This is a genomic window from Pseudomonas sp. YA1 (assembly GCF_058680555.1).
Map to the genome: position 1 here is coordinate 111,696 of NZ_JBZWBG010000001.1, position 55,234 is coordinate 166,929.

The following is a 55,234-nucleotide window of genomic DNA, read 5'->3' on the forward strand; positions in this document are numbered from 1 at the left end:
TACCCGGAGGGCGACAGCGCCGAGTCGCGACTGGTGCAGGTGCTGCTGGACCAGCTACGCCTGCTGCCGGAGGTCGCCTTCTCCCTGCCGATGCCGCGCGAGCCGCGCCTGCTGCGGCTGTGCCAGGCACTGATCGACGAACCGACCCAGAGCCTGACCATGGGCGACTGGGCGCAGCGCCTGGGCACCTCGGAAAAGACCCTGTCGCGCCTGTTCCAGCGCGAGACCGGGATGAACTACCGGCTCTGGCGCCAACGCCAGCGCCTGCTCGCCTCGCTCAACGCGCTGGAGGCCGGCGACAGCGTCACCGGCGCCGCCCTGGACAGCGGCTACGACTCGACCTCGGCCTACATCGCCGCCTTCAAGGGACTCTTCGGCTTCACTCCCGGCGAACTGTTCCGCCAGCGCTGAGCCCGGCGAAGGGCCCAGCGCGCGGGGCTCAGAACACGTCGATGGGATAGTCGACGATCACCCGGTATTCGTCGATGTCGTTGTCCACCGCGCTGTAGCCGCCGGTGCCGCGGTGGGTGGCCCAGCGCAGGCGCAGCGAGAGGTCCTTGGCCGGACCGCCCTGGACCACGTACTGCAGGTCGAGGTCGCGTTCCCAGTGCTTGGCGTTCTTGCCGTCGGCGCTGTACCAGCCGCCGTAGCCGGGGCTGTCCGGATCGACCCGGGTCAGGTCCAGCTTGCCACGCGAGTATGAGGCCGAGGCGCTCAGGCCGGGCAGGCCGAGGGCGACGAAGTCGTAGTCGTATTGCAGCTTCCAGGACTTCTCGTTGGGACCGTTGAAGTCGGAATACTGCTGCGAGTTGTCGAGGAAGATGCTGTCGCCCTGGTTGATGTAGTCGAACGGCGTGTTGCCGTTGACCTTCTGCAGCACCGCGGTGACGGTGTGCTGCCTGTAGCCGACCGCGAAATGCAGGCTGTAGGTGTTGTTGTCGATCCGGCCGAGCAGCGAGTCGCCGCTGTCGACGGTCTTGTAGTAGTGCGCGCCGGGGTTCAGCGACCAGTTGTCGTCGATCTCGTAGGTGTAGTCGACGTCGGCGTAGTACTGCTTCCAGACGTTCTGAAGTTCGGCGGCGTACAGGCTGCTGGTGAAGCCCTCGATGCCGCCCCAGGTGCCGCCCAGCCAGCTGAGATGATGGCTGTCGCGGTCGCCCGGCAGTTCGCCGTAGTACGAGCCAAGGCGGCGGTGGCCACTCTGGTTGTAGTACTTGGTGAAACTGACCTGGCCAGCCGTGAGGGTCAGGTCCTCGAAACTGTTGTTGGTCAGGCTCACGCCGCGGAAGGTCTGCGGCAGCATGCGCGACTCGCCGCCGGCGACCACCGGGTTGCTGAGGAACTGGTCGCCCAGCTTCAGCTCGGTGTCGAAGGCGCGGATCTTCAGCGCCGCCCCGCCACTGGAGAACTCATCGGGCGCCTTGCCGGACTCGTAGCCTTCCTTGCTCGGCGCGGTGATCGGCAGGATGCTGGTGCCGCCGGTACCGCCGCCGCCGTCGAGCTTCAGCCCGAGCATGCCGTAGGCGTCGACGCCGAAGCCGACCACGCCGGGCGTGTAGCCGGACTGAAAGGTGGCGATGAAGCCTTGCGCCCATTCCTTGCTGTCGTGCCCGGAAGCGTGCCGGCGGTCGTGGTTGAAGTAGTAGTTGCGGGTCAGCAATTGGAGGCTGGAGCCTTCGATGAAGCCTTCTTTGGCTCCCCCCTCATCGGCCCAGGCGGCGGACGCGGTGCACAGCGCCAGCGCCATCGGCGTCAAGGCGAACAGATTCCTCATTGCGGTTGCTCCTTCTTACAGCGTGGTGAAATCCGGCAAGGCCGGAAAGCGTGTTGTGGTGTCGTTCCCGGCGACGCTTCTGCTGGCGTCGCGCGGGCGATCGCTCCCATGGGGCGCCCAGCCGGGCGCAACCCGAAAAAAAAGGCCGCTGGTATCAGCGGCCTTGAGAAGACGTCGAATAGGAGCAATCAAAGTTCGGCGTCGGGAAGTCTTGCCAGTGTATTTCCGGACACTGGAAACCGGTTGGAACGCAGTCGGACTCTTCTATTGAAAGTCTCTTCGACTCATCAGGCTTTAGGCTTTCCACGTCCCGCTCTTGCATGGCGAGATCGATGAAGACAGAACGAATATCGTCGACAGCCAGCGACAATTATCCATTGAGCTGGCGCGATTATATTTTTTTGCCACTATCGGAAAAACCCGATATCCAACGAAAGTCTTTTACATATTCTGCAAGAATTCTCCGAACGGTCAGGAAGGCAAAAAAAACGCCGCATATCATATGCGGCGCAAGGACAGGGTACCCAGGCTCACGCTTCCCGAGTACCCGGGGGAAGCCATGGCGCGGCTGGCGCCATGCGCTAGATCAGGAGTCGCTGCGGGCCCCGGCCTGCGCGGCGGAGGCGGAAAGTTCCTGCTGGTGCTCGATGGCCTGCTGGTTGGCGTCGACCATGCGGTTGGTCATCAGCGAGGACTCTTCGGCGAAACCGGCCTGGGAAAATGCGAGGGAAAACAGACTGAGTATGGCGGCAGCAAGGATCTGGCGATTCATGGCGGGTCTCCGATGACACCCTGTTCACTTGGGACAGGCGCCATATTAGTTAACCGCCATGCTCGGAAAAATAGCCAAACAGACGAGAGAGTATTACCTCAATAACAACAATCCTTCACTGTGCCCAGTAACTTGAACTTTGCATGGTGGTTTCGTCGCGGGCGAATGCCTGGGGAAGTTCCTGTTGCAACAGATCGACCCAGGTGCGGATCTTCGCGTCCAGGTAACGCCGCGAGGGATACAGCGCATAGATGGTCCGCTCGTGCATGGCATGGCCGGGCAACACCCGCAGCAGCTCGCCGTTGCGCAGCGCCGCGGCCGCCACGTAGCTGGGCAGCAGGGCGATGCCGAGGTCGGCCTTGGCCGCCTGGGCCATGACCTCGGCGACATTGACCATGAAGGTGTTCTGCGGGCTGACGGTGCGCTCGCCCTGCTCGTCGGCGAAGATCCAGCCCTCCGGGTAGGCCGGGTCCTGCAGGCGCAGGCAGACGTGGCGCTCCAGGTCGTCCACCGAGCGCGGCACGCCGTGCTGTTGCAGGTAGCCGGGACTGGCGCAGAGCACGCTGTGGATGCTGCCCAGGCGCTGGGCGACGAACTCCGAGTCGGGCAACTGGCGCTCGCCGGTGATCAGCACGTCCTGGCCTTCCTCGAGCATGTCCGGGTTGCGCTGGGACAGGGTCAGCTCGATCACCACGTCGGGGAACAGTGCGCCGTAGCGGGCGATCATCGGCACCAGGTGATGCTGGCCCATGCCCATCAGCGACTGCACGCGCAAGCGGCCGCAGGGGCGGATGTGCGCGCCGGCGGCTTCGGCCTCGGCGACCTCGATGTCCTCGAGGATCCCACGGCACCGCTCCAGGTAGCGCTCGCCGGCCTCCGTCAGGGCCAGGCGCCGGGTGGTGCGGTGCAGCAGGCGCGTCTGCAGGTGCGCCTCCAGGTCGGAGATCAGCCGCGATACCTGCGCGGTGGACAGGTCCAGGGCCTGGGCGGCGGAAGTGAAGCTGCCGCTGTCCACCACCCTGGCGAACACGCGCATGCCTTGCAATGTGTCCACTATTACCTCGGTTGCAAAACAGATTCGTAAATTGGTCGGATTTTCCCTGGCGCCGGGCTGCCTATACTGGCCGCCGTCGCCGTAGCAACGCCGGGCATACCCTGCCCGGCGTCGGGGCGGATGGCCCACCCGCCGTCCGCTCTCCTTCCCCCCCGCACAGACTCTGCTACGGCGGCGCCCCCTTCCCCTTCCGTCGCGCTCAGCGTCCCGGTTCCGGAATCCGGTACCAGGCGACGTACAGCGCCGGCAGGAAGATCAGCGTGAGCAGCGTGGCGGCGACGATGCCGCCGATCATCGCATAGGCCATCGGCCCCCAGAACACTTCGCGGGCGATGGGGATCATCCCCAGGCTGGCCGCCGCCGCCGTCAGCAGGATCGGCCGGGTGCGGTGGTGGGTGGCTTCCAGCACGGCTTCCCAGGGCGTCTTGCCGTCTTTCTCGAAGGCATCGATCTGGGTCACCAGGATCACCGAGTTGCGGATGATGATGCCGATCAGCGCGAGAATCCCGAGGATCGCCACGAAGCCCATCGGCGTGCCGGTCGGCAGCAACGCCGCGACTACCCCGATCAGCCCCAGCGGCGCGACGCTGGCCACCAGGAACAGCTTCTGCACGCTCTGCAACTGGATCATCAGGAAGGTCGCCATGAGGAACAGCATCAGCGGCACCACCTTGGCGATCGGGCCCTCGGCCTTGCCGCTCTCCTCCACCGTGCCGCCCACTTCGATCCGGTAGTTCGCCGGCAGGCCGTCGGCGAAGCGCTTGACCTCCGGCGCCAGCCGGGCGACCAGGTCGGTGGGCTGGATCTCGCCGCGCAGCGACGCCTTCACCGTGATCGTCGGCTTGCGGTCGCGGCGCCACACCAGCGGCTGCTCCAGCTCGTAGCTGACCTTGGCGAACGCCTTGAGCGGGATCGAGGTGCCGCTGGGCGTGACGATCTGCAGGCTCTCCAGGGTCTCCAGCGAGCCGCGCTCGCTATCCTCGGCGCGGCCGATGACGTTCACCAAGTAGATGTCGTCGCGCACCTGGGTCACCGCGCTGCCGGTCACCACGCTGTTCATGATCTGCGCCACGTCCTCGGAGGACAGCCCGAGCTGGCGCGCCTTGTCCTGGGCGATGTCGATCTTGAGCATCTTCCCGGGCTCGTTCCAGTCGTAGACGATATCGCCGATATTCGGGTTGCCGTCGAGCACGCCGGCCAGGCCCATGGCGTACTCGCGGACCTTGTCGATCTGCGGTCCGCTGACCCGGTACTGGATCGGCCGTCCCACCGGCGGCCCCATCTCCAGCGGCTGCACGTAGGTGCTGATGCCGACGTAGTCCTTGCGCAAGCGATCGCGCAGGCGCGCGGCGACGCGCTCGCGGGCCTCCAGGTCCTTGGTGACGATCACCAGTTGGCCATAGAAGTTGTTCTGCAACTGCTGGTCCAGCGGCAGGTAGAAGCGGATCGCGCCTTCGCCGACGTAGGCGCTCCAGTGGTCGATGTCCTCGTCGTCCTTCAGCGTCGCTTCCAGGCGGTCCATCACCGCCCTGGTCTCGTGGATGCTGCTGTTCTGCGGCAGGTTGAGGTCGACCAGCAGTTCCGGACGGTCGGAAGACGGGAAGAACTGGTGCTGGACGAACTTCATCAAGAACAGTGACACGCCGAACAGCAGCGCGGTGAGGAAGATGGTCGTCCAGCGCCGGCGCATCGCCAGGTGCAGCAGGCTGTCGAAACGCTCGGCGATGCGGCCCTTCTTCTGCTCCGACTTGTGCTTGAGGGTCTTCGGCAGGATGTGCACGGCGATCACCGGGGCGAACAGCACCGCGACGATCCACGACAGCAGCAGGGCCACGGCGATCACCGCGAACAGGGTGAAGGTGTACTCGCCGGCGGAGCTGGCGTTGAGCCCGATGGGTACGAAGCCGGCCACCGTCACCAGGGTCCCGGTGAGCATCGGGAAGGCCGTCGAGGTGTAGGCGTAGGTCGCCGAGTCGTGCAGCGAGTCGCCCAGTTCGAGGCGCGTGATCATCATCTCCACGGTGATCATGGCATCGTCCACCAGCAGGCCGAGGGCGATGATCAGTGCGCCGAGGGAAACCCGCTGCATGGTGATGTCGGTGTATTCCATGAACACGAAGACCATCGCCAGCACCAGCGGGATCGAGCAGGCCACCACCAGCCCGGCGCGCAGGCCGAGGCTGACGAAACTGACGATGAGGACGATCACCACCGCCTCGAACAGCGCCTGGGTGAAACCGCCGACCGCCTTCTTCACCACCTGGGCCTGGTTCGACACCTGGTGCACGCCGACCCCGACCGGCAGTTCGCCGGTGATCTCCTGCATGCGCGCATTGAGCGCCTCGCCGAACTCGAGGATATTGCCGCCCTCCTTCATCGCCACCGCCAGGCCGATGGCCGGCTCGCCCTTGTAGCGGAACAGCGAGGTCGGCGGGTCGACGAAATCGCGGCTGATGCTGGCCAGGTCGGACAGCCGGTAGAAACGATCGTTGACCCGCAGGTTGACCGCCTGCAGGTCCCTTTCCGAACGGAAGTTGCCGGAGGTGCGCACCGAGATGCGCTCGGGGCCGGCCTCGACCACGCCGGACGGGGTCACCGCGTTCTGCGCTTGCAGGCTCTGCACGACCTGGCGCTGGTCGAGACCGAGGGCGGCCAGCTTGCGGGTAGAGAAGTTGAGGTAAATGACCTCGTTCTGCGCACCGATCATCTGCACCTTGCCCAGGTCTTTCACCGAGCGGATGTCCAGGCGCACCTTCTCCACGTAGTCGCGCAGCTGGCGGAAGTCCAGGCCGTCGGCGGTGAAGGCGTAGACGCTGCCGAACACGTCGCCGAACTCGTCGTTGAAACCCGGTCCCTGGATGCCTTGGGGGAATTCGCCCTGGATGTCGGATATCTTCTTGCGCACCTGGTACCAGATATCCGGGATGTCGCCGGCCTTGGTGGTGTCCTTGAGGTAGACGAAGACCGTCGATTCGCCGGGTCGCGTGTAGCTCTTCACGTAATCCAGCGAGTCCAGCTCCTCGAGCTTCTTCTCGATGCGGTCGGTGACCTGCTCCAGGGTGTCGTCCACCGTGGCGCCCGGCCAGCGGGTCTGGATGACCATGGTCTTGATGGCGAACGAGGGATCCTCCTCGCGCCCCAGGTTGAGGTAGGAGAACACGCCCATCACCAGCGATACCGCCATCAGGTACCAGACCAGGGACTGGTGGCGCAGGGCCCAGTCCGACAGGTTGAAACCGCCCTTCATCGCGCATCCTCGTCGAGTTTGATCTTCTGGCCGGGCTTGAGGCTGTTGACTCCGGCGCGGACCACCCGGTCGCCGTCGGCCAGGCCCTGTCCGATCACCACCTGGCGTTCGTCGCGGCTGAGCACCTGTACCTCGCGCAGGGCCACGCTGGACTGTTTCCCATCGACGACCCAGACCTGGGTCTTGCCGTCCCGCTCCAGCAGCACGCTGGCCGGCAGCACACTGCGCACGCTACCGGCGCTGCTCAGCTGGACCTGGATGGTCGAGCCGAGGCGGAACGCCTCCGGCGTCTGCGCCAGGCTCAGGCGCACGCGACGGGTGCGGGTCGAGGCGTCGGCCTGCGGACCCAGCTCGCGGATGCTGCCGGTGGTCCTGGCCTGCGGGTCGAGCTGGGCGCTGACCAGGAAGCGCGCGTCGGCCGGCAGGCTCTCGGCGACCTCAGTGGGCAGGTCGAAGACCGCCTCGCGCACCTCGGGCCGGGCCAGGGTGACCACCGCCTGGCCGGCGCTGACCACTTGCCCGGCCTCGGCGTGCCAGGTGGTGATGACGCCGTCGAAATCGGTCACCAGGCGCGTGTAGGAAAGCTGGTCCCTGGCCTGCTGCACCGCCGCTTTGGCCTGGTCGAAGCTGGCCTGGCTGGTCTTCAGGCGGGTCCGCGCATCGTCCAGGCGCGCCTGGGCGGTGACGCTGCGGGCGAACAGTTCTTCCTGGCGCCGGGCATTGGCCTGGGCGTCGATCAACTGCGCCTCGGCGCTGGCCAGGTCGCCCTGGCTGGCGCGCAACTGGTTCTGCTGGTCGGTGGGGTCGAGGGTTGCCAGCAGCGCGCCCTTGCCGACGAAGTCACCGACGTCGAACAGGCGCGAGGCGATCCGTCCGTTGGTGCGGAAGCCGAGCACGCTCTCGTAGCGCGCCTGGATGCTCCCGGCGAAGCGACCGAGGTCGTCGTTCTTCAGGGTCTTCACGGTCACCGTCAGCACCGGCCGCGGCGGTGCCGGCGGCGGCTCGTCGCCGCAGCCGGAGAGGAGCAGGGCGAAGCCGAACAGGCCGGCGAGGGAAAACGGCTTCATGGCTGGCCTCCGCCCACGGCGTCGCGGCTGGCGGTGCTCTGGGTCGGCTGCGGCGGCTGGGCCACCTCGACCACCTGGCCCGGATGGAGCAGTTGGCCGCCCACCGTGACCACTGTCTGGCCCGCCTCCAGGCCACCGTCGATGACCACCTTCTCGCTGGCGTAGCGTGCCACCCGCACCGGTTGCAGACGCGCCTTGCTTTGCTGGTCGAGCAACCAGACCGCCGGCTGCTCGCCGACCTTGGACAGCGCCGACCAGGGCAGCACCACGCTGTGCTCGGCCGGCGCGGCGACGCTGGCGTTGACCACGCTGCCGAGGCTCATTTCCGCCGGCACCGAGTCGAGGCCGACCTTGACCTTCAGCGTACCGCTGCGCTCGTCCACCGTCGGGGTGATCTCGCGGACCTTGCCGCTGGCGGTGACTTCCGGCTTGCCGAGCAGGCTGACGGTGATCCGCTGGCCGTCGACATCGTGGCTGAACAACGACTCGTAGACGTTGAACACCGCGTCGCGCTCGCCGTCGCGGGCCAGGGTGAAGATCGGCACGGTGGCCTGCACCACCTGGCCGACCTCGGCCTGGCGGGCGGTGATGACCCCGGCGTCGGAGGCACGCAGCTCGGTATAGGAAAGCAGGTCGCGGGCGTTGGCCAACTGCGCCTGGGCGGCCTTCAGCGAACTCTGCGCGCTGCGCACCGAGGCCAGCGCCTGGTCGTACTCGCTCTGGCTGGTGTAGCCCTTGGGCAGCAGCGCCTTCTGCCGCTGGTAGTTGAGGTCGGCGAGCTTCGACTGCGCCTGCTGCGCGGCGACCGCCGCCTGGGCGTTCTCCACGTTGCTGCGCTGGTCCTGCGGGTCGAGCCGCGCCAGCACCTGGCCAGCCGCGACGTGGTCGCCGACATCGACCAGGCGCTCGACGATCTTGCCGCCGACACGGAACGACTGGTCGGCCTGTACCCGTGCCTGGATGTCGCCGGTGATCGAGGTGGCCGAGGCGAACTCGGCCATCTTCACCGTCTGCGCCAGCACACGGACGTGTTCCTCGGCGGGCGGCTCGGCGCCGCAACCGACAAGCAGGCTGGCGCACAGGATGGCGGGCAGCGCCATCCGCGACCAGCGACCTTTGGAATGAAAAGCGCCTCTGGCGTCTGACATGCCTTCCCCTTCGCGATCCATACAGATACCGGCCGATACGGCCGGAAACTCCCAGAATTGGCAGGGATTCTAGCCGCGTCCCCAAGGATTGCGACTATCAGATGGAAGCGGGGGTTCCTTTTCCAAACTTGTGGAGGGGATCGCCTCCGGCGTCAGGTGAACAGGCGCGCGCTCAGCTCGCGGCTGGCCTCCAGCAGCAACGGCAGGAAGCGACTTTCCAGTTCGGCGCGGGAGACCCGCCCGGCATGGGTGCCGACGTTCAGCGCGGCGAGCACATGGCCGGCGGAGTCGCGTACCGGCACCGCCAGCGAGCGCAGGCCGACTTCCAGCTCCTGGTCGACGATGCACCAGCCCTGGCGACGAATCTCCACCAGGCACGGCAGCAGGGTCTCGGGGGTATACAGGGTACGGCTGGTCTTGGCCTGCATCTCCACTCCGCCGAAGTAGGCGTGCAGCGCGTCGTCGTCCAGCGCGGCGAGGAGGATGCGGCCCATCGAGGTGCAATAGGCGGGCAGCCGGCTGCCGACGTTGAGGTCCACCGAAATCAGCCGCTGGGGAGTGGCCGAACGGGCGATGTAGAGCACGTCGTCGCCCTCCAGGGTGGCCATCGAACAGGCTTCGTGGAGCTGTTCGCTGAGGCGGTCGAGGATCGGCTGCGCAGTGATCGCCAGCGGCGTCGACGACAGGTAGGCGTGACCGAGGGTGAGCACCTTCGGCAACAGCGAGTAGGTGCGCCCGTCGGTGGTGGCGTAGCCAAGCTGCATCAGCGTGTGCAGGCAGCGACGCACGGCGGCGCGGGGTATTTCGGTGCGGTGGCTGATCTGGGCGATGGTCAGGTGCCGCTTGCGCTCCTGGAACGCATGGATCACCGCCAGGCCACGGGCCAGCGAGGTCATGAAGTTGGGATCGCCGGTGAAGGCCTCGATGCGCTTGGCTGGCGAAAGGACGGTCGGCGGCGCCAGGGTGGCGGGGTGTTCCGGGAGTTCGCTCATGGACGTTCGGGCTCGGGTCACGGAAAGGCTCGCCGATTATCGGACACTCGTTCGATCATCGCAATTGACCGGAGCGCCTCCGACTGTAGTACTGTCGGGGCTACCCATCGCCCTCCGGGAGTAATGTCAGGTACCCATCGGCGGGTTCTGGGTACGCCCTTGCCGCTCCGGCAAGGGCGCCCTTCCTTCCCGCGCGTCCCGCGCGATCGATGCACCTAGAAGTCGAAGAACACCGTCTCGTTGTCGCCCTGGATGCGGATGTCGAAACGGTAGGCGAGCTGTCCGTCCACTTCGCAGCGCCGCGCGAGCAGGGTGTCGCGACGCGGCGCCTGCTCGATCAGGTTGAGCACCGGACAGGCGGCGTTGGCCTCGGTCTCGTCATCGAAGTACAGCCGGGTCTGCAAGTGGATGTTGATGCCGCGGGCGAACAGCGAGACGTTGATGTGCGGCGCCATCGGCACGCCCTGGGCGTTACGCACCACCCCCGGCTTGACCGTGTGCAGGGTCCACTCGCCGGCATCGAAGGTGGTGGCGGTGCGGCCGAAGCTGTTGAACGGTCGCTCCGGATCGTAGCGCTCCTGGTAGCGGCCTTCGCTGTCGGCCTGCCAGAACTCCAGGAACGAGTCGCGCACCAGGTGGCCGTTGCCGTCGTAGACGTGGCCGAGCAGGAGGATGTGCTGGCCCGGCGCGCCTTCGCGGGCCATGCGGTTCCAGATCTCCAGGTCGCGGGTCGGGTTGCCGGCGGCGGCCAGCGCCAGGCCGATGTGGACGTAGGGACCGGCGGTCTGGGAAGGGGTTTCCCGCAGCAGTTCGTGGCTCATGGTCGGCTCCTCAGGCGTTTTCGAAGAAGGTCTTGCGCTGCCCGCGCAGGACGATGTCGAAGCGGTAGGCCAGGCAATCCATCGGGTTGGCCATGCTCATGTCGAGCCGGCCGATCAGGCTCTGCGCCGCCTCCGGGTCGGCAAGGGTGCGGATGATCGGGCACTTGGGGATCAGCGGGTCGCCCTCGAAGTACATCTGGGTGACCAGCCGCGCGGCGATCGCCGGGCCGCTGACGGACACGTGGATGTGCGCCGGGCGCCAGTCGTTGGGGCCGTTGCGCCAGGGATAGGGCCCGGGCTTGATGGTGCGGAAGTAATAGTGGCCCTCGCTGTCGGTGAGGGTCCGGCCGACGCCGCCGAAGTTCGGGTCGAGCGGCGCCAGGTAGCGGTCGTTCTTGTGCCGGTAGCGCCCGCCGGCGTTGGCCTGCCACATCTCCACCAGGGTGTGCGGGACCGGCTTGCCGTACTGGTCGAAGACCCGGCCGAACATGATGATGCGCTCGCCCTGGGGCAGGCCGCCGTGGTCGAAGTTGAGCAGCAGGTCGTTGTCGTGGCGGCCGAGCCTGAGGTGGGAGAAGTCCGGCCCGCTGGTTTCCGAGAGCGATTGCGGGATGCTCACCAGCGCCTGGCTCGGCGAGCGCGGCACGGAGGTCTTGTAGTCGGGGGTCAGGGCTTTGGGGTGCCAGTTTCGGTCACGGATGACGAAACGACGGCTTTCGGCGTCGTGCATGTCGGGCTCCTGTTATTCGCGTTATCGGTCGCCAGGCTTGTGGATTCAGGCATGGAAAACGAAGTCTTGCGCAGGAGGCGGGGCGGGGACAGTGAATTATCCGGCCTTATACATAACCATTTGGTTATGCTTCATCAGTGCAACTCGGCGGCCACCTCGCGCAACACCGCGCTGAACCATTGCGCCCCCAGTGGCAACGGCAAGGCCGCGTTGTGGCACAGCCCGACCGAACCGCCCGGTTCGCGGATACCCAGGTCCAGCTCGGCCAGCTCGCCATTGCCGACGTCCAGGCGCACGGCATCGCGCGGCGCCACCCAGATCGCCTCGCTGCGCAACACATAGCTGCGGCTGAGGGTCGGCGAGAGGGTTTCCAGGCGCTGTCCGGCCAGCGGGATGCCCCATTGCACGAACAGGCTGTCGGCGTGGCGGCGGATGGTGGTGCCGGCCAGCGGCAGCACCAGTGGGAATTCGGCCAGCCGCTGCAGGTCGCCGAGGGGCGCGGCGAGCAAGGGGTGGCCGGGACGCACCACCAGCATCATCGACTCGCTGTACAGGTGCTCGAAGGTCAGGCCCTGGATGTCCGGGCTATCGGTCATCCGCCCGACCACCAGGTCCAGCTCGCCGACCTTCAGTTGCGCCAGCAGGTAGGCGCTGGGGCCGGTGGCGACGCTGACCACCAGCGCACCGTGGCGCCGGTGCAGGCGCCGGATCACCTCGGGCACCACCAGGCTCTCCACCGTCGACAGCACGCCGACCCGCACCGTCTCGACCTGCGCCTCGTGGCCGCGCAGGGTGTTCACCCCGTCGCGCAGGGCCTGCACGCAGGGGCCGGCATAGCGCAGGAAGGTCACCCCCGCCTCGGTCAGCTCGGCGCCGGCCTTGCTCCGTTCGAACAGCCGCGCGCCGAGGATTTCCTCCAGTTCCTTGAGGGTCTTGGAGATCGCCGGCTGCGACACCGCCACGGCGTCCGCCGCCTTGGCGAAGCTGCGCTGGCGGGCGACTTCGAGGAAGCAGGCGAGGTGGCGGAACTTGATGCGGTTGTCGAGGTTCATGGGGCGGCCATGGCGGCGAGTGGTGCGGGCATGGTACCCAACGGGCAGGTTGGGGACGAGGTGGCGTGCGATGAGATCGCGCCCAGGCGCTGCTCCGCGTCCCTCTCCCTGAAGGGAGAAGGCACTGGATGGAGCATCATCGAACGGAACGATTCACCGATCCTGCGCCGGGCAGTACCGCGGCAGCCCTTCTCCCTGCCTGGCCAGAGGGCGGGAGAGGCCTCCCATCGTCCAGGAGGACGCCAGGAACCCCGCCAGGAGCGAGCGCCGACTCAGAACTCCACCGTCGTCGACAGCTGGAACTGCCGAGGCTCGCCCATCGCCACGTACAGGCGATTGGCACTGGACGGGTAGTAGGTGCGGTCGAACAGGTTCTTCACGTTGAGCTGGAACTTCACGCCGTGTCCGCCGAAGCGGGTGTCGTAGCTGGCGAAGGCATCGGCCACGGTGTAGGACGGCAGGTCGAAGGAATTGGCCGGGTCGCCCGGGCGCTTGCCGACGTAGCGCGCGCCGCCGCCCAGGCGCAGGCGGTCGCCGCCGAAGAGCTGGCCGAGTTCGTAGACCGCCGACAGCGACGCGGTGTTGCGCGCCACGTTCTGCAGGCGCTTGCCCTCCAGGGTCGGGTCCTCGGTGACTTCCGCGGCGAGCCAGGCGTAGCTGCCGATCAGGCTCCAGCGTTCGCTGAGCTGGCCGGTGAGGTCCAGCTCCAGGCCGCGCGAGCGGACCCGGCCGGCGGCGCGCACGCTGCTGTTGCCGGCACCGTCGAGTTCGTTGACCAGCACGTTCTTCTTGCGGATGTCGAACAGCGCCAGGGTGCCGCTGAGACGCCCCGGCAGATCCAGCTTGGCGCCCAGCTCCCAGGAGGTCGCCTGCTCCGGCAGGATCGCCGAATCGATGGTCTCGCCGGTGCTCAGCGGGGCGATGGTCGAGTTCGGCTTGAACGAGCGCGTGTAGCTGCCGTACAGCGAAACCTCGTCGCTCAGGCGGTAGACCAGGCCGCCGCGCGGCACCCATTTCTGCCCGTTGATATCGGTGTTGGCGTTGAACGGCCGGCCGCGCCCGGCGAGCTGGTCGTAGATCTGGTAGCGCGCGCCGCCGACCAGGATCCAGCGTTCGTCCAGGTGGATCGAGTCCTGGAAGTACAACGAGTCGCTGCGCAGCTTGTCGGTCTGGTCGCTGTCGCCGGCGACCACCCGGGTCGACGGCACCACCTGGCCATAGACCGGGTCGAGGTAGTCGAAGCGGCTGGTCTTGCTGTCGCGCAGCAGGTCGGCGCGGAAGATCTTGCGCTTCTCGTGGTCCATGCCGAATTGCAGGTCATGTTGCATCCCGGCCAGTTGCAGCGTTCCGCTCAGGCCGAGGGTGGCGAAGCTGTCGCTGCTGACCGCGCCGTGGGTGCCGTCCATGCGCCGGGTCAGGGTGCCGTCGGCGTTCACGGCCATCACCCGGGCCTGGTTGTCGTCGTAGGTCTCGCGACTGTAGCCGTAGCCGAAGTGGGCCTTCCAGGTGTCGTCGAGCTGGCGTTCGAGGTCCAGGCGGGTCAGCTCGGAACGGCCCTCGGTGATGTTGAAGGGCTCGTCCAGGCGCCGGCTGCGCGGGATGTCCAGCGGGCGGTTGGTACGCGGGTCGATGGCCGTGCCACGGTCGAACGGCGTGGTGAACTCGCGGTGCTCGTAGCTCAGGTTGACCATCGTGTCCTCGCCGTACCAGGCCAGCGAGGGCGCCACCAGCGTCTCGCGGCTCTTGCCGAAGTCGCGCCAGTAATCCTCGTCCTCATGATCGAGGATCATCCGGTAGGCCAGTCCGCTGTCGCCCAGCGGGCCGGTGGAGTCGAGCTGGCCGCCGCTGCCGTTGCGCCCGTGGGCGTAGGCCGAGCCACGCAGGGTCAGGGCGTTGGCTTGTTGCAGTTGCGGCTTCTTGCTCACCACGTTGACCACCCCGCCCGGGTCCTGGATGCCATAGAGCAGGGATGCAGGCCCCTTCAGCACCTCGACGTGGTCGGCGGTGGCGGTGAAATTGCGGCCCTGCACCGAGGGCATGCCGTCACGCATGATCGAGCCGTCGCGGTTGTCGCCGAAGCCGCGTTTCATCACCGCGTCCTGGGTACCGCCGAGGGTGTTGGCCTGGGTGATGCCGCTGATGTTGCCCAGCGCGTCGTCAAGGTTGCGCGGGCGCTGGTCCTGCAGCGCCTGTGCCGGGACCACGCTGATCGCCTGGGGGATTTCCAGTAGCGGCGCATCGCCGCGACTGATCGAGGCGTTGGCCGCCGGCCGGTAGCCCTGCGCCGGGGCGGCGGCGGACACCGTCGTGGCATCGAGGTCGAGCGCGCCGCTGGCGGGGATCGGTTCCAGGGTCAGGGTGCGCTCGTCGATCCGCCGCGCGCGCAGGCCGCTGCCCTGCAGCAGGCGTTGCAGCGCCTCCTCCGCGTCCAGCGAACCGTGCAATGCCGGGGCGGTCGCCTGCGGCGGCAGCTCGGCGGTGTAGAGCAGCGTCTGCCCGCTGGCCCGGCTGAACGCGTTGAGCGCCTGGGCCAGCGGCGCGGCAGCCTGGCTGAAGCGGTAGCGAACCGCCTCGGCGGCCTGCGCGGTGGCGGCGAGACAGCCGAGGCTGAGGAACAGGGCGGGGAGAGTACGCAGGGCGAAGCGCGGGAAGGGGGTCATGGGTTGCTCGTGTCGGTCGCTTTTCTAATGCGAATCAATCGCGGTCATGAGCACTACACGAAGCGGCGCCGGATTTACCTCACCCCCCAGCGCAAAAAAATTCTTCGCCGGGAAAGATTCCTGCGGCCAAACGGACCGGGGCCGCCGTCAGCGAATCACCACCAGGCGTCCGAACAGGATCTGCTGGCGATAGCCGAGCACCGCCTGCAGCGACTTCAGCGCGGCTTCGGGATCGTCGCTGCGGAAGCTGCCGCTGACCGGCTGGCGGCCGAGCGCGTCGTCGAGCAGGAGAATGCGTCCGGGGTAGTAGCGAGCGAGTTCGTCGAGCACTTCCGCCAGCGGCCGCCGGTAGAAGCTCAGCCAGCCCTGGCGCCAGGCCAGCGCGGCGGCGGCGTCGATGGCCACGGGCCGGCCCAGCCTGCCGTCGGCGAAGCCGACCTGCTGGCCGGCGCCCAGCACTTCCTCGGCGGCGCCCGCGCCCGTGCCGGCGCTCACCGCGACCCGCCCTTGCAGCACGGTGACGCGGGTCTCCCCGGCGCCGCGACGGACCTCGAACTCGGTGCCCAGTACCCGCGCCCGGCCTTCGCCGGCCTCGACCACGAATGGCAGCGTGTCGCGCTTCACCCGCAACGCGGCGGCGCCGCGTAGCAGTTCGACCCGCCGCTGGCCGCCGTCGATACGCACGCGCACCGCGCTGCCGGCGTCCAGGCTCAGGTAGGAGCCATCGGCCAGCTTCCATTCGGCGACCTGTCCCGGCGCGGCGACATAGTCGGCACGCCAGTCCTGCAGCCAGTCGCCGGGCTGCCACCAGCCGCCCAGCCAGAGCATCGCCAGCAGGCAGGCGACGCTGGCCAGCGGGTAGGCCCAGCGCCGCGGGTTGCGCGACGCTCGGCGCGGCCGCAGGTAGGCTTCCAGGGCATCGGCCTCTTCGATGGCCAGGCGGCTCGCCGGTATTTCCGTCAGGCGCCAGAGCGCCTCGGCGCGAGCATAGGCCTCGGCATGCGCCGGCCGCTGCGCCAGCCAGTCCTCGAAGGCCCGCCGGGTCGCCGCATCCGGCGTACCGCGCAGGCGCACCAGCCAGGCCTGGGCGGTCTGCTCGAGGACGGGATCGTAGGGCGCGGCGTCGCTATCGGGTCGGGTCATGGCTGGGCGCTCCTTGCCTGCTCGCCGGCCGGGCCGGCCAGGCTCGCCTTGCAGGCGTCGAGGGCGCGCATCATATGTTTTTCCACGGCGCTTTGGGAAAGCTGCATGGCCTGGGCGATCTCCGCGTAGGTGCGGCCGTGGATGCGATTGAGCAGGAAAATCCGCCGGGTCCGCTCGGGCAGGCCGCGCAAGGCGGCCTCGACCCGGCGCCACTGGTCGCCGGCCTCGAGCGCCTGCTCGGGACCGACCGGCTCGCCCTGGCGCTGCTCCGGCAGCCAGTCGTCCAGTTGCCGCTGCCGCGATCCTTCGCCACGCAAGTGATCGATGGCCAGGTTGCGCGCGCTGCGCAGGAGGTAGCTGCCAAGCTCCTCCACCGGGGCGGCCGGGCGCCGCCAGAAGCGCAGGAACAGTTCCTGGACCAGGTCGGCGGCGGTCGCCCGGCAGCCGACCCAGCGGCTGACCAGGCTTTCCATGCGCTGGCGCTGGGCCAGGAAGGCCTTGAGCAGATCCGCGCGGCGCGCCGCCTCGCCGTCTGCCGGCAAGGCATCCGGGCGCGGGCCGGAGGGAAGGTCGCGGTCGGGCATCGGTGATGGGACGGCTGCACGAAAGCCGGCGCCGGGGCGGCGCCATGGGAATGCTGAGCAGCCCGCAAATGATAATGCTTATCATAAATACCGAGAAGCCGGCGACGACGAAACGCCTTGCGGGTCGCGCGCCGGGTTGCCCGGCGCGCCGCCCCTCACTTCACCAGGCGCGCATCCAGGCTGTTCTGCGCCAGGCGCCTGGCCTGCTCCTCGGTCATTCCCAGGCTCTGCTGCAAGGCATGGAAGTTCTCGGTGACATAGCCGCCGAAGTAGGCCGGGTCATCGGAGTTCACCGTCACCTTCACGCCGCGTTCGAGCATGTCGAGGATGGTGTGCTGGCTCATGTCGTCGAACACGCAGAGCTTGGTGTTGGACAGCGGGCAGACGGTCAGCGGGATCTGTTCGTCGATCAGCCGCCGCATCAGCCGCTCGTCCTCGAAGGCGCGCACGCCGTGGTCGATGCGCTCGACCTTGAGCAGGTCGAGGGCTTCCCAGATGTACTCGGGCGGCCCCTCTTCGCCGGCATGGGCGACGGTGAGGAAGCCTTCGCTGCGGGCGCGGTCGAAGACCCGCTGGAACTTGCTCGGCGGATGCCCGACTTCCGAGCTGTCGAGGCCGACGGCGATGAAGGCGTCGCGGAACGGCAGCGCCTGGTCGAGGGTTTTCTGCGCCTGTTCCTCGCTGAGGTGGCGGAGGAAGCTGAGGATCAGCCCATGGCGGATGCCCAGCAGCTTCTCGCCGTCCTGCAGCGCGGCGCGGATGCCGGCGAGCACCACCTCGAAGGGAATGCCGCGATCGGTGTGGGTCTGCGGGTCGAAGAACGGCTCGACGTGGACGACGTTCTGCGCCTTGCACTTCTGCAGGTAGGCCCAGGTCAGGTCGTAGAAGTCCTGCTCGGTGCGCAGCACGTCGGCGCCGGCGTAGTAGAGGTCGAGGAATTCCTGCAGGTTGTTGAAGGCGTAGGCCTTGCGCAGGGTCTCGACGTCGTTCCAGGGCAGGGCGATGCGGTTGCGCTCGGCGAGGGCGAACAGCAGCTCCGGCTCCAGGGTACCTTCCAGGTGCAGGTGCAGTTCGGCCTTGGGCAAGGCGTTGAGCCATTCGTACATGGGGTGGGTTCTCGATCAGGCTGGTCTTTGCCGGCAAGTTTAACCTGTCCCGGGAGTCAGGCCCGAGGGAAACCCGCGAGCCGCTCCCGCGCGCGACGGGCGGCTCAGGCCGTTTCGCCGCGCCGATAGGCATAGGTCTGCGCGAAGCGCGAGGTCAGCCACTCGCCACAGGTGGTCGGCGGATACTTCGGCGGGTTGTCCGCGTCGAAGCAGCCCGGCAGGCAGCGGATCTCGGTGTCCATGTGCGGTTCGGCGAAGAACGGCATGGAGTAGCGATGCACCCCGCGCGGGCTGATCACCCGGTGCGGGGTCGAGCGGTAACGGTCGTTGCTCCAGCGCGCCATCATGTCGCCGATGTTGACCACGAAGGTGCCGTCGATGGGCGGCGCGTCGATCCATTCGCCCTGGCGGTTCTGCACTTGCAGGCCACCGGCGGCGTCCTGGTAGAGCAGGGTCACGCAGCCGTAGTCGGTGTGCGCGCCGGCGCCGGGCTGGTCGGCGCTCTGCCGGGCGGCGGCCGGCGGATAGTGGATCAGGCGGAATACGCTGACCGGCTGCTCGAAGCGGCGGTCGAAGAAGTCCTCCTCGATCCCCAGGGCGATGGCCAGGGCGCGCAGCACGGTACGGGCCAGCGCCAGCATGTCGGCATAGTGTCCTTCCAGCAGGGCCTCCCAACCGGGCAGGTCGGGGTGTCGGTTGGGCCCGTAGAAGGACTTGCCGGCGCGCACGTCGGGATGCTCCGCCGGCAGGTGCAGGGCCATGTCGAAGGTCTCCTTGAAGTCGCTGGGCAACGCCGGGTCGAGCTGCTCGGTGGCGATCGCGCCATAGCCGCGATGGTTGCGGCTACGGGTGATATCGATCTTCAGCTTCTCTTCGACGGGCAGCGCGAAGAACTCCCGCGCCGCCGCCAACAGGGCTTCGAAGCGCGCGGCCGGCAACGGGTGTCCGGCGATGTAGAAGAAGCCCCACTCGCGGCAGGCCTGGTCGATCCGCCGCGCCACGTCGTTCCAGGCGCCACGGTCGGTGCCGTAGAGCGGGGCGATGTCGATGATGGGTAGACGGTCCAATCGCGCTCTCCTCGATGGGCCCTGTACGGAAAGTGCCTGCGCTCGGCGACTTTTTCCATACAAGGCCAGGGCTCACTTCGGCAGGTCGGCCTTGATGCCTTCCACGTAATAGTTCATCGACGCCAGGTCGGCATTGGTCGCGCTGACGCCGGCGGCGAAACGCTCCTTGCCGGACTGGTCGCGGATCGGCCCGGTGAAGGGGTGGAAGGCTCCGCTGCGGATCGACTCGATCAGCCTGCCCGCCTCTTCCCGCACCGGCGCCGGCAGCACCTCCTGGTTCAGCGGCAGGACCACCGTACTCTCGGCCAAGCCGCCCCAGAAGTCCTCGGATTTCCAGGTGCCGTCCATCACCGCCTGGGCCGAGCGGATATAGTGCGGGCCCCAGTCGTTGACGATCGAGGTGAGCACGGTCTTCGGACCGAAGTGCTGCATGTCCGAGGCGTAGCCCACGGCGTACACCCCGCGACGCTCGGCGGCCTGGATCGGCGCCGGGCTATCGGTGTGCTGGAACACCACGTCGACGCCCTGGTCGATCAGCGCGTTGGCCGCGTCGGCCTCCTTGCCCGGATCGAACCAGGTGCTCACCCACATCACCTTGAGTTCGGCCTGCGGGTCGTATTTGTCCAGCGCCAGCTGGATCGCGTTGATGTCGCGGATCACCTCGGGAATCGGAAACGAGGCGATGTAGCCGATCTTGTGGCTGCGGGTCATCTTCGCCGCGAGGAAGCCGCCGACGTAGCGTCCCTCGTAGGAGCGCGACAGGTAGGTGCCGAGGTTCCTGTCACGCTTGTAGCCGGTGGCGTGCTCGAAGGTCACCTTGGGAAACTGCCGGGCCACCTTGGCGGTGGGGTTCATGTAGCCGAAGGAGGTGGTGAAGACCAGGCCGTAGCCGTCTTTCGCCAGGTTGCGGATGACCCGCTCGGCGTCGGCGCCCTCGGCGACGTTCTCGACGAAGCTGGTCTTCACCTTGTCGCCGAAGTGCTCCACCAGTTCGCGGCGGCCCAGCTCGTGCTGGTAGGTCCAGCCGTGGTCGCCGACCGGGCCGACATAGACGAAGCCGATCTTCAGCGGTTCGGCGGCCTCGGCGGCGAGAGCGCAGGCGCCGAGGCCGAGGACGACGGCAAGGCGGCGCAGGACGGACATGCGGGATTGCGTGCGACGGTGTTTCATGGATGGGCGTGCTCCGGTGAGTGCAGGGTTGGCCATCGGGCGTGGCTTCGCGTTCAGCCCGCCCGCCGATGCAATTACCTGACCACCCGGACAACTCCGCTCAAGCCCGCGCTTCTGCGTGCCGCGCCATGCCGGCGCGGCTGCAGGACGGTGCAGCGCGCCATCGCTTGGTGCATGCCGGCGCCGCCACGATGGCGCTACCATGGGCGCTGGCTTTCCGTAACAAGGCACGCACGCGATGACCGCGATCTACCTGGCCGGGCCGGACGTCTTCCGCCCCGACGCCGAAGCCCATGGCGAAACCCTCAAGGCGCTCTGCGCCGAGTTCGGTTTCCTCGGCCTCTACCCGCTCGACCACGCCCTGCCCGCCGACATCCGCGAGCCAGCCGCACAGGCCGCCTGGATCTACCGCGCCAATGTCGGCCTGATCGAGCGCGCCGACTGCGTGCTGGCCAACCTCGAACCGTTCCGCGGCAGCGAGCCGGACAGCGGCACCGCCTTCGAAGTGGGTTACGCCCTGGCCCTGGGCAAGCCGGTATATGCCTACCTCAGCGATGCCGGCGCCTACGCCGAGCGCCTCGCCCGGCTGGCGCCGGAATGGCTCGGCGAGCACCCCGGCGAGGACCGCGACGGTTGGCAACTGGAGGGTTTCGGCCTGCCATTGAACCTGATGCTGGCGGTGCCTTCGCGGCTGGTCGCCGGCGGCCCGCGCGAGGCCCTGCGACGCCTCGCCGAGGAACTCGGCGGGAACGCCTGAAGCGCCCGCGCCGAGCGCCGGAAGAAGCACGCGAGCCGCCGCCTATCTGCTGACAGGTAGGCGCCGCCTGGCATGTCGCTTGCTGCCCATAATCCCCGGACAACAACGGCCCCCGCGCGGGGCGTCCGGCATCCTGGGGGGAGCATCCGATGAGCCGATCCAACGGTTCCAGCAGCCGTCGTACCTTCTTGCGCCTGGCGGCCCTGCTGCTGCCCGCCGGCGCCCTGCTCGGCAGCCTGCCGGGCGTACGCGCCGCGGCCAGACCGCGGAAACTCTATCTGGCCGGTCCCGACGTGTTCCGCGCCGACGCCGTCGCCCACGGCGAAGCGCTCAAGGCACTGTGCGCACGCTACGGCTTCGAAGGCCTCTACCCGCTGGACAACGCGCTGCCGAAACAGCTCGCCGAGCCGCGCGAACAGGCGGCCTGGATCTACCGCGCCAACATCGGCCTGATCGAACGCGCCGACGCGGTGCTGGCCAACCTGAACTTCTTCCGCGGCGCCGAGCCGGACAGCGGCACCGCCTTCGAGGTCGGCTACGCCACCGCTCTCGGCAAGCCGGTCTATGGCTACGTCGACGACGCCGGCAGCTACGCCGAGCGGATCCGCCGGCACGCCCCGGAGCTGGTCGGCGAGGATCCGACCCGCGACCGCGACGGCATGGCCCTGGAAGAGTTCGGCCTGCCGCTCAACCTGATGCTGGCGGTGCCCGGCAGGATCGTCGTCGGCGACGCCGAGCAGGCTCTCCGGCAACTCGCCGGGCAATCCCGCGGCTGAGTCCGACCCGTCCCACTCCAGGCAAGGACTTCCCATGCGCAAAGCCCTGCTGTGCTGTGCCGCCCCGCTGTGCGCGGCCGCCGCCTTCGGCGCCGAAAACAACGACGAGAACGCCGCCCGCGAAGGGCTCTGGAACAACCTGCACGTCTACCGCGCGTTCAACCAGCGCGGCGGCCCCTACCTGACCGACGACAGCTACCTGGAATGGGAGTTCGGCGGCCGCAAGGGGGTGCTCGACCTGTACGGCTACATCGACTACAAGAACCTCTTCGACGACGCCAGCTCGGACGTACCCGACGGCGAGAACTGGTTCGTCGACATCGAGCCGCGTCTCTCCATCGACCGCCTGCTCGGCCGCGACTTCTCCATCGGCCCGATCCGCGAATGGTTCGTCGCCTTCGACTACTACTACGCCGACGCGCGCCAGGGACCGGGGCTGAACGTGCTGTGGTCGGGCATCGGCACCAACACCGAGCTGCCCTGGCTGGGTACGGTGGGGCTCAATCTCTACGCGCGCTACATCGACAAGAACTACGGCGCGTCCAACGAGAACGCCTGGGACGGCTACGTCGCCCACATGAACTGGTTCAAGCCGCTGGCGCAGTTCGGCGGCAAGCGCTTCATCGCCTTCCAGGGCTTCTTCGACTACGAGTTCGGCTCGAAGCTGCCCGACAAGGACGATGCCTTCGAGCGCGAATACCGTACCGATAACGGCTTCCAGGCCTACCTCGGGCTCTGGTATCACACCGAACACTGGAAGTTCGGCTACGGCGCCAAGGTCTACCGCAACATGACCCAGTGGCGCGACGGCGAGCAACTGGACGGACGCCGCACCGACTCCAGCGGGATCGGCCACTACTTCAACGTCGGCTACGCGTTCTGAGCGCGGCGCCCACGCCGGGCGCCGCGGGAAGCCCGCTCAGGGCAGGCGGGCGATACGCTCGGTGAGCAGGTCGAAGAACCCCTGGGCATCGCCCTCGTTGATCCACTCGACGTTGGCCGGCTGCTTGAGGCCGCCGTACCAGTCGGCCACAGTCTGGCCGAAGGTGATGCCCTCGCGGCTGTCGACCTGCACGTTGATCCGCTTGCCCTTGAACAGCGAGGGCTTGAGCAGGTAGGCGACCACCGTGGCGTCGTGCACCGGGCCGCCCTTCAGGCCGTAGTACTTGATGTCGTACTGGACGTAGGCGTCGAGGATGTCGGCGACGGTCTTGCCGGCTCGGTTGCCGAGGTTGCGCAGCTTGGCGATGCGCTCGGGGCTGGTGAGGATCTTGTGAGTCACGTCGAGCGGCAGCATGGTGATCGGCGCCCCGCTCTTGAGCACGATTTCCGCCGCGTGGGGGTCGGCGAAGATATTGAATTCGGCGGCCGGGGTGATGTTGCCGCCGTTGAAGTGGGCGCCGCCCATGATCACGATCTCGCGGATGCCCTTGACGATGTCCGGGGCCTGGGTCAGGGCCAGCGCGAGGTTGGTCTCCGGGCCGAGCATGGCCAGGGTCACGCTCTTCTCCGGCGCCGCGCGCAGGGTACGGATCAGGTAGTCCACCGCGTTGCCTTCGGCCAGCGGCTGCTTCGGCTCATGCACCTCGACGCCGGTGATGCCTTCGCTGCCGTGTACGTCGGCGGCGTAGATCGGCGTGCGCAGCAGCGGCCGCGGGGCGCCGGCGTAAACCGGGATATCCGGGCGCTTGCCCCACTCGCGGGCCAGCCGGGCGTTGCGCGCGGTCTTTTCCAGCGGCACGTTGCCGGCGACGGTGGTCAGCGCCTGGATCTTCAGCTCCTTCGGCGAGGCCATGGCGAACAGCAGGGCGATCACGTCGTCGGCGCCCGGGTCGGTGTCGATGATCAGGGTCCGCGGCGATTGCGCCGCCGCCGTTTCGGCAGCGGACAGAGGAAGGCTGGCGGGCATCAGCAGGGAGAGTCCTAGCAGAAGGCTGCAAAAGCGATTGCGGGGGCGGGCGGCGCGGGACATGGTCGACTCCTGGTGGGGGATGCCGAAGTCTAGCCGGTTGCAGGCCAGGCGCCGACCTATGCGAACCGACAGAGGAAGCCTGGCGCTTCCTCCGTCGGCGCCCGCCTCACCCGGCGATCAGGGCGCTCGCCGCCTCGCGGTGGCGGGCGATCAGGGCGGCCAGGTCGAGCTCTTCCACGGCACCGTCGACCACTCGCCAGGCGCCGCCGATCATTACCCGGTCGGCACGGTCGGCAGCGCACAGCAGCAGCGCCGAGAGCGGGTCGTGGCTCCCCGAGAAGCGCAGCTCGTCGAGCTTGAACAAGGCCAGGTCGGCCTGCTTGCCGGGGGCCAGCTCGCCGATGTCGCTGCGTCCGAGCAGGCGTGCCGAGCCACGGGTGGCCCAGCCCAAGGCGAGTTCCGGGGTGATCCGCTCGGCGCCGTAGCGCAGGCGTTGCAGGTACAGGGCCTGGCGCGCCTCGAGGATCATGTTCGAGGCGTCGTTGGAGGCCGAACCATCGACTCCCAGGCCGATCGGCGCGCCGGCCGCCTCCAGCTCCACGGTCGGGCAGATGCCCGAGGCCAGGCGCATGTTCGAACTCGGGCAATGGCAGATACCGGTGCCCGCCTCGCCGAGCCGGCGGATCTCCTCGGCGTTGAAGTGGATGCCGTGGGCCAGCCAGGTGCGCGGGCCGAGCCAGCCGACGCTGTCCAGGTAGTCCACGGTGCGCAGGCCGAAGCGCTGCAGGCAGAAGTCTTCCTCGTCGAGGGTCTCCGCCAGGTGGGTGTGCAGGCGTACGTCGTGGCGCGCCGCCAGTTCGGCGCTGGCGCGCATGATCTCCGGAGTCACCGAGAACGGCGAGCAGGGCGCCAGGGCGATCTGCACCCGGGCGCCTTCGCCGCGCTGGTGGTAGCGAGCGATCAGTCGCTCGCTGTCGGCGAGGATGGTCTCGGCTTCCTGCACCGTCTGCTGCGGCGGCAAGCCGCCGTCCTTCTCGCCGAGGCTCATCGAGCCGCGGGTGAGCATGGCGCGCATGCCCAGTTCCTCGACCACCCCGGCCTGCACGTCGATGGCCTGTTCGAGGCCGCCGGGGAACAGGTAGTGGTGGTCGGCGGCAGTGGTGCAGCCGGACAGCAGCAGCTCGGCCAGCGCCACCTTGGTGGCCAGTTCGAGCTTCTCCGGGGTCAGCCGCGCCCAGACCGGATAGAGGGTCTTCAGCCAGGGGAACAGCGGCTGGTTGACCACCGGCGCCCAGGCGCGGGTAAGGGTCTGGTAGAAGTGGTGATGGGTGTTGATGAGTCCCGGCAAGACCACGTGCCGGCTGGCGTCGAACTGGCTGGCGCAGGGCTGCGCGGGCTGTTGGCCGGCGCCGAGCAGCTCGACGATGCGGCCGTCTTCGACGACCAGGCCGCCGGCGGCGTCGAGACCATTGGCGGTGAAGATGGCGAGGGGGTTGCGAATCCAGGTGCGGGACATGTGCGGACCTTCGTCGGATCGGCGGGCCGGCGCGAACGCTGCCGGCCCTCGGTTGATGAGAGCCAGCTCAGTGTTCACCCTGTCTGCTGATCCAGGTCCGCGGGGCGACGGGACGCCGCGCGCGTGGCGATATCCTACAAGGGATTGTCGGAGAGGTGTAAGGCTTTCCTCCCGGCGGCAGCCGGGCGCGGTTTGATGGGGGTCAACGGACGACCTCCGGCAGGGGCATAGAGTGGGGGACTGCATAGCTGAAAACGTAGAACGGAAGGAGCCCCGCATGAGCGAAGAACCCACTGTCACTCCCCCCTCCCCCGAGCAACCCGCCGCGCAGCCGGCCAAGCCGGCCCGGCCAGCCGCCCGCCGCGCCCCACGCAAGCCGGCGACCCGCCGCCCGCGGGTGGTCAGCCCGGCGCAGAAAGCCCGCGAGGAGATCCAGGCGATCAGCCAGAAGCCGGTGGCCCTGCAGGTCGCCAGCGCGCCCCACGGCAGCAGCGAGGACAGCACCTCGGCGAGCCTGCCGGCGAACTATCCCTATCACACGCGGATGCGCCGTAACGAGTACGAGAAAGCCAAGCACGACCTGCAGATCGAACTGCTCAAGGTGCAGAGCTGGGTGAAGGAGACCGGCCAGCGCGTGGTGGTCCTGTTCGAAGGCCGCGACGCCGCCGGCAAGGGCGGTACCATCAAGCGCTTCATGGAGCACCTGAACCCGCGCGGCGCGCGGATCGTAGCCCTGGAGAAACCCTCCTCCCAGGAGCAGGGCCAGTGGTATTTCCAGCGCTACATCCAGCACCTGCCCACCGCCGGCGAGATGGTCTTCTTCGACCGCTCCTGGTACAACCGCGCCGGCGTCGAGCGGGTCATGGGCTTCTGTTCGCCACTGCAATACCTGGAGTTCATGCGCCAGGCCCCCGAGCTGGAGCGCATGCTGAGCAACAGCGGCATCCTGCTGTTCAAGTACTGGTTCTCGGTGAGCCGCGAGGAGCAACTGCGGCGCTTCATCTCGCGCCGCGACGATCCGCTCAAGCACTGGAAGCTGTCGCCCATCGACATCAAGTCTCTGGACAAATGGGACGACTACACCGCCGCCAAGCAGGCGATGTTCTTCCATACCGACACCGCCGACGCGCCGTGGACGGTCATCAAGTCCGACGACAAGAAGCGCGCACGACTCAACTGCATCCGCCACTTCCTGCACGCGCTGGACTACCCGGACAAGGACCGGCGCATCGCCCATGAGCCCGACCCGTTGCTGGTGGGGCCGGCCTCGCGGGTGATCGAGGAGGACGAGAAGGTCTACGCCGAGGCGGCCGCCGCGCCGGGCCACGCGAACCTGGATATCCCGGCCTGAGGCGGGCGGTCGCGCCAACGAAAACGCCCGGGGCGCTTTCGCGCTCCGGGCGTCCCTGGTTCGACGGTCGCTGGCCGGGTCACTCCGGCGCGGAGGTCCGGATCAGGTGGTCGAAGGCGCTCAGCGAAGCCTTGGCGCCCTCGCCCACGGCGATCACGATCTGCTTGTACGGCACCGTGGTCACGTCGCCGGCGGCGAAGATGCCGGGCAGCGAGGTCTCGCCACGGGCGTCGACGATGATCTCGCCACGCGGCGACAGCTCGACGCTGCCCTTGAGCCACTCGGTGTTGGGCAGCAGGCCGATCTGCACGAAGATGCCTTCCAGCTCGATCGACTTGAACTCCTCGGAGTTGCGGTCCTTGTACACCAGGCCGGTGACCTTCTGGCCGTCGCCCTTCACTTCGCTGGTCAGGGCACTGGTGATCACCTCGACGTTCGGCAGGCTGTAGAGCTTGCGTTGCAGCACGGCATCGGCGCGCAACTTGCTGTCGAATTCCAGCAGGGTCACATGGGCGACGATGCCGGCCAGGTCGATGGCCGCCTCGACGCCAGAGTTGCCGCCGCCGATCACCGCCACGCGCTTGCCCTTGAACAGCGGGCCGTCGCAGTGCGGGCAGAAGCACACGCCCTTGGCCTTGTATTCCTGCTCGCCGGGCACGCCCATTTCGCGCCAGCGAGCGCCGGTGGCGAGGATCAGGGTCTTGGCCTTGAGGCTGCCGCCGCTCTCGAACTGCACCTCGTGCAACTCGCCGGTGTTCTTCGCCGGAACCAGCTTGCTGGCGCGCTGCAGGTTCATGATGTCGACCTCGTAGTGACGCACGTGCTCTTCCAGCGCCCGCGCCAGCTTCGGCCCTTCGGTCTCCTGCACCGAGATGAAGTTCTCGATGGCCATGGTGTCCAGCACCTGGCCGCCGAAGCGCTCGGCGGCGACGCCGGTGCGAATGCCCTTGCGCGCGGCGTAGATCGCCGCCGCGGCTCCGGCCGGGCCACCGCCGACCACCAGCACGTCGAAGGCGTCGCGGGCGGTCAGCTTCTCGGCGTCGCGGGCGGCGGCGCCGGTGTCGATCTTGGCGAGGATCTCTTCCACGCCCATGCGGCCCTGGCCGAAGACTTCGCCGTTGAGGTAGATGCTCGGCACCGACATGATCTGGCGCGTCTCGACCTCATCCTGGAACAGCGCGCCGTCGATGGCGACGTGACGGATGTTCGGGTTGAGCACGGCCATCAGGTTCAGCGCCTGGACCACGTCCGGGCAGTTCTGGCAGGACAGCGAGAAGTAGGTTTCGAACTCGAAGGTGCCCTCGATGCCCTTGACCTGCTCGATCACGTCCGCGTCGAGCTTGGAGGGGTGGCCGCCTACCTGCAGCAGGGCCAGCACCAGCGAGGTGAATTCGTGGCCCATGGGGATACCGGCGAAGCGCAGGCCGATGTCCGCACCGGGGCGGTTCAGCGAGAACGACGGTTTGCGCGCATCGCTGCCGTCGGTCTTCAGGGTGATCTTGTCGGTCAGGCCGACGATGTCTTGCAGCAGGCCCAGCAGCTCGCGGGATTTGTCGCTGTCATCGAGGGACGCGACGATCTCGAACGGCTGGCTGACCTTTTCCAGGTAGGCCTTCAACTGGGTTTTAAGATTGGCGTCCAACATGGTTCAGCTCCTCGAAATTCGGGCAAACGTATCCCCGGCGGATGGGACATCCGCCCTGCACGGCGCGTTGGCTGGGTGAAGGGTGGACGATCCGCGAGGGATCGTCCGCCGGAGAGGCTGGCGGCGAATGCCGCCGGCGCGGTCTTAGATCTTGCCGACCAGGTCCAGGGACGGAGCGAGGGTCTTCTCGCCTTCCTTCCACTTGGCCGGGCAGACTTCGCCCGGGTGAGCGGCGGTGTACTGGGCGGCCTTCAGCTTGCGTACGGTCTCGCCGACGTCACGAGCGATCTCGTTGGAGTGGATCTCGACGGTCTTGATCACGCCTTCCGGGTTGATCACGAAGGTACCGCGCAGGGCCAGGCCTTCTTCCGGGATGTGCACGCCGAAGGCGTTGGTCAGCTGGTGGGTCGGGTCGCCGATCAGCGGGAACTGGGCCTTGCCGACGGCCGGGGAGGTTTCGTGCCAGACCTTGTGCGAGAAGTGGGTGTCGGTGGTCACGATGTAGACCTCGGCACCGGCTTTCTGGAACTCGCCGTAGTTGTTGGCGGCGTCTTCGATCTCGGTCGGGCAGTTGAAGGTGAAGGCAGCCGGCATGAAGATCAGGACCGACCACTTGCCCTTCAGGGATTCCTCGGTCACCTCGATGAACTTGCCGTTGTGGAAAGCGTTGACCTTGAACGGTTGGACTTGAGTGTTGATCAGGGACATCAGTCGTTCCTCTCTCAGTTGAATGGGGTGTTTCAAATCGACTGGGAGAATCTTAACGGGGTTCGGCAAAAATGCCCCATTGATTTAGGCCATCAGTGAAATTATCTAAATCTATCGAAGAATATATAAATAGTTAAAACAACTAATCGAAGAACCTGCCCTCGTCAGTGCCCGGCCTTCCACGGCTGGCCCAGGGAAACCGGGGCATACAGCCGGGTGCGCAGGGCATCGCGGGAGAGCAGGACCAGCACCAGGATGGTCGCCGCATAGGGCAGCATCGCCAGCAGGTTGGCCGGAATCGACAGCCCGATCCCCTGGGCCACCAGGTGCAGGATGCTGGCCAGGCCGAACAACCAGGCACCGAGCAGCACGCGGAACACCCGCCAACTGGCGAAGACCACCAGCGCCAGGGCGATCCAGCCACGTCCGGCGGTCATGTTCTCCGCCCACATCGGCGTGTAGGCCAGCGACAGGTAGGCACCGGCCAGGCCGGCCATGGCGCCGCCGAAGAGCACCGCCAGGGTGCGCACGCGCAGCACCGGAAGGCCCATCGCGCTGGCCGCGTCGGGGTTCTCGCCGACCGCCTGGAGAACCAGCCCGGCGCGGCTGCGCAGGAGCATCCAGGCGACCGCGGCGAACAGCGCCAGGCTCAGGTAGACCAGCGCGTCCTGGGCGAACAGCATGCGCCCGAGCAGCGGCAACTCGCCCAGCACCGGCAGCGCCAGCGGGGCGAACCCTTGCAGCGGCTTGCCGACCCAGGCGGCGCCGACGAACGACGACAGGCCGACGCCGAAGATGGTCAGCGCCAGGCCGCAGGCCACCTGGTTGGCGTTCAGGTACAGGGCGACCCCGGCGAACAGCGCCGCCAGCAGCATGCCGGCGAGCACCGCGAGGAGCACGCCGAGCCACAGGCTGCCGCTGGAGAAGGCGACCATGAAGCCGATCACCGCGCCGAACAGCATCATCCCCTCCTGGCCCAGGTTGAGCACTCCGCTTCTCTCGCAGACCAGTTCGCCCAGGGCCACCAGCAGCAGCGGAGTACCGGTGCGGACCATGGCGAACAGCAGGTTGTCGAGCAGATCGATATCCATCGTGGTTCCTCGGCGGTTCGGTCAGGCCAGGGCGTCGCGCAGCGCCGGGCGCTTGCGCCAGCGTCCGTGCAAACGTGGGCGGTAGAGGATCAGCACGTCGCAGGCGAGGAGGAAGAACAGCATCATCCCCTGGAACAGCCCGGTCAGCGCCAACGGCAGGTTGAGGCTCATCTGCGCGGCCTCGCCGCCGAGGTAGAGCAACGCCATCAGCAGGCTGGCGCAGAGGATGCCGAAGGGATTGAGACGGCCGAGGAAGGCCACGGTGATCGCCGCATAGCCGTAGCCCGGCGAGACCTGCGGCACCAGTTGGCCGATCGGCCCGGCGACCTCGCAGACGCCGGCCAGGCCTGCCAGCGCGCCGGAGAACAGCAGCACGAACCAGACCAGGCGCTTCTCGCGGAAACCGACGAAACCGGCGGCGCGGCGGTCGAGGCCGAGCACGCGGACCTGGAAACCGAGGAAGCTGCGCTGCGCCAGCACCCAGACCGCCGCCAGCGCCAGCAGGCCGAACAATGCGCCAAGGTGCACCCGGCTGTCCTCGAACAGCGCCGGCAGGCGGCTGGCCTCGCCGAACAGCGCCGACTGCGGGAAGTTGAAGCCATCCGGGTCCTTCAACGGCCCGTGCACGCCGTACAGCAGCAGGTTCAGCGCGATGTAGTTGAGCATGATGGTGGTCAGGATCTCGTTGGCGTTGAAGCGCGTTCGCAGCCAGGCGGCGAACCCGGCCCAGAGCGCCCCGGCAGCGGTGCCGGCGAGCAGCACCCAGGCCAGCGCCCAGCGGCTCTGCCAGTCGAGCAACTGGATCGCCACCGCGCTGCCGGCCAGGGCGCCGACCAGCAACTGGCCCTCCGCGCCGATGTTCCACACGCGCGCCTGGTAGGCCAGTGCCAGGCCGAGGGCACACAGCAGGATCGGCATGGCCTTGACCAGCAGCTCGCCGAGCCCATAGAGGTCGCTGAGCGGCTGTACCAGCACGGTATGCAGGGTCTGCCACGGATCGTGGCCGAGACAGGCGAACAGCAGCGCGCCGCAGACCAGGGTCAGCAACCCCGCCAGCAGCGGAGAGGCCAGCAGCATCCAGCGCGACTGCCGGCCGCGCGGTTCCAGGGACAACAGCATCACAGGCTCCCTTGGGCAACGGCGCCGGCGACCGCCGCCGGCGCCTCGAATTGACCGGCCATCCAGCCGCCGACCTGCTGCGGCGAAGCGCTCGCGGTGGCGACCGCCGGGCACAGCCGACCCGAACACAGCGCGGCGATGCGGTCGCTGAGCAGGAACAGCTCGTCGAGGTCCTCGGAGACCACCAGGATCGCCGTACCGGCATCGCGCAAGGCAATCAGCGCGCGGTGGATCAGCGCCGCCGCGCCGACGTCCACGCCCCAGGTGGGATGCGCCGCCACCAGCAGGCGCGGGGCCTGGAGGATCTCGCGGCCGAGGATGAACTTCTGCAGGTTGCCGCCGGAAAGGCTGCGTGCCGGCGCCCCGGCACCCGGGGCCTTCACGGCGAAACGGCGGATGATCTCCTCGGCCAGCGCCAGCACCTTGCGCCGCCGGACCAACCCGCGCTTCACCAGTCCCTGCTGGAAGGCGGTGAGCAGCGCATTGTCCGCCAGGCTCATCTCCGGCACCGCGCCGTGCCCCAGCCGCTCGGCGGGCACGAAGGCCTGGCCGGCGCGGCGCCGCGCATCCGGCGCCAGGTGCGCGCCGGCGCAGCCGCCGAGGCGGATGCGCTCGGCCTGGGCGCGCGGCAGGCGCACTTCGCCGCTGAGCAGGGCAAGCAACTCGTCCTGGCCATTGCCGGCGACCCCGGCGATACCGAGGATCTCGCCGCTGCGCACCTCCAGGTCGAGGCCGGCGAAGGACACGCCGAAGGGGTCCGGGTTGCGCCAGTGCAGGTCGCGCACCTGGAGGAAAGGCGCGCCGCCGGTGACCTTCGGATACTCCGCCGCCAGGCCCTCGGCGTCGCCCACCATCAGCCGCGCCAGCTCGAGATCGGAACATTGCGCCGGCACGCACTGTCCGGCCACCCGTCCGCCGCGCAGCACCGTGGCGCGCTGGCAGAGCGCACGGACCTCGGCCAACTTGTGGCTGATGAAGAGGACACTGCAACCCTCCTCCGCAAGACGGCGCAGGGTGACGAAGAGATCCTCGGCCTCGCGCGGGGTCAGCACCGAGGTCGGCTCGTCGAGGATCAGCAGGCGGATGTCCTGCATCAGGCAGCGCACGATTTCCACCCGCTGGCGCTCGCCGATGGACAGCCCACGGACCAGCCGGCGAGGCTCCAGCGGCATGCCGTAGCGCTGCGACACCTCGCGAATACGCGCCTCCAACCGGCGCGGGCTGCCCGCCTCGGCGCCGAGGGCGAGCGCGATGTTCTCCGCCACGCTGAGCGTCTCGAACAGGGAGAAATGCTGGAACACCATGCCGATCCCCAGCGCCCGGGCGCGAGCCGGGTCGCGCACCTGCACCGGCTCGCCCTGCCAGCGGATCTCGCCGGCATCGGGACGGGTCACGCCGTAGATGATCTTCATCAGCGTGCTCTTGCCGGCGCCGTTCTCACCGAGCAGGGCGTGGATCTCGCCGGCGTCGATGCACAGGTCGATGCGGTCGTTGGCCAGGCAACCCGGATAGCGCTTGCTGATCCCGCGCAGTTCGAGGCGCGGCGGCGCGAAGGAGGAAGGTGCGGACATGGCGGACCCGGTCGGTTGCTCGACGATGCCGCGGCCGGTGCAAATACCTGGCCAGGAGGTCAGGAAAGCCCTGGAACGCGGCTTGCGCCGGGAGCCACGGGCCAGGCTGCCGCGCCGAGCGGCACCAAGCCGGGGCACGCCTGGGACGCCGCGGCACATTTGCGGGCAACCCCTGCGGCGCACCCGCGTGAGCATTTGTCGCAAAACAGTCATCACCACCTTGCTCACAGAGTTATCCACAGCGTGTCGGGAGCCCATCCGGGACCTTGGGAAGCCTCCCGCGCCGACCGTCCCGGCAATTTTCGCAACATCGGCGCTGGACAGAAAACAGCCAACCCGGCAGGTCATGAGCACGACCTGGCAAGGCACTTTTTCCAACACTTTGCCAACAGCTTTATCCACAAGATATCGACAGCCGTTCGGAGTAACCCGGCAGAACGACCTCTCCCGGCCAAGCCATGGCTCGGCCGAATCCCTGGGGCAGCCCCGGCGGCCCGCTTCCGGCATAGTTTGCCAACAGCTTTTCCACAGGAAACCCGCGGAACGGGAATGCCCGTGAAAATGTCTCCAGGACTTCCCCTTTAGACGCCATGATGCCCATGGATACTGGGTTTTCCGGCTTTCCAGGAAAGTCCGCGGCGATCGACGGAAGCATGCTCGGCGGCGCTATGGGTGGATCCGCTGTCCACAGTTTCGCGATGCACCGTCGTGGCGCATTCCACAGCACCTTTTCCCTGGCTCTTTCGCCAACCGGGAGAAATCCTGCGGCTCCGTCCAATGCCTTTCCCCCGACCGCCGAAGGCATTTTTTCAACGGGGAATGCGAACAGCTTTTCCACAGACAAACCCACAGAAGCGCCAGTTGCCGACCGGGCATTTCGCAAGGCGGATTCAAGGTGCCGGAACGCTTTCCGCGGATCGCCTGCCGGAAGCCAGATGGGCACATCCCGCAATGGCTCGTGCAATCTTTCCGCACACGCGCTACACACAGACTTATCCACAGCATGCGCACAGTGCATAATGGCGGAAGCGAGATCACGCGCCAAAGACGGGATATTTCCGTCGATTTCCCGGACTAAAGAGGCGAAAGCGCCGTTCCGGCAGCAGAGGAGATGAACGATGCAGTACCTGCTGGCAACTTCGTCCCCCCACTTATCCTGCACTCCGACCACGGCGGGAGCGCGATGAGCAGTTCAGCCCATCGCGGGCGGATCCTGCATTTCCTCGGCGACCCGGCGAAGCTCGGCGACAAGGCCTGGGAGTATTTCGAGGACGGCCTGCTGTGGATCGAACACGGCCACGTGCGCGCGCTCGATCACGCAGCCTACCTGCTGCCGCAACTGCCCGCCGACCTGCCGCTGGAGGAGCATCCGCAGCGCCTGCTGCTGCCCGGCTTCGTCGATTGCCATGTGCATTACCCGCAACTCGGAGTGATCGCCTCCTACGGCACCCAACTGCTGGACTGGCTGGAAACCCACACCTTTCCCGCCGAGCAGCGCTTTGCCGATGCCGGCTACGCCGCCGCCCAAGCCGAGCTGTTCCTCGACGAACTGCTGCGCCACGGCACCACTACCGCGCTGGTGTTCGGCACGGTCCATGCGGTATCCGCCGAGGCATTCTTCCAGGCCGCGCAGAAGCGCCGCCTGCGGATGATCGCCGGCAAGGTGCTGATGGACCGCAACGCGCCGCCGGCGCTGTGCGATACCGCGGCCAGTGGCTACGCCGAGAGCCGCGCGCTGATCGAGCGCTGGCACGGCAACGGGCGCCTGCAATACGCGGTCACCCCGCGCTTCGCGCCGACCTCCTCGCCCGAGCAACTGGCCGCGGCGGCGCGCCTGCTGGACGAGTATCCCGGCGTCTACCTGCACACCCATCTTTCGGAGAACCTCAAGGAAGTCGCCTGGGTCGGCGAGCTGTTTCCCCAGGCGCAGGACTACCTGGACGTCTATCATCGCGCCGGCCTGGTCGGCGAACGCAGCGTGTTCGCCCATGGCATCCATCTCTCCGAACGCGAATGCCGCTGCCTGGCGCACAAGAACGCGGCGCTGGCGCACTGTCCCAGTTCCAACCTGTTCATCGGCTCCGGCCTGTTCGACCTTGGCCGCGCCCAGCAATACGGCATCCGCGTCGGCATCGGTAGCGACGTCGGCGGCGGCACCAGCCTGTCGCTGCTGGCCAACCTCGCCGACGCCTACAAGATCCAGCAATTGCGCGGCACCAGCCTCGATCCGTTCCAGGCGCTCTACCTGGCCACCCTCGGCGGCGCCAGGGCGCTCGACCTGGACGGCCTGGTCGGTAACTTCCTGCCCGGCCGCGAGGCCGACTTCGTCGCTCTCGACCTGGCCGCCACGCCGATGATCGCCCAGCGCATGGAGCATGCGCGCGGCCTGGCCGATACCCTGTTCGTGCTGAACACCCTGGGCGACGACCGCGCGGTGGCGGAGACCTGGGTGATGGGGGAGCGGCGCCATGCGAAGGGGTGAGAGCCTCTTTCCCGCGTTGGCTCGGCCCGTCGCTGCATGCCACCTCCTCGCGCTGTTAGAGAAAAGGCACCGTTCGGCGGACGGCCGAAGCTCGCGTCACTCCATCCGCGCCCTCACGACACCGCCACCGCCTCCAGGAACCGTTCCAGCACCAGGTTCGGCCGGCGTCCCTTGCGGGTCACGATGGTCAGCGCGATGGCGTAGTGGAAACGCTCCGGCAGCAGGGGCCGCAGCATCCCGGCGGCGACCCAGTCGGCGGCGTAGTGCGACGGCAGGTAGCCGATGAAGTTGCCGGTCAGGATCAGGAACGCCATGCCCTCGCGGTCCGAGGCGCTGGCACTGTTGTTCAGTTCCTGGTGGCGCGCCTGGGCTTCGGCGGGCAGGCGGTAGCTGGGCGCCACGGCGTCCGCGGCGAGCACCTCGTCCACCGCGATATCGCCGTCGGCGCGCTCGAACAGTGCGTGGCCGCGGCTGCAATAGAGCTGCGCGTGCTCGTCATACAGCGGCAGGTACTCGAGCCCCGACAGCGGACTGATCAACGGCACCACGCCGACATGCAGGTGGCCGTCGAGCACGCCCAGTTCGATCTCGTTGGGGGTGGTCATGCCGATGTTGATCCGCACCTGCGGTCCCTGCCCCTTGAGCGCGCTGAGAGCGTGGGTGATGCGCATCTGCGGCAGGGTCACCAGGTTGTTGATGATGCCGATGTTGAGTTCGCCGCGCAGGTGCTGGTGCAGGTCGTTGACCTCGGCGCGGAACCCCTCCAGCGCCGCCAGCAGGGTCTGGGTCGCGCGATAGACCTCGCGGCCCTCGTCGGTCAGGGCGAAGCCGGCGCGGCCGCGCTGGCACAGGCGCATGCCCAGGCGCTTCTCCAGGTCGCCCATGTGCAGGCTGATCGCCGAGCGGCTGAGGCCGAGAGTGCTCTCGGCGGCGGAGAAACTGCCGCACTCGACGATGGTCTTGAAGATGCGCAGCAGGCGGATATCGAAATCGCTGACCTGGCCGAGCGACGGGTTGCGGGATTTGGCCATTATTGTTTTACCCAGTCGAAACTAAACGTGAGAAGAATAAGCTTTATCTAACCTTTCGTCAGGGCCAAGCTTGATCCAACGCTCCGCCGCCGCGTGCGCGGAACCTTCCAACAAGAAAGCCCGAGGATCGAACGATGAACCAGCCGCTCAACGTGGCCCCGCCGGTTTCCAGCGAACTCAACCTGCGCGCCCACTGGATGCCCTTCTCCGCCAACCGCAACTTCCAGAAGGACCCGCGGATCATCGTCGCCGCCGAAGGCAGCTGGCTGACCGACGACAAGGGCCGCAAGGTCTACGACAGCCTGTCCGGCCTGTGGACCTGCGGCGCCGGCCACTCGCGCAAGGAAATCCAGGAGGCGGTGGCTCGCCAGCTCGGCACCCTCGACTACTCGCCGGGCTTCCAGTACGGCCATCCGCTGTCCTTCCAGTTGGCCGAGAAGATCGCCGGGTTGCTGCCAGGCGAACTGAACCACGTGTTCTTCACCGGTTCCGGCTCCGAGTGCGCCGACACCTCGATCAAGATGGCCCGCGCCTACTGGCGCCTGAAAGGCCAGCCGCAGAAGACCAAGCTGATCGGCCGCGCCCGCGGCTACCACGGGGTCAACGTCGCCGGCACCAGCCTCGGCGGGATCGGCGGCAACCGCAAGATGTTCGGCCAGTTGATGGACGTCGACCACCTGCCGCACACCCTGCAACCGGGCATGGCGTTCACCCGCGGGATGGCCCAGACCGGCGGCGTCGAGCTGGCCAACGAGCTGCTCAAGCTGATCGAGCTGCACGACGCCTCGAACATCGCCGCGGTGATCGTCGAGCCGATGTCCGGCTCCGCCGGCGTACTGGTACCGCCGGTCGGCTACCTGCAGCGCCTGCGCGAGATCTGCGACCAGCACAACATCCTGCTGATCTTCGACGAGGTGATCACCGCCTTCGGCCGCCTGGGCACCTACAGCGGCGCCGAGTACTTCGGCGTCACCCCGGACCTGATGAACGTCGCCAAGCAGGTCACCAACGGCGCCGTGCCGATGGGCGCGGTGATCGCCAGCAGCGAGATCTACGACACCTTCATGAACCAGGCGCTGCCCGAGCACGCGGTGGAGTTCAGCCACGGCTACACCTACTCCGCGCACCCGGTCGCCTGCGCCGCCGGCCTCGCCGCGCTGGACATCCTGGCCAGGGACAACCTGGTGCAGCAGTCCGCCGAGCTGGCGCCGCACTTCGAGAAGGGCCTGCACGGCCTGCAAGGCGCGAAGAACGTCATCGACATCCGCAACTGCGGCCTGGCCGGCGCGATCCAGATCGCCCCGCGCGACGGCGATCCGACCGTGCGTCCGTTCGAGGCCGGCATGAAGCTCTGGCAACAGGGTTTCTACGTGCGCTTCGGCGGCGATACCCTGCAATTCGGCCCGACCTTCAACGCCAGGCCGGAAGAGCTGGACCGCCTGTTCGACGCGGTCGGCGAAGCGCTCAACGGCATCGCCTGATGAGCGGCCGCCCGCAAGCCGTACCCACCGTGCAGGTGGACAACGCCGAGGTGATCGTGACCGAATGGCGCTTCGCCCCCGGCGCGGAAACCGGGCGCCACCGCCACGGCCACGACTATGTGGTGGTACCGCTGACCGACGGCACGCTGCTGCTGGAAACCCCAGAGGGCGACCGTCACGCGCCGCTGGTCGCCGGACAGGCCTACTTCCGCAAGGCCGGCGTCGAGCACAACGTGATCAACGCCAGCGCACACGAAGTGGTCTTCGTCGAGACCGAGATCAAGTAATCCGCACCCGCTCCCCAGGGAGCGGGTAAAGGGAAAGGGCCACGGCCCTTTCGTCACCCCTAGCGAAGAGAGAACAAGACAAGATGGGCACCCTCCACCACCTGATCAACGGCGAAATGGTCGCCGACAACGGCCGCAGCGCCGACGTCTTCAACCCCTCCACCGGCGAAGCCATCCACAAGGTCCCGCTGGCCGACGGCAAGACCCTGCAGAAAGCCATCGATGCCGCCAGGGCCGCCTTCCCGGCCTGGCGCAACACCCCGCCGGCCAAGCGCGCACAGGTGCTGTACCGCTTCAAGCAACTGCTGGAGCAGAACGAGGCGCGGATTTCCAAGCTGATCAGCGAAGAGCACGGCAAGACCCTGGAAGACGCCGCCGGCGAACTCAAGCGCGGCATCGAGAACGTCGAGTACGCCTGCGCCGCCCCGGAAATCCTCAAGGGCGAGTACAGCCGCAACGTCGGCCCGAACATCGACGCCTGGAGCGACTTCCAGCCGATCGGCGTGGTCGCCGGGATCACCCCGTTCAACTTCCCGGCGATGGTGCCGCTGTGGATGTACCCGCTGGCCATCGCCTGCGGCAACACCTTCATCCTCAAGCCCTCCGAGCGCGACCCCAGCTCCACCCTGCTGATCGCCGAGCTGTTCCACGAAGCCGGCCTGCCGAAGGGCGTGCTGAACGTGGTGCACGGCGACAAGGAAGCCGTGGACGGCCTGCTCCAGGCGCCGGAAGTGAAAGCCATCAGCTTCGTCGGCTCGACCCCCATCGCCGAATACATCTATGCCGAGGGCACCAAGCGCGGCAAGCGCGTGCAGGCCCTGGGCGGCGCGAAGAACCATGCGGTGCTGATGCCCGACGCCGACCTCGACAACGCCGTCAGCGCGCTGATGGGTGCCGCCTACGGCTCCTGCGGCGAGCGCTGCATGGCGATCTCGGTGGCGGTATGCGTCGGCGACCAGGTGGCCGACGCGCTGATCGCCAAGCTGGTTCCGCAGATCAAGGCGCTGAAGATCGGCGCCGGCACTTCCTGCGGCCTCGACATGGGCCCGCTGGTCACTGCCGCCGCGCAGGCCAAGGTCACCGGCTACATCGACAGCGGCGTGGCCCAGGGTGCGGAGCTGGTGGTGGACGGCCGCGGCTACCAGGTCGCCGGCCACGAGAACGGCTTCTTCCTCGGCGGCAGCCTGTTCGACCGGGTGACCCCGGAAATGACCATCTACAAGGAAGAGATCTTCGGCCCGGTGCTGTGCGTGGTTCGCGTCAACAGCCTGGAAGAGGCCATGCAGTTGATCAACGACCACGAATACGGCAACGGCACCTGCATCTTCACTCGCGACGGCGAGGCCGCCCGCCTGTTCTGCGACGAGATCGAGGTCGGCATGGTCGGCGTCAACGTCCCGCTGCCGGTGCCGGTGGCCTACCACAGCTTCGGCGGCTGGAAGCGCTCGCTGTTCGGCGACCTCCACGCCTACGGCCCGGACGGCGTGCGCTTCTACACCCGGCGCAAGGCCATCACCCAGCGCTGGCCGCAGCGGGCCAGCCACGAGGCCTCGCAATTCGCCTTCCCCAGCCTCTGAAGGCTGACGACAACAGGCATGGTCGGTAACGACCATGCCTTTTTTCTTTTTCCGCAATCAGGAGTCCGCAACGTTCCACCGCCGTGAAACCTCACCCACGGCCGCACCCATGGCGTCGCCCACAAGGCGGCCCAGACCTTGCCCAAGAACAATTAAAGGGTCTCAACGATGTCCAAAGTCGTACTGGCTTCACAACTGCCGAACAAGCGCAACGCCTCGCTCGCGCCCGGCCTGAAACAACGCCACGTCACCATGCTGTCGATCGCCGGGGTGATCGGCGCCGGCCTGTTCGTCGGCTCCGGCCATGCCATCGCCGCCGCCGGCCCGGCCGCCCTGCTCGCCTACCTGATCGCCGGCACCCTGGTGGTGCTGGTCATGCGCATGCTCGGCGAAATGGCGGTCGCCTCCCCCGATACCGGTTCCTTCTCCACCTACGCCGATCGCTCCATCGGCCGCTGGGCCGGTTTCACCATCGGCTGGCTCTACTGGTGGTTCTGGGTGCTGGTGATCCCCCTCGAAGCGATCGCCGCCGCGGCCATCCTCAACGCCTGGTTCCCGGCCATCGACACCTGGATCTTCGCCCTCGCGGTGACCTTCCTGCTCACCGTCACCAACCTCTTCAGCGTGGCCCGCTACGGCGAGTTCGAATTCTGGTTCGCGCTGCTCAAGGTGATCGCCATCATCGCCTTCATCGTGCTCGGCGCGGTGGCCATCGTCGGCGGCCTGCCGGAACGCGAGGTCAGCGGCCTGTCCAGCCTGATGGCGAGCCACGGCGGCTTCGTGCCGAACGGCTACGGCGCGGTGCTCGGCGCCCTGCTGACGACCATGTTCAGCTTCATGGGCACCGAGATCGTCACCATCGCCGCCGCCGAGTCCAAGGACCCGGCGAAGCAGATCACCCGCGCCACCAACTCGGTGATCTGGCGGATCGGCCTGTTCTACCTGGTGTCGATCTTCATCGTGATCTCCATCGTGCCGTGGAACGACCCGCTGCTGATCCAGGTCGGCTCCTACCAGCGCGCCCTGGAGCTGCTGGACATCCCGCACGCCAAGCTGATCGTCGACCTGGTGGTACTGGTCGCCGTGGCCAGTTGCCTGAACTCGGCGATCTACACCTCGTCGCGGATGGTCTTCTCCCTGGCCAAGCGCGGCGACGCCCCGAGCGTGCTCAAGCTGACCAACACCGCCCACGTACCACGCCCGGCGGTGCTGGCCAGCACCGCGGTGGGCTTCCTCACCACCATCGTCAACTACTTCGCGCCGGAGAAGGTCTTCACCTTCCTCCTCGCCAGCTCCGGCGCCGTGGCGCTACTGGTGTACCTGGTGATCGCCGTGGCCCAGTTGCGCATGCGCAAGCAATTGCAGGCCAGCGGCCAGCCCATCGAGTTCCGCATGTGGCTATATCCCTGGCTGACCTGGGCGGTGATCCTGTTCATCGTCGCCGCGCTGAGCATCATGCTGATCATGCCGGAGCACCGTCACGAGGTGTTCGCCACCGCTCTGCTGACGATCTTCACCGTCTGCCTCGGGCTGCTCAACGCGCGACGCAAACCGCGCCTCGGCGAGGACTACGCCGGGAAGACGGCGCGGGTCTGAGTCCACCACCGGGGGAAGAACCCAGACAGCCCTCCAAAGAAAAGCCCGGCCAATGGCCGGGCTTCTTCAGGCAAGGTCGTCTCAGACCTTCCTGACGAATTCCGATTTCAGCTTCATCGCGCCAATGCCGTCGATCTTGCAATCGATGTCGTGGTCGCCGTCCACCAGGCGGATGTTCTTCACCTTGGTGCCGACCTTCACCACCAGCGAGGAGCCTTTCACTTTCAGGTCCTTGATCACGGTGATGGTATCGCCGTCCTGGAGAACGTTGCCCACCGAATCCTTGATCACCTTGCCATCATCGGACGCCGTAGCGGCCTCGTTCGGCGACCATTCATGGGCGCACTCCGGGCAGACCAGCAGCGCACCATCCTCGTAGGTGTATTCGGAGTTGCATTGGGGACAGGACGGCAGCGTGCTCACGGCATTCTCTCTTCAGCAGGGGGACGAAAACCGCAGATTATATAGGGTTTCTCGCTCCCCTGCCGAACCGCCTCAGAGCCCCTTGGTCTTCGGCGCGCCGACGGCCGGCCCGGAGAAGTCGAGGGTGCCCTTTTCGCTGAAGCGCACGGTGCCGAACAGGCCTCCGGCGAGCTTGCCCTTCACCACGTAGGGCATGCCCTGGATCGGAGCGTTGTTGCTCAGGCCCCAGGCCTGGCGGAAGGCGGAAAAGGCGGAGACGGTCAGCGGCACACTCACCACCCGCTCGCCGAAGCGCGGCACCTCGCCGGTCTGGTCGCTGACGCCGCTGGCCAGGGGCTGGCCGTTGACGTCGAGGTCGAGGGCGATGCCGTTGTATTCGATCGGCTCGTCGTTGGGGTTCTGTACCCGCAGCTTGACCATGAAGCGCATCTCCATGCCTTGCCCCGGCAGGGGTTCCAGGCCGACCAGGTCGATACGCAACGGATCGCGCTGGCCGAAGGTGCTGCAGGCGCTCAACAGGACGCCCAGGCACAGGGCCGGCAGCAGGCGGCCGAGGTTCGCAGGCAGGCGCATGGGTTCTCCTCCTTGGGTCGAATGTGCGCCCATGGTGCCACAGCCGCTAGAATTCGCCGCGCAGCCGATCCGGCTGCGCCAATGGACAAAGGACATGCCCATGCCTACACGCGTTCTGCGCGGCCTCGTCGCCGCCCTCCCACTGTTCCTCGCCGCCTGCTCGGACTCCGCTCCGTCCAGCGAGGAGATCGCCCGCCTGCTCGCCGAGCGCGGCTTCGACAAACCCGCCTGCGCCAGCTCCACCCTGTTCAAGACCTTCCCGGTGACGCTCTCCGACAGCTTCTCCGGCCCCGGCCCGGCGAAAGGCAACGCTGCGGTCTACGACGCGCTGGTCGGCGTCGGCCTGCTGCGCCGCGACGGCGATTCCTACGACCTCACGCCCGCCGGCCGCGAGGACTACAAGCCCGAGTCGAAGGCCTTCTGCTACAGCAGCGGCTTCGACGTCAGCGTCCGTTCGGTGGACCCCGCCAAGCCCGACGACTACGGCCCGGCCGTGGAAAAGGGCTGGTTGGTCACCGTCGAGGTCAAGCCACGCGAAGTGAAGGACTGGGCGAAGAACCCCGAGGTGCTCAAGCAGGCCAGCCTGACCACCCTGCAACAGATCACCCAACCGCAGGTCGGCCAGGTCTCGCTGGTCAAGCCACGCGGCGAGGAAGGCTACAAGCTCGTCAACACCCGCTTCTCGCCCAGGCAGGGCTTCCACTTCAACCAGGCCTGGTAATCCCGCGCTACCCTTCCGCCCGCCCCGCTCGGGGCGGGCTCCTCATTCAACCCACTGATCGATAAAGGTTTTTTCGTCGGACGAAACAGCCTGGCGATTGCTCGCCCGAGGGCTTTCGTATACATTCGTTTTCACTGTAAACACCGTATACAACGAAAACGAAGCTGATCAGAAAATGAGCACCGTAGTCTCGTTCCGCGCCGATGACGCCCTGGTCGCGGCCCTCGACGAACTGGCCCGCGCCACCCACCGCGACCGCCCGTATCACCTGCGGCAGGCGCTCGCGCAGTACCTGGAAAGGCAGCAGTGGCAGGTCGCTGCCATCGATGAAGGCTTGGCCGATGCCAATGCCGGTCGCCTGCTGGAACACACCGAGATCGAGAAGCGCTGGGGGCTGCAATGAGCCTGAAGTGGACCCGCAAGGCGGCCGCCGACCTGGACGCCATCTACGACCATTACGTCGTGCTGATCGGCCCGGAAAAAGCCCTGAAAGCCGTCCAGGACATCGTCGAGCAGGTGAAACCGCTGCAGCAGGTAGCCAACCAGGGGGCAGGGCGGCCCAGCGAGGTGCCAGGCGTACGCACCCTGACCCTGGAGCGCTGGCCGTTCAGCGCCCCTTTTCGGGTAAAAGGCAAGGAAATCCAGATTTTGCGCATCGACAGGGTCGAAATTACCCCCTAAAAGTGGTCACATGGTTACAAGATGTTTCAAAACGAATATTTACCTTGACTTGTACGTAGTTATTTATTTCGGACAAAACATCCATAACTCACAAGAAATGGACATTTTTCGACCAGACAAATGAGAGCGACCAACTTGCGACCACTGCAACCTGATTAGTTCTTTAACTGACTTATGCTTCGCTCCCATACGCATCCGTATTTTTCCGAAACCCGACGACCTCGCCCGCTGGGCACGCTTTCTCGCGCTTTTTCCGGTGATTTTTTCCCAGACGCAGTCTCCCGCAAGGAACCGGCATGGATTCGCTGAAAGGCATGGCGATCTTCGCCACTGTGGTGGACAAGGGCTCGATGGCAGCCGCGGCCCAGAGCCTGGGCATGACCCCTTCGGCAGTCAGCCAGCAGATCCGCAAGCTGGAGAGCCGCGCCCAGGTCACTTTGCTGCATCGCACCACCCGCCGGCTGACCCTGACCGAGGCCGGCGAGGCGTTCTATCGCAGTTGCGCGCAGATGCTGGCGATCGCCGAGGAAGCCGAGCGGCGGCTTGGCGAATGGCGCGATGCGCCGGTGGGCGAGTTGCGCCTGGCGGCGCCGGTGGGGTTCTCCGGCACGCTGATCACCCAGGCGCTGAAACCGTTGCTGGAGAACCACCGCCAGTTGCGCCTGCAACTGTTCTTCCAGGACGAGCGCATCGATCTGGTCGCCGAGCGCATCGACCTGGCGATCCGCGTCGGCAATCTCGCCGACTCCAGCCTGGTGGCGCGCCACCTCGGCGACTGGAGCAGCGTGCTCTGCGCGGCGCCGGCCTATTTGCGCCAGCGGGCGCCCATCAACCGTCCGGAGCAGTTGACCGAGGTCGACTGGATTTCCCTGAACACTTCGAACCACCTCAACCACCTGACGCTCAGCGGGCCGGGCGGGGAAGTCTGCAAACTGCGCCTGGAGCCACGGGTGGCCGCCAACGGGATGCTCGCGGTGCGTCAGTTCACCCTCGACGGACTCGGCGTGTCCTACCAGCCGCTGCCGGAGGTACGCGACGCGCTGAACGACGGGCGCCTGCAACAGCTATTGCCGGAGTGGAGGATTCCCGGGCTCGGCATCTATGCGGTGACGCCACGGCGCGAGGCCCAGCCGGCCAAGGTGAAGGTCGCCATCGAGGCGCTGCGGCGAGCGTTCGCCACGGACGGGGATGAGCGCTGGAGCTGACCGACGGACTGCCGGCCAGCTCCAGGTACCGTCAGGAGAAGCGGCCGAGGGTCAGGGTGACCTCGCCGATGTCCGTGCCCGTGGCGTTGCCGCCGCTGGTGATGCCGGCATAGTCCGCCGATGCCGGCGTGAAGCCCCAGGTGTTGGTGGCGCCGGATTTCCACGGGTCATCCCAGCTGAAGGTGCCCATCTTGGTGTTGCCGTCGTAGCAGTCGAAGCTGCCCTGGGTGCCGGACGAAGCGTTCTCCCGTCCGCAGGAGGCGATCCATTGCGGGCTGCCGGCCTGCACGTTCATGCTGCTGACTTCCTCGGTGGAAATCTCGTCGTCCTTGTTGGTGTAGCGGTAGAACTTGCCCCATTGCAAGGTGGCGTTGCGGATGCCCACCGTGCCGATGGATTTGGATACCACGACCTTCACTGCGATCCATTCTGCGTATGCCATGTCGATCTCCGTTAACCATGCGTTCACAGCTTCCTGTAGGACGTCACGGACAGGACCGGGCGCTCACAACGGACCCTTGGCTACTTCGACCAGCACGGCGCCATCCCTGACCCGCTTCACTATAGGCTGGCCACCAGCCACCACCGCCTGCCAGATCTGGTAGGCGGCGGCCGGGGAGGTCAGGCCCTCCGGCGTTTTTCCCCGCGAGGGGCCTTCATGCCGAATGCCTCGCGCAGGTCGGTGGTGGGTGGCGGCAGGAAGCGCATGCGGGCGAACAGGCCTCGCAGGTAAGCGTCCATCAGCGCAGCCGCCGTCGCGCTGTCGCCGTCCTCCAGGGCATCGAGCAGGGCGCGCTGCGCGGCGCAGGCCTCGGCGGTATAGACCGCCCCCTTGTTCAGCGCGATGTCCAGCGAGGCGCGTGCCACCAGGCCACGGACAAAACCCTGCAGCAAGGGATTCTCGGTCAGTTCGGCCAGGCGCAGGTGGAAACGCCCGGCGAGACGGATCAGCCCGGCGCTGTCGCGGGCCGCGAGGCAAGCCTGCTCCTCGTCGACCAGCGCCCGTAGCTCGGCAAGGGCGGCGGGATCCAGCCCCGCGGGCAGTTGCCGCACCACTTCGCTTTCCACCAGCAGGCGCGCGTCCAGCACCTGCCGCGCCTGGCGCTCGTCCGGGCGGGCGACGCTGGCGACCTCCTTCGGCGGCATCACCACCGCGCCGTCCTCGGCGAGACGGGTGAGGGCACGCTGGATGGTGCCGTTGCTGACCCGGAAGATCTGCCCGAGGGTTTCCTTGCTCAGCTTGGCGGCCGGCGCCAGGCGCTTTTCCAGGATTGCCGTGTAGATGCTTTCGTAGACGAAATGGCTGGTGGGGCGCAGCGCGGCGCCCTGCTGGGTACGTGCGTCGAATCCGACCATGTTCACACCTGTCGAGTCGTGCTTGTGGGCCTTCGCAGGCGGCGGACGAAAGCCGTCCGGGCGCCGTGACGGTCCCGGGTTGGAACCCTGGCGCGGGCGATCAGACCTGCGGCAAGCGCAGGTCGATGTTCAGGCGCGCGCCTTCGTTGAGGATGTGCTGGCGCATCGCCTGGCTCGCCCGCTCGCTGTCGTGCTGGCGGATCGCGCGGAGGATGGCGTCGTGTTCCTGGAGGATCTCCTCGGCGTATTCCGGCTGGCGGCGGACCAGGTTGTCGCTGCGTTCCAGGGCGCTGCCGATCTGTTCGGAAACGCTGAGGAAGATCGGGTTCGAGGTGAGCTTCACCAGGCGCCGGTGGAAGGCCGTGTAGGCCTCCACCAGAGCCTGCGGGTCGCCATCCTCGACCGCTTCGCGCAGGTCCAGCAGCAACAGCCGCAGTTCGCTGATCTCCGCCGCCCCGGCGCTCTGCGCGACGATGCCAACGATGAACGGCTCCAGCGCATAGCGCAGTTGCAGGACGTCTTCCATGGTCGCCTCGCCGGGCGCCGCGACCTCGCGCAGCGGCTCGCTGCGTTCGAGGACCATCACGCCCTTGCCCGGCAGCGAACGGACCACGCCCAGGGTCTCCAGGACCATGATCGCCTCGCGCAGGCTCGGCCGGCTGATTTCCATCTGCTCAGCCAGCTCGCGCTGGCCGGGCAACATCTGGCCGGCGACCCAGCGACCCTGCTCGATGGTGTCGAGCAGGCGCTGGGCAACCGCGTTGACCAGCTTGGACGAAGAAAACATGTCGCCTCCCTTTACTTGCCAATCGGACGTACAACGCGCCTCGGCGCGTCAGCCATGCAGCTTGCCTTCCCCGGCCACCGCGCTGCGCTTGAGCGGCTCGCCGTCGGCCTTGGCCGGCGCCTCCAGGCGCCCGTCGAGTATGGCCTGCGCGCGCGGCATATCGATGTCGTTTTCCCAGCGGGCGATGGTCACGGTGGCCACGCAGTTGCCGATCAGGTTGGTCAGCGCGCGGCCGATGCCCATGAACCAGTCCACCGAAAGCACCAGCACCAGGCCGGCCACCGGGATCGCCGGCACCGCGGTGAGGGTGGCGGCGAGGATCACCAGGGCCGAGCCGGGAATGCCGTGGGCGCCCTTGGAGGTCACCAGCGAAACCAGCAGGATGGTGACCAGGTCGGTCATCGCCAGCGGCGTGCCGGTGACGTGGGCGATGAACACCACCGCCAGGGTCAGGTAGATCGAGAATCCATCGAGGTTGAACGAGTAGCCGGTGGGAATCACCAGGCCTACCGTGGAGCTGCGGATGCCCATGTGCTCGAGCTTGCGCATCACCTGCGGCAGCACCGCGTCGGAGGAGGCGGTGCCCATCACGATCATCAGCTCTTCGCGGAAGTAGCGCAGGAACGGCAGCATGCGCACCCCGGAGAGACGCAGGACGCTGCCGAGCACCGCCATGACGAAGACCAGGCAGGTGGCATAGAACACCAGCACCAGCGCGCCCAGGTGGCTGAGCGAGTCGACGCCGTAGCGGGCGGTGGTGAAGGCCACCGCGCCGAACACGCCGAGCGGTGCCAGGCGCACGATCATGCCCATGATGCGGAACACGATGTGGCTGAATTCGTTGATCAGGCGGGCCACGCCGCTGGCCTGCTCGCCGACCAGGTTCAGGGCGCTGCCGAACAGCACGGAGAACAGCAGGACCTGGAGGATGTCGTTCTCGGCGAAGGCGCTGAACACAGAGGTCGGGATCAGGCCCATGAGGAATGCCACGGGACCGTGGATCTCCTGGGTGCGCCCGGTATACAGGGCGACGTCGCCGGCGGGCAGTTCGTTGAGATGGATGTTGGCGCCGCTGCCCAGGCCCAGGCTGTAGGCGACCACCAGGCCGAGGACCAGGGCGATGGTGGTGAGGATTTCGAAGTAGATCACCGACTTCAGGCCGATGCGGCCGACCTTCTTCAGGTCGCCGGCGCCGGAAATGCCGTTGACCACCACGCAGAAGACGATCAGTGCGATGAGCATCTTGATCAGCTTGATGAAGCCATCGCCCAGCGGCTTCATCTGCACAGCCAGGTCGGGAATGCCGACCCCGCAGATGACGCCTATCACCAGGCCAATCACGACTTGCAGGAATATCGAGCGGGAACAGCGCTTGATGAACATCGCAGGAGTCTCCATTCGGCGCTTCCATCGGGCCTCGCGGAGGCGGGCGATGAACGCATTTTTATTGTGGTATTACCGGTCTGACCAGTTCAGCCTATACGCAAAGAAGTCGGCCTGACAAGCCGCTATCGGCGGGCGCGACGAATGGCCAGGAACCGCGGCACGCGCGGGCCGCAACCGGGAGAAGGGCGCTCGGATGGCGCAAGGCGGCGGGCCAGAGCGGCTCGCCGCGGGGAAGGGGAGGTCAGCCGGCAAGGGCCTCGGCGACGAAATCGAGGCGATCCTGGCCGAAGAACAACTGGTCGCCGACGAAGAAGCTGGGCGCGCCGAAGACGCCGCGCCGCACCGCCTCTTCGGTGGTCGCCTTGAGCCCCTCCTTGACCTGCTCGTCGCCAACCAGGCGGAGGAACTCATCCGGATCGAACCCGGCCTCCGCCAGCACCTGGGCGACCACCTCGGGCTTGCCGAGGTTCTGCTGTCGTACCCACAACGCTTCGAACACCGCTTTCAGGTAGGGATGGAACCCTTCGCCGCCGAGATAGCCCTGGGCGCCGCGCATCAGCGTCAGGGTGTTGATCGGGAAGGCCGGGTTGAAGGCCAGCGGCACGCCGTAGCGTTTCGCATAGCGCGCCAGGTCGTGGAGGGTGTAGCGCCCCTTGGCCGGCACCTCGATCGGCGAATGGTTGCCGGTGGCCTTGAACACGCCGCCCAGCAGCATCGGCCGCCAGGCGATGCTCGCGCCATGGGCGGCGGCGATGCGCGGCAGTTGGGTCCAGGCGAGGTAGGTGGTGGGACTGCCGAAGTCGAAGAAGAACTCGATTTGCTTGCTCATGCGTGGCTCTTTCCGTGGCGGGGATCAGAAGGTTTCCATCCAGGGGCGCAGGTCCAGTTCGTGTACCCAGCAGTCGCGCGGCTGGCAGTGGATCTGCCAGTAGGTCTCGGCGATGTGCTCGGGATCGAGGATGCCGTCCTGCTCCTTGCGCTTGTACAGCTCGGGCAGGGTTTCGCGGATGAAGTCGGTGTCGATGGCGCCGTCGATGATCGGGTGGGCGACGTGGATGCCCTTCGGCCCCAGCTCGCGCGCCATGCTCTGGGCCAGGGCACGCAGGGCGAACTTGGCGCCGGAGAACGCGGCGAAATGCGCGCGGCCGCGCAACGAGGCGGTGGCGCCAGTGAAGATGATCGTTCCGCGCTGCCGCGGCAGCATCACCCGCGCCGCCTCGCGGCCGGTGAGGAAGCCGCCGAAGGCGGCCATCTCCCAGACCTTGCGATAGACCCGTTCGGTGGTTTCGGTGATCGGGAACCAGACGTTGGCGCCGACGTTGAAGATCACCGCCTCCAGCGCACCGACCTCACCCTCGATGCGGGCGAAGAGGTCGATCACCTGCTGCTCCTGGCGTGCGTCGCAGCCGCAGGCCAGGGCCTCGCCGCCTTGGTCGCGGATGGCCTGCACCAGCGGCTCCAGCTTCTCCGCGTTGCGCCGGGCGACGCACGCCACGTAGCCCTCGCGGGCGAACCGCCGGGCGATGGCGCCACCGGTGGCGTCGCCGGCGCCCATTACCAGAACCGCTTTGCGCTGGGTCATTGCAGAGGCCTCTCTTGTTAGTTCTTTTTTAGAACCCAATAGAGACGATAGTTAGTACTTAAAAGGAACTTGTCAACTGGCAAGGGCTCGAGTGATATCCGCGCACCAATTACTCTGCCTGTCCCGGCCTGCCCGGCACGTCCTCTCCCTGAAGAGCGGGGACCGGTCGGCGGAGCCTGGTACGACAGCGTCCTTCCTGCCGTAACGCCATCGGCGTTATCCGCCGATTCGCGTCGGCGGCCAGGCCTGGAACGCTCAGCCGCGCCGCAGCAGGCGCCCCTTCCAGAACAGCCCCTCGCGTACCGTCACGTCCCGCGCGTGCAGCGGCTCACCGCATTCGGAACAGACCAGCACGCCATGCATGTGCTGGCCGCAATGCTTGTGCACATGCTCGAGTGGCGGCCCCTCGACGCCGGCGAGGTGGCGGTCGCCCCAGTTCACCAGGGAAAGGATGGCCGGGTACAGTTCCATCCCTTTCTCGGTAAGCCGGTATTCCTCGCGCAGCGGCCGTTCCTGGTAGGGCACCTTGGCCAGTATCTCCGCTTCGACAAGGCGCTTGAGGCGGTCGGCGAGGACGTGGCGGGTCACGCCGAGGCTGCGCTCGAAGTCGTCGAAACGGCGCACGCCGAGAAAGCAGTCGCGCAATACCAACAGGGTCCAGCGATCGCCGAGGATCGCCATCACCCGCGCCAGCGAACAGGGTTGTTCGCTCAGTTCTTCCCAACGCATGAGACACCTCCAGCCGTTCGGCAAAGGATAGCCGCGTGGGTTCTGAAACGAAACCGACCGGCCACGCCTTTCCAGCGGCCCGCCGCCCATGGCATAACCGCGTTCCTGTCTCCTGCCCCGGAATCCCGACCATGTCGCTCGACTGGACCTGCAAGCACCACGCCGACCTCACCCTGAAGGAACTCTACGCGCTGCTGCAATTGCGCACCGAGGTCTTCGTGGTGGAACAGAAATGCCCCTACCAGGAAGTCGACGGCCTCGACCTGGTCGGCGATACCCATCACCTGATGGCCTGGCGCGACGGCCAGTTGCTCGCCTACCTGCGCCTGCTGGACCCGGTTCGCCACGAGGGCCAGGTGGTGATCGGCCGGGTGGTCAGTTCCTCGGCCGCGCGCGGCCAGGGGCTCGGTCACCAGTTGATGGAACGCGCGCTGCAGGCGGCGGAGCGCCTCTGGCTGGACACCCCGGTATACCTCTCGGCCCAGGCCCACCTGCAGGGCTACTACAGCCGCTATGGCTTCGTCGCAGTCACCGAGGTCTACCTGGAAGACGACATCCCGCACATCGGCATGCGCCGGGCCTGAGGCCCGGAACGCCGCGGACGGTGGGGGAAGGAAAGGGAATCAGGCCTGCGGCTTGAGCACGCCGGGCAGTTGGGCTTCCAGCTTGGCGTTGTTCAGCGGCGCGCGGATGAAGCCGTGCTGCTCGCCGTCCGGGCCGATGATCACCAGGTTGCCGCTGTGGTCGACGGTGTAGTTGGGCTTGCTGGTGTCGGCGGGGATGTAGGGGATGCTCATGGCGTTGGCCAGCTTCTGGATGTTCTCCGGAGTACCGGTGAGCCCCTGGAAGCCGGCGTTGAAGTAGCCCAGGTATTGCTTGATCTGCTGCGGCGTGTCGCGGTTGGGATCGACGCTGACGAATACCACCTGCAGGTCGTCGCGCACCTCCTGCGGCAGCTTGCCCTGCAATTCGCGGAGCTGGGCGAGGGTGGTCGGGCAGACATCGGGGCAGAAGGTGTAGCCGAAGAACAGCAGGTGCCAGCGACCCTTGAGACTGGCGGTGCTGACCGCCTGGCCGTCCTGGTTGGTGAACTCCAGCGCCGGCACCTTGCGCGTCTGCGGCAGGATCACGATGCCGGCGTCGAGCAGCACGGTGGGATCGGCCTGGCGCTGGGCGGTGAGCACCTTGTGCACGGTGAGGCCGAGGACCAGGGCAACCAGGGCGACGAGGACGAGGACGGTCTTGTTGACTCGAGTCATGGGTGGGCAAGGCTCTAGAGTGGGATCAGAGAAGCAGCTTCAGCGGCAGATAGTGGTCCACCAGCAGCGCCATGAACAGCAGGAACAGGTAGACGATAGAGTACTTGAAGGTCTTTATCGCCGCATGTGGCCGGCTGTCACAGTAGAGCGCCCAGGCCCAGTCGAGGAAGCGCGCGCCCAGGGCCAGGGCGCAGAGCAGATAGACCAGCCCGCTCATGTGGATGACGAACGGCATCAGGCTCACCGCGAACAGCACCAGGGTATAGAGCAGGATGTGCAGCTTGGTGTAGCGCTCGCCGTGGGTCACCGGCAGCATCGGGATGTCGGCCTTGGCGTATTCGTCCTTGCGGTGGATGCATAGCGCCCAGAAGTGCGGTGGGGTCCAGGCGAAGATGATCAGTACTAGCAACAGCGGCTCGGCGCTCAGGTGGCCGGTGATGGCGACCCAGCCGAGCAGCGGCGGCGCCGCCCCGGCGAGCCCGCCGATGACGATGTTCTGCGGCGTGGCGCGCTTCAGGAAGCCGGTGTAGAGCGCCGCATAGCCGAGCAGCGAGGCGAGGGTCAGCCAGGCCGTCAGCGGGTTGGTGAAGGCCAGCAGCACGGCCATCCCGGCCAGCGCCAGGAGCAGCGCGAAGCCCAGCGCCATGCTCGGCGACACCCGGCCCTCGGCCAGCGGCCGCTTGTGGGTCCGCGCCATGATCGAGTCGATGCGCCGGTCCACCACATGGTTGACCGCCGCTGCCGCGCCGGCACAAAGGCCGATGCCGAGGTTGCCGAAGATCAGCACCTGCCAGGGCACGAAGCCATCCAGCGGCGCCTTGGTGGCGAGCAGCATGCCGATCAGCGAGGTGATCAGCATCAGCACCACGACCTTGGGCTTGGTCAGTTCGAGGAAGTCGCGCCAGGTCGGCTGGCTGTGGCGATCGATGACGGTGGCCATATCCTTACCTCCATCCTTCTGTCTGTCAGGCGGCCTTCAGCCGCGAACCTTGCGCAGGCGGCAGCGTGCGGCGCACGCGCTGCGGCGACGGTGCCGGCGCGCGGACGCTGGCCGGCGCGCGCAGGCGATAGTTGACCAGCACCAGGCTGAGCAGCAGCAGGGCGCCACCGCCGTTGTGCGCCACCGCCACCGGCAGCGGCAGGTGCAGCAGCACGTTGCTGATGCCCAGGCCGATCTGCAGCGACAGGCCGAGCAGCATCAGCGCGGTCGGCCAGACCAGGCCGCTGCGCTGCAGGCGCCAGGCGAGCAGCAGGAGGACCAGGGTCACGCACAGCGCGCCGATCCGGTGGGTCATGTGGATCGCCGTGCGCGCGTCGCTGTCGAGCTGGCCGCCGAGGTAGTTGGGGCCGATGTGCTGGGTCAGGTGGAAGCCGTTGGCGAAGTCCATCCGCGGCCACCACTCGCCATGGCAGGTGGGCAGGTCGATGCAGGCCACCGCCGCGTAGTTGCTGCTGACCCAGCCGCCGAGGGCGATCTGGCCGATCACCAGGAGCAGGGCCAGCCCCGCCAGGCCGCGGGTCGCCGCCGGGTAGCGCCGCGCCGCGAAGCGTCCGGAGAGGCGCAGGGCGAGGAGAAAGAGCAGCGCCAGGGTGGTGAAGCCGCCGAGCAGATGGGCGGTGACCACCTGCGGCCAGAGCTTGAGGGTCACCGTCCACATGCCGAAAGCGGCCTGCGCGATCACCACCGCGAGCAGCAGCAGCGGCAGCTTCAGCGGTTGGCCGTCGCGCCCGCGGCGGACCAGCGCATGCAAAGCCAGGCCAAGGATGAGCAGGCCGAGGGCGCCGGCGAAATAGCGGTGGATCATCTCGTTCCAGCCCTTCTGCGCCTCCACCGGGGCGTCGGGGAAGTGCAGTTCGGCGTGGGCCAGTTGCGCCTCGCTCAACGGCACGTGGACGAAGCCGTAGCAGCCTGGCCAGTCCGGACAGCCGAGGCCGGCGTGGGTCAGCCGGGTATAGGCGCCGAGCAGGACCACCACGGCGGCCAGCAGGGTCGCCAGCACGGCGACGGTGAAACCGGGTTTGCGGGTTGCGCCTGACATTCGCGGGCCCCTTTTTCTTGTCGTTCTGTCCTCATCGGGCCGGGAACCGCGCCGGCCACGCCGATCAACCGATATGCGAGAGCTTGAGCAGCAGTTGCACGTCCTTCAGCAACTTCTTGCCGTTGGCCTTGGCGTCGTAGCGCAGCACCAGGTTGCCGTGCGGGTCGACCACCCACAGCAGCGGCCGCTCGCCACCGCCGGCCTTGTCGTACAGGGCCGGGTCCAGGCCGTAGCGCTGCAGGCGCGGGTAGTCCTGCCTCACCAGGTTGGCGAAGGCCGCCGGCAGCTCGCCGCTGGCGGCCAGGGCGTGGCCGGCGCGCGAGGCTTCGCGGCCGAGGGCGATGTTGACCTGGCGGGCCAGGTAGACCAGTTGCTGGCAGTCCTCGCCGCAAGTGCCCGGCGCGGTCACCAGCAGTTGCCACTGCTCGCCCTGGCTGCGTCCCTGCACGCCGAGGTCGGCGGGGGTCTGGCCGTTGCCGATCAGCGCGCCGCTGTAGCTGCGCCCCTGCGGTACCCAGAAATTCCATTTGTACATGGCGCTGGCGAGCAGCATCGGCCCCACCACCAGGCCGATGATCGCCAGCAGTTGCAGGCGGCCACGGGCGCGGCGCGGACGTTCAGGCATCGGAATCGCGAGACTCATGGTTTTTCTCCCGTGCGCGGCGCACACCGAGGTAGAGGTAGAGGGCGAGCAGGGCCGTCGCCAGGGCGAACCACTGCACGGCGTAGCCGGTGTGCCGCTCCGGCGGCATCGAGACCAGGGGCCAGTCGGTGTCGAAGCTGGCGTCGCCCGGTTCCAGGCGGATTTCCCAGGGCAGCCCGGCGCGACCGAAGGCCTGCCACAGCGCCGGGATGTCGAGCTGGGTCACCAGGCGCGGCCAGCCGCCGGCCGGCGCGTCGGCCAGGTGCAGGCCGCCGGGTGGCGGCAGGTAGGTCCAGGCATCGAGCAGGAGGACGCGGTCGGGGGTTTCCAGCGCCGGCGGCGAGCGTCGGTCGCTCCAGGCGACCCAGCCGCGGTTGACCAGCAGCCAGAGGCCGCTGGCCTGGTCGTAGAAGGGTTGCAGCACCTCGACCCCGGCCTGCCCGTTGCGCAGCCGGTTATCCAGCAGCAGCGTATGCCGCTCGTCGAAGCGGCCGTGCAGGCGCACGCGGACGTACGCCGGGTCGCGCAGCCCCTCTAGCTGCCCGGGCGACACCGGCTCGGCG

At 67.4% G+C, this 55,234-nt stretch carries 53 protein-coding genes (2 of these 53 only partly in view); 15 read left to right on the plus strand and 38 right to left on the minus strand.

Translation table 11 applies throughout. The annotated features are described in order from the left end of the window. On the plus strand, positions 1 to 411 hold the 3' portion of the coding sequence (locus AC4OR5_RS00515; RefSeq protein ID WP_003083886.1) for an AraC family transcriptional regulator. 387 nt of this gene lie to the left of the window's left edge; only the last 411 of its 798 coding nucleotides appear in the window; the start codon falls outside the window, past its left edge; it ends in the stop codon at positions 409 to 411. A gap of 28 nt (positions 412 to 439) precedes the next feature. Here the strand turns inward: AC4OR5_RS00515 and AC4OR5_RS00520 are convergent, their stop codons facing one another. From AC4OR5_RS00520 to AC4OR5_RS00595, 16 genes are all read right to left on the minus strand, one after another. Next, positions 440 to 1,774, minus strand: a complete 1,335-nt coding sequence (locus AC4OR5_RS00520; RefSeq protein ID WP_058159901.1) for an OprD family porin — start codon at positions 1,772 to 1,774, stop codon at positions 440 to 442. A 586-nt stretch (positions 1,775 to 2,360) separates the two neighbouring features. Next, complete coding sequence (locus AC4OR5_RS00525) at positions 2,361 to 2,546, minus strand: hypothetical protein (RefSeq protein ID WP_003083879.1); 186 nt, start codon at positions 2,544 to 2,546, stop codon at positions 2,361 to 2,363. A gap of 115 nt (positions 2,547 to 2,661) precedes the next feature. Then, positions 2,662 to 3,600 carry a LysR family transcriptional regulator gene (locus AC4OR5_RS00530; RefSeq protein WP_003083876.1) on the minus strand — a complete coding sequence of 313 codons (939 nt, stop codon included), beginning with the start codon at positions 3,598 to 3,600 and terminating at the stop codon, positions 2,662 to 2,664. Between the two features lie 199 nt (positions 3,601 to 3,799). After that, positions 3,800 to 6,847: a triclosan efflux RND transporter permease subunit TriC gene (gene triC, locus AC4OR5_RS00535; protein WP_023434857.1), complete on the minus strand. Its 3,048-nt coding sequence runs from the start codon at positions 6,845 to 6,847 to the stop codon at positions 3,800 to 3,802. Then, positions 6,844 to 7,914, minus strand: a complete 1,071-nt coding sequence (gene triB, locus AC4OR5_RS00540; RefSeq protein ID WP_003083872.1) for a triclosan efflux RND transporter adaptor protein TriB — start codon at positions 7,912 to 7,914, stop codon at positions 6,844 to 6,846. Before triB ends, triC begins: the two co-directional genes overlap by 4 nt. Beyond that, the gene (triA, locus tag AC4OR5_RS00545) at positions 7,911 to 9,062 is read right to left on the minus strand and encodes a triclosan efflux RND transporter adaptor protein TriA (RefSeq protein WP_025991806.1); all 1,152 of its coding nucleotides are present in this window, start codon (positions 9,060 to 9,062) and stop codon (positions 7,911 to 7,913) included. Before triA ends, triB begins: the two co-directional genes overlap by 4 nt. Before the next feature lie 152 nt (positions 9,063 to 9,214). After that, positions 9,215 to 10,054, minus strand: coding sequence for an IclR family transcriptional regulator domain-containing protein (locus AC4OR5_RS00550; protein ID WP_003083866.1), 840 nt, complete (start codon positions 10,052 to 10,054; stop codon positions 9,215 to 9,217). 215 nt (positions 10,055 to 10,269) lie between these two features. Then, entirely contained in the window at positions 10,270 to 10,875 is a 606-nt protein-coding gene (pcaG, locus tag AC4OR5_RS00555) for a protocatechuate 3,4-dioxygenase subunit alpha (RefSeq protein WP_003137038.1), read from the minus strand. A 10-nt stretch (positions 10,876 to 10,885) separates the two neighbouring features. Further along, positions 10,886 to 11,605, minus strand: a complete 720-nt coding sequence (pcaH, locus tag AC4OR5_RS00560; protein WP_003102187.1) for a protocatechuate 3,4-dioxygenase subunit beta — start codon at positions 11,603 to 11,605, stop codon at positions 10,886 to 10,888. A 134-nt stretch (positions 11,606 to 11,739) separates the two neighbouring features. Further along, complete coding sequence (pcaQ, locus tag AC4OR5_RS00565) at positions 11,740 to 12,657, minus strand: pca operon transcription factor PcaQ (protein WP_003083859.1); 918 nt, start codon at positions 12,655 to 12,657, stop codon at positions 11,740 to 11,742. A gap of 272 nt (positions 12,658 to 12,929) precedes the next feature. Beyond that, on the minus strand, positions 12,930 to 15,317 hold the full coding sequence (locus AC4OR5_RS00570; RefSeq protein WP_058159900.1) for a TonB-dependent siderophore receptor: 2,388 nt from the start codon (positions 15,315 to 15,317) through the stop codon (positions 12,930 to 12,932). Between the two features lie 147 nt (positions 15,318 to 15,464). Beyond that, a complete protein-coding gene (locus tag AC4OR5_RS00575) occupies positions 15,465 to 16,460 on the minus strand; it encodes a FecR family protein (RefSeq protein ID WP_009877356.1) in 996 nt (331 codons plus the stop codon). Then, positions 16,457 to 17,002, minus strand: coding sequence for an RNA polymerase sigma factor (locus tag AC4OR5_RS00580; RefSeq protein ID WP_003112642.1), 546 nt, complete (start codon positions 17,000 to 17,002; stop codon positions 16,457 to 16,459). The genes AC4OR5_RS00575 and AC4OR5_RS00580 overlap by 4 nt, the downstream gene beginning before the upstream one ends. A gap of 197 nt (positions 17,003 to 17,199) precedes the next feature. Next, a complete protein-coding gene (locus tag AC4OR5_RS00585) occupies positions 17,200 to 18,150 on the minus strand; it encodes an adenosine deaminase (RefSeq protein ID WP_003083850.1) in 951 nt (316 codons plus the stop codon). A 104-nt stretch (positions 18,151 to 18,254) separates the two neighbouring features. Then, the gene (locus AC4OR5_RS00590) at positions 18,255 to 19,217 is read right to left on the minus strand and encodes an isopenicillin N synthase family dioxygenase (protein ID WP_058159899.1); all 963 of its coding nucleotides are present in this window, start codon (positions 19,215 to 19,217) and stop codon (positions 18,255 to 18,257) included. A 72-nt stretch (positions 19,218 to 19,289) separates the two neighbouring features. After that, a complete protein-coding gene (locus AC4OR5_RS00595; RefSeq protein ID WP_009314963.1) occupies positions 19,290 to 20,387 on the minus strand; it encodes a BMP family ABC transporter substrate-binding protein in 1,098 nt (365 codons plus the stop codon). A gap of 238 nt (positions 20,388 to 20,625) precedes the next feature. Here AC4OR5_RS00595 and AC4OR5_RS00600 point away from each other — a divergent pair, with 238 nt between their 5' ends. The 3 genes from AC4OR5_RS00600 to AC4OR5_RS00610 all read left to right on the plus strand — a co-directional run bounded on the left by AC4OR5_RS00600 (position 20,626) and on the right by AC4OR5_RS00610 (position 22,803). Continuing rightward, the gene (locus AC4OR5_RS00600; RefSeq protein WP_003083842.1) at positions 20,626 to 21,144 is read left to right on the plus strand and encodes a nucleoside 2-deoxyribosyltransferase; all 519 of its coding nucleotides are present in this window, start codon (positions 20,626 to 20,628) and stop codon (positions 21,142 to 21,144) included. A gap of 149 nt (positions 21,145 to 21,293) precedes the next feature. After that, positions 21,294 to 21,920, plus strand: a complete 627-nt coding sequence (locus AC4OR5_RS00605) for a nucleoside 2-deoxyribosyltransferase (RefSeq protein ID WP_003083840.1) — start codon at positions 21,294 to 21,296, stop codon at positions 21,918 to 21,920. 34 nt (positions 21,921 to 21,954) lie between these two features. Next, a complete protein-coding gene (locus tag AC4OR5_RS00610) occupies positions 21,955 to 22,803 on the plus strand; it encodes a nucleoside-specific channel-forming Tsx family protein (RefSeq protein WP_003083838.1) in 849 nt (282 codons plus the stop codon). 36 nt (positions 22,804 to 22,839) lie between these two features. Here the strand turns inward: AC4OR5_RS00610 and AC4OR5_RS00615 are convergent, their stop codons facing one another. Further along, on the minus strand, positions 22,840 to 23,892 hold the full coding sequence (locus AC4OR5_RS00615; RefSeq protein WP_003137027.1) for a nucleoside hydrolase: 1,053 nt from the start codon (positions 23,890 to 23,892) through the stop codon (positions 22,840 to 22,842). 106 nt (positions 23,893 to 23,998) lie between these two features. Beyond that, the gene (locus AC4OR5_RS00620; protein ID WP_058159898.1) at positions 23,999 to 25,348 is read right to left on the minus strand and encodes an 8-oxoguanine deaminase; all 1,350 of its coding nucleotides are present in this window, start codon (positions 25,346 to 25,348) and stop codon (positions 23,999 to 24,001) included. 454 nt (positions 25,349 to 25,802) lie between these two features. On the opposite strand from AC4OR5_RS00620, the gene ppk2 reads away from it, so the two are divergent. Further along, the gene (gene ppk2 / locus AC4OR5_RS00625) at positions 25,803 to 26,699 is read left to right on the plus strand and encodes a polyphosphate kinase 2 (protein ID WP_003137024.1); all 897 of its coding nucleotides are present in this window, start codon (positions 25,803 to 25,805) and stop codon (positions 26,697 to 26,699) included. Positions 26,700 to 26,778: 79 nt separating this feature from the next. Here ppk2 and ahpF read toward each other — a convergent pair whose 3' ends face one another. From ahpF to AC4OR5_RS00650, 5 genes are all read right to left on the minus strand, one after another. Next, positions 26,779 to 28,344 carry an alkyl hydroperoxide reductase subunit F gene (ahpF, locus tag AC4OR5_RS00630; RefSeq protein WP_023092263.1) on the minus strand — a complete coding sequence of 522 codons (1,566 nt, stop codon included), beginning with the start codon at positions 28,342 to 28,344 and terminating at the stop codon, positions 26,779 to 26,781. A 144-nt stretch (positions 28,345 to 28,488) separates the two neighbouring features. Continuing rightward, positions 28,489 to 29,052 carry an alkyl hydroperoxide reductase subunit C gene (gene ahpC, locus AC4OR5_RS00635; RefSeq protein ID WP_003083828.1) on the minus strand — a complete coding sequence of 188 codons (564 nt, stop codon included), beginning with the start codon at positions 29,050 to 29,052 and terminating at the stop codon, positions 28,489 to 28,491. Positions 29,053 to 29,216: 164 nt separating this feature from the next. Next, positions 29,217 to 30,143 (minus strand): ABC transporter permease, encoded by a 927-nt coding sequence (locus AC4OR5_RS00640; protein ID WP_003083821.1) that lies wholly within the window; start codon positions 30,141 to 30,143, stop codon positions 29,217 to 29,219. Positions 30,144 to 30,164: 21 nt separating this feature from the next. Beyond that, a complete protein-coding gene (locus AC4OR5_RS00645; RefSeq protein WP_003107144.1) occupies positions 30,165 to 31,262 on the minus strand; it encodes an ABC transporter permease in 1,098 nt (365 codons plus the stop codon). Then, positions 31,262 to 32,833, minus strand: coding sequence for an ABC transporter ATP-binding protein (locus AC4OR5_RS00650; protein WP_058159896.1), 1,572 nt, complete (start codon positions 32,831 to 32,833; stop codon positions 31,262 to 31,264). Before AC4OR5_RS00650 ends, AC4OR5_RS00645 begins: the two co-directional genes overlap by 1 nt. A gap of 1,111 nt (positions 32,834 to 33,944) precedes the next feature. Here AC4OR5_RS00650 and guaD point away from each other — a divergent pair. Continuing rightward, positions 33,945 to 35,315: a guanine deaminase gene (gene guaD, locus AC4OR5_RS00655; RefSeq protein ID WP_003128340.1), complete on the plus strand. Its 1,371-nt coding sequence runs from the start codon at positions 33,945 to 33,947 to the stop codon at positions 35,313 to 35,315. A 113-nt stretch (positions 35,316 to 35,428) separates the two neighbouring features. Here the strand turns inward: guaD and bauR are convergent, their stop codons facing one another. Further along, entirely contained in the window at positions 35,429 to 36,346 is a 918-nt protein-coding gene (gene bauR / locus AC4OR5_RS00660) for an HTH-type transcriptional activator BauR (protein ID WP_003083805.1), read from the minus strand. A gap of 134 nt (positions 36,347 to 36,480) precedes the next feature. Between bauR and bauA the strand changes: the two genes are divergently transcribed. The 4 genes from bauA (at position 36,481) to gabP (ending at position 41,287) form a co-directional block, all read left to right on the plus strand. Then, the gene (gene bauA, locus AC4OR5_RS00665) at positions 36,481 to 37,827 is read left to right on the plus strand and encodes a beta-alanine--pyruvate aminotransferase (RefSeq protein ID WP_003083801.1); all 1,347 of its coding nucleotides are present in this window, start codon (positions 36,481 to 36,483) and stop codon (positions 37,825 to 37,827) included. Beyond that, a complete protein-coding gene (gene bauB, locus AC4OR5_RS00670) occupies positions 37,827 to 38,114 on the plus strand; it encodes a beta-alanine degradation protein BauB (protein ID WP_003083790.1) in 288 nt (95 codons plus the stop codon). Before bauA ends, bauB begins: the two co-directional genes overlap by 1 nt. Before the next feature lie 83 nt (positions 38,115 to 38,197). Next, positions 38,198 to 39,691 carry a CoA-acylating methylmalonate-semialdehyde dehydrogenase gene (locus AC4OR5_RS00675; protein WP_003101230.1) on the plus strand — a complete coding sequence of 498 codons (1,494 nt, stop codon included), beginning with the start codon at positions 38,198 to 38,200 and terminating at the stop codon, positions 39,689 to 39,691. 168 nt (positions 39,692 to 39,859) lie between these two features. Beyond that, the gene (gene gabP / locus AC4OR5_RS00680; RefSeq protein ID WP_003083784.1) at positions 39,860 to 41,287 is read left to right on the plus strand and encodes a GABA permease; all 1,428 of its coding nucleotides are present in this window, start codon (positions 39,860 to 39,862) and stop codon (positions 41,285 to 41,287) included. Between the two features lie 81 nt (positions 41,288 to 41,368). On the opposite strand, the gene AC4OR5_RS00685 is transcribed toward gabP, so the two are convergent. Further along, positions 41,369 to 41,710, minus strand: a complete 342-nt coding sequence (locus tag AC4OR5_RS00685; RefSeq protein WP_014603467.1) for a zinc ribbon domain-containing protein YjdM — start codon at positions 41,708 to 41,710, stop codon at positions 41,369 to 41,371. 72 nt (positions 41,711 to 41,782) lie between these two features. Further along, positions 41,783 to 42,283, minus strand: coding sequence for an LEA/WHy family protein (locus AC4OR5_RS00690; protein WP_003083778.1), 501 nt, complete (start codon positions 42,281 to 42,283; stop codon positions 41,783 to 41,785). A 100-nt stretch (positions 42,284 to 42,383) separates the two neighbouring features. Between AC4OR5_RS00690 and AC4OR5_RS00695 the strand changes: the two genes are divergently transcribed. The 4 genes from AC4OR5_RS00695 (at position 42,384) to AC4OR5_RS00710 (ending at position 44,890) form a co-directional block, all read left to right on the plus strand. After that, positions 42,384 to 43,004: a hypothetical protein gene (locus tag AC4OR5_RS00695; RefSeq protein ID WP_003101226.1), complete on the plus strand. Its 621-nt coding sequence runs from the start codon at positions 42,384 to 42,386 to the stop codon at positions 43,002 to 43,004. Positions 43,005 to 43,179: 175 nt separating this feature from the next. Next, positions 43,180 to 43,407, plus strand: coding sequence for a CopG family ribbon-helix-helix protein (locus tag AC4OR5_RS00700; protein WP_003083775.1), 228 nt, complete (start codon positions 43,180 to 43,182; stop codon positions 43,405 to 43,407). Beyond that, positions 43,404 to 43,685 carry a type II toxin-antitoxin system toxin ParE gene (gene parE, locus AC4OR5_RS00705; protein ID WP_003083773.1) on the plus strand — a complete coding sequence of 94 codons (282 nt, stop codon included), beginning with the start codon at positions 43,404 to 43,406 and terminating at the stop codon, positions 43,683 to 43,685. The genes AC4OR5_RS00700 and parE overlap by 4 nt, the downstream gene beginning before the upstream one ends. Before the next feature lie 296 nt (positions 43,686 to 43,981). Next, entirely contained in the window at positions 43,982 to 44,890 is a 909-nt protein-coding gene (locus AC4OR5_RS00710; protein WP_003083769.1) for a LysR family transcriptional regulator, read from the plus strand. A 31-nt stretch (positions 44,891 to 44,921) separates the two neighbouring features. Here the strand turns inward: AC4OR5_RS00710 and AC4OR5_RS00715 are convergent, their stop codons facing one another. The 7 genes from AC4OR5_RS00715 to AC4OR5_RS00745 form a co-directional block, all read right to left on the minus strand. Next, a complete protein-coding gene (locus AC4OR5_RS00715) occupies positions 44,922 to 45,332 on the minus strand; it encodes an aegerolysin family protein (RefSeq protein WP_003110659.1) in 411 nt (136 codons plus the stop codon). Between the two features lie 179 nt (positions 45,333 to 45,511). Next, a complete protein-coding gene (locus AC4OR5_RS00720) occupies positions 45,512 to 46,246 on the minus strand; it encodes a GntR family transcriptional regulator (RefSeq protein ID WP_003128333.1) in 735 nt (244 codons plus the stop codon). A 100-nt stretch (positions 46,247 to 46,346) separates the two neighbouring features. Continuing rightward, positions 46,347 to 47,033 (minus strand): FadR/GntR family transcriptional regulator, encoded by a 687-nt coding sequence (locus AC4OR5_RS00725; protein ID WP_003083762.1) that lies wholly within the window; start codon positions 47,031 to 47,033, stop codon positions 46,347 to 46,349. Positions 47,034 to 47,081: 48 nt separating this feature from the next. Next, positions 47,082 to 48,431: a C4-dicarboxylate transporter DctA gene (locus AC4OR5_RS00730; protein ID WP_003137006.1), complete on the minus strand. Its 1,350-nt coding sequence runs from the start codon at positions 48,429 to 48,431 to the stop codon at positions 47,082 to 47,084. A gap of 229 nt (positions 48,432 to 48,660) precedes the next feature. Continuing rightward, positions 48,661 to 49,248 carry a 2-hydroxychromene-2-carboxylate isomerase gene (locus tag AC4OR5_RS00735; RefSeq protein WP_003083757.1) on the minus strand — a complete coding sequence of 196 codons (588 nt, stop codon included), beginning with the start codon at positions 49,246 to 49,248 and terminating at the stop codon, positions 48,661 to 48,663. A 24-nt stretch (positions 49,249 to 49,272) separates the two neighbouring features. After that, entirely contained in the window at positions 49,273 to 50,001 is a 729-nt protein-coding gene (locus AC4OR5_RS00740) for an SDR family oxidoreductase (RefSeq protein ID WP_003083755.1), read from the minus strand. A 255-nt stretch (positions 50,002 to 50,256) separates the two neighbouring features. After that, a complete protein-coding gene (locus tag AC4OR5_RS00745) occupies positions 50,257 to 50,730 on the minus strand; it encodes a winged helix-turn-helix transcriptional regulator (RefSeq protein WP_058159895.1) in 474 nt (157 codons plus the stop codon). Between the two features lie 131 nt (positions 50,731 to 50,861). Between AC4OR5_RS00745 and AC4OR5_RS00750 the strand changes: the two genes are divergently transcribed. Then, positions 50,862 to 51,314 carry a GNAT family N-acetyltransferase gene (locus AC4OR5_RS00750; RefSeq protein WP_009314933.1) on the plus strand — a complete coding sequence of 151 codons (453 nt, stop codon included), beginning with the start codon at positions 50,862 to 50,864 and terminating at the stop codon, positions 51,312 to 51,314. 39 nt (positions 51,315 to 51,353) lie between these two features. Here AC4OR5_RS00750 and senC read toward each other — a convergent pair whose 3' ends face one another. The 5 genes from senC to AC4OR5_RS00775 form a co-directional block, all read right to left on the minus strand. Then, positions 51,354 to 51,989 carry a cytochrome c oxidase copper chaperone SenC gene (senC, locus tag AC4OR5_RS00755; protein ID WP_003083748.1) on the minus strand — a complete coding sequence of 212 codons (636 nt, stop codon included), beginning with the start codon at positions 51,987 to 51,989 and terminating at the stop codon, positions 51,354 to 51,356. A gap of 25 nt (positions 51,990 to 52,014) precedes the next feature. Then, positions 52,015 to 52,929: a heme o synthase gene (gene cyoE / locus AC4OR5_RS00760; protein ID WP_003083746.1), complete on the minus strand. Its 915-nt coding sequence runs from the start codon at positions 52,927 to 52,929 to the stop codon at positions 52,015 to 52,017. A gap of 25 nt (positions 52,930 to 52,954) precedes the next feature. Continuing rightward, on the minus strand, positions 52,955 to 54,028 hold the full coding sequence (locus AC4OR5_RS00765) for a COX15/CtaA family protein (RefSeq protein WP_003115033.1): 1,074 nt from the start codon (positions 54,026 to 54,028) through the stop codon (positions 52,955 to 52,957). 64 nt (positions 54,029 to 54,092) lie between these two features. Then, positions 54,093 to 54,671, minus strand: a complete 579-nt coding sequence (locus AC4OR5_RS00770) for a PA_0111/PP_0108 family redox-active disulfide protein (protein ID WP_003110655.1) — start codon at positions 54,669 to 54,671, stop codon at positions 54,093 to 54,095. After that, positions 54,646 to 55,234, minus strand: the 3' portion of a protein-coding gene (locus AC4OR5_RS00775; protein WP_003128316.1) for an SURF1 family protein. It continues 206 nt past the right edge of the window; 589 of the gene's 795 nt are visible here — the last part of the coding sequence; the start codon falls outside the window, past its right edge; the stop codon is at positions 54,646 to 54,648. Before AC4OR5_RS00775 ends, AC4OR5_RS00770 begins: the two co-directional genes overlap by 26 nt.

Coding starts and splice junctions, on each gene's coding strand:
- AC4OR5_RS00520 (WP_058159901.1), bottom strand. CDS start 1,774: ATGAGGAATCTGTTCGCCTTGACGCCGATGGCGCTGGCGCTGTGCACC.
- AC4OR5_RS00525 (WP_003083879.1), bottom strand. CDS start 2,546: ATGAATCGCCAGATCCTTGCTGCCGCCATACTCAGTCTGTTTTCCCTC.
- triC (WP_023434857.1), bottom strand. CDS start 6,847: ATGAAGGGCGGTTTCAACCTGTCGGACTGGGCCCTGCGCCACCAGTCC.
- triB (WP_003083872.1), bottom strand. CDS start 7,914: ATGAAGCCGTTTTCCCTCGCCGGCCTGTTCGGCTTCGCCCTGCTCCTC.
- triA (WP_025991806.1), bottom strand. CDS start 9,062: ATGTCAGACGCCAGAGGCGCTTTTCATTCCAAAGGTCGCTGGTCGCGG.
- AC4OR5_RS00550 (WP_003083866.1), bottom strand. CDS start 10,054: ATGAGCGAACTCCCGGAACACCCCGCCACCCTGGCGCCGCCGACCGTC.
- pcaG (WP_003137038.1), bottom strand. CDS start 10,875: ATGAGCCACGAACTGCTGCGGGAAACCCCTTCCCAGACCGCCGGTCCC.
- pcaH (WP_003102187.1), bottom strand. CDS start 11,605: ATGCACGACGCCGAAAGCCGTCGTTTCGTCATCCGTGACCGAAACTGG.
- pcaQ (WP_003083859.1), bottom strand. CDS start 12,657: ATGAACCTCGACAACCGCATCAAGTTCCGCCACCTCGCCTGCTTCCTC.
- AC4OR5_RS00570 (WP_058159900.1), bottom strand. CDS start 15,317: ATGACCCCCTTCCCGCGCTTCGCCCTGCGTACTCTCCCCGCCCTGTTC.
- AC4OR5_RS00575 (WP_009877356.1), bottom strand. CDS start 16,460: ATGACCCGACCCGATAGCGACGCCGCGCCCTACGATCCCGTCCTCGAG.
- AC4OR5_RS00585 (WP_003083850.1), bottom strand. CDS start 18,150: ATGTACGAATGGCTCAACGCCTTGCCCAAGGCCGAACTGCACCTGCAC.
- AC4OR5_RS00595 (WP_009314963.1), bottom strand. CDS start 20,387: ATGAAACACCGTCGCACGCAATCCCGCATGTCCGTCCTGCGCCGCCTT.
- AC4OR5_RS00600 (WP_003083842.1), top strand. CDS start 20,626: ATGACCGCGATCTACCTGGCCGGGCCGGACGTCTTCCGCCCCGACGCC.
- AC4OR5_RS00605 (WP_003083840.1), top strand. CDS start 21,294: ATGAGCCGATCCAACGGTTCCAGCAGCCGTCGTACCTTCTTGCGCCTG.
- AC4OR5_RS00610 (WP_003083838.1), top strand. CDS start 21,955: ATGCGCAAAGCCCTGCTGTGCTGTGCCGCCCCGCTGTGCGCGGCCGCC.
- AC4OR5_RS00615 (WP_003137027.1), bottom strand. CDS start 23,892: ATGTCCCGCGCCGCCCGCCCCCGCAATCGCTTTTGCAGCCTTCTGCTA.
- AC4OR5_RS00620 (WP_058159898.1), bottom strand. CDS start 25,348: ATGTCCCGCACCTGGATTCGCAACCCCCTCGCCATCTTCACCGCCAAT.
- ahpF (WP_023092263.1), bottom strand. CDS start 28,344: ATGTTGGACGCCAATCTTAAAACCCAGTTGAAGGCCTACCTGGAAAAG.
- ahpC (WP_003083828.1), bottom strand. CDS start 29,052: ATGTCCCTGATCAACACTCAAGTCCAACCGTTCAAGGTCAACGCTTTC.
- AC4OR5_RS00640 (WP_003083821.1), bottom strand. CDS start 30,143: ATGGATATCGATCTGCTCGACAACCTGCTGTTCGCCATGGTCCGCACC.
- AC4OR5_RS00645 (WP_003107144.1), bottom strand. CDS start 31,262: ATGCTGTTGTCCCTGGAACCGCGCGGCCGGCAGTCGCGCTGGATGCTG.
- AC4OR5_RS00650 (WP_058159896.1), bottom strand. CDS start 32,833: ATGTCCGCACCTTCCTCCTTCGCGCCGCCGCGCCTCGAACTGCGCGGG.
- guaD (WP_003128340.1), top strand. CDS start 33,945: ATGAACGATGCAGTACCTGCTGGCAACTTCGTCCCCCCACTTATCCTG.
- bauR (WP_003083805.1), bottom strand. CDS start 36,346: ATGGCCAAATCCCGCAACCCGTCGCTCGGCCAGGTCAGCGATTTCGAT.
- bauA (WP_003083801.1), top strand. CDS start 36,481: ATGAACCAGCCGCTCAACGTGGCCCCGCCGGTTTCCAGCGAACTCAAC.
- bauB (WP_003083790.1), top strand. CDS start 37,827: ATGAGCGGCCGCCCGCAAGCCGTACCCACCGTGCAGGTGGACAACGCC.
- AC4OR5_RS00675 (WP_003101230.1), top strand. CDS start 38,198: ATGGGCACCCTCCACCACCTGATCAACGGCGAAATGGTCGCCGACAAC.
- gabP (WP_003083784.1), top strand. CDS start 39,860: ATGTCCAAAGTCGTACTGGCTTCACAACTGCCGAACAAGCGCAACGCC.
- AC4OR5_RS00690 (WP_003083778.1), bottom strand. CDS start 42,283: ATGCGCCTGCCTGCGAACCTCGGCCGCCTGCTGCCGGCCCTGTGCCTG.
- AC4OR5_RS00695 (WP_003101226.1), top strand. CDS start 42,384: ATGCCTACACGCGTTCTGCGCGGCCTCGTCGCCGCCCTCCCACTGTTC.
- AC4OR5_RS00700 (WP_003083775.1), top strand. CDS start 43,180: ATGAGCACCGTAGTCTCGTTCCGCGCCGATGACGCCCTGGTCGCGGCC.
- parE (WP_003083773.1), top strand. CDS start 43,404: ATGAGCCTGAAGTGGACCCGCAAGGCGGCCGCCGACCTGGACGCCATC.
- AC4OR5_RS00710 (WP_003083769.1), top strand. CDS start 43,982: ATGGATTCGCTGAAAGGCATGGCGATCTTCGCCACTGTGGTGGACAAG.
- AC4OR5_RS00715 (WP_003110659.1), bottom strand. CDS start 45,332: ATGGCATACGCAGAATGGATCGCAGTGAAGGTCGTGGTATCCAAATCC.
- AC4OR5_RS00720 (WP_003128333.1), bottom strand. CDS start 46,246: ATGGTCGGATTCGACGCACGTACCCAGCAGGGCGCCGCGCTGCGCCCC.
- AC4OR5_RS00725 (WP_003083762.1), bottom strand. CDS start 47,033: ATGTTTTCTTCGTCCAAGCTGGTCAACGCGGTTGCCCAGCGCCTGCTC.
- AC4OR5_RS00730 (WP_003137006.1), bottom strand. CDS start 48,431: ATGGAGACTCCTGCGATGTTCATCAAGCGCTGTTCCCGCTCGATATTC.
- AC4OR5_RS00735 (WP_003083757.1), bottom strand. CDS start 49,248: ATGAGCAAGCAAATCGAGTTCTTCTTCGACTTCGGCAGTCCCACCACC.
- AC4OR5_RS00740 (WP_003083755.1), bottom strand. CDS start 50,001: ATGACCCAGCGCAAAGCGGTTCTGGTAATGGGCGCCGGCGACGCCACC.
- AC4OR5_RS00745 (WP_058159895.1), bottom strand. CDS start 50,730: ATGCGTTGGGAAGAACTGAGCGAACAACCCTGTTCGCTGGCGCGGGTG.
- AC4OR5_RS00750 (WP_009314933.1), top strand. CDS start 50,862: ATGTCGCTCGACTGGACCTGCAAGCACCACGCCGACCTCACCCTGAAG.
- senC (WP_003083748.1), bottom strand. CDS start 51,989: ATGACTCGAGTCAACAAGACCGTCCTCGTCCTCGTCGCCCTGGTTGCC.
- cyoE (WP_003083746.1), bottom strand. CDS start 52,929: ATGGCCACCGTCATCGATCGCCACAGCCAGCCGACCTGGCGCGACTTC.
- AC4OR5_RS00765 (WP_003115033.1), bottom strand. CDS start 54,028: ATGTCAGGCGCAACCCGCAAACCCGGTTTCACCGTCGCCGTGCTGGCG.
- AC4OR5_RS00770 (WP_003110655.1), bottom strand. CDS start 54,671: ATGAGTCTCGCGATTCCGATGCCTGAACGTCCGCGCCGCGCCCGTGGC.